55 protein-coding genes, 1 other RNA gene and 2 pseudogenes (1 of these 58 running past the window's edge) are annotated in these 54998 nt (G+C 63.2%); 38 read left to right on the top strand and 20 right to left on the bottom strand.

Features of this window, described 5'->3' with window-relative positions; genetic code table 11:
* Positions 1-75, bottom strand: the start of a protein-coding gene (locus ACFSQT_RS21955) for a hypothetical protein (protein ID WP_379022049.1). It extends 123 nt beyond the left edge of the window; only the first 75 of its 198 coding nucleotides appear in the window; the start codon lies at positions 73-75; the stop codon falls past the left edge of the window.
* A 149-nt stretch (positions 76-224) separates the two neighbouring features.
* Positions 225-710, bottom strand: a complete 486-nt coding sequence (locus ACFSQT_RS21950; RefSeq protein ID WP_095087065.1) for a thioesterase family protein — start codon at positions 708-710, stop codon at positions 225-227.
* A gap of 101 nt (positions 711-811) precedes the next feature.
* Here ACFSQT_RS21950 and ACFSQT_RS21945 point away from each other — a divergent pair, with 101 nt between their 5' ends.
* The 3 genes from ACFSQT_RS21945 (at position 812) to ACFSQT_RS21935 (ending at position 3432) form a co-directional block, all read left to right on the top strand.
* Positions 812-2230, top strand: coding sequence for an FAD-binding oxidoreductase (locus ACFSQT_RS21945; protein WP_379022047.1), 1419 nt, complete (start codon positions 812-814; stop codon positions 2228-2230).
* Between the two features lie 18 nt (positions 2231-2248).
* Entirely contained in the window at positions 2249-2734 is a 486-nt protein-coding gene (locus ACFSQT_RS21940) for a hypothetical protein (protein ID WP_379022045.1), read from the top strand.
* A gap of 176 nt (positions 2735-2910) precedes the next feature.
* Complete coding sequence (locus ACFSQT_RS21935) at positions 2911-3432, top strand: hypothetical protein (RefSeq protein ID WP_379022043.1); 522 nt, start codon at positions 2911-2913, stop codon at positions 3430-3432.
* Positions 3433-3462: 30 nt separating this feature from the next.
* Here the strand turns inward: ACFSQT_RS21935 and ACFSQT_RS21930 are convergent, their stop codons facing one another.
* On the bottom strand, positions 3463-4449 hold the full coding sequence (locus tag ACFSQT_RS21930) for a Dyp-type peroxidase (protein ID WP_379022041.1): 987 nt from the start codon (positions 4447-4449) through the stop codon (positions 3463-3465).
* A gap of 155 nt (positions 4450-4604) precedes the next feature.
* Here ACFSQT_RS21930 and ACFSQT_RS21925 point away from each other — a divergent pair, with 155 nt between their 5' ends.
* Positions 4605-8516 (top strand): AsmA family protein, encoded by a 3912-nt coding sequence (locus ACFSQT_RS21925; RefSeq protein ID WP_379022039.1) that lies wholly within the window; start codon positions 4605-4607, stop codon positions 8514-8516.
* Between the two features lie 76 nt (positions 8517-8592).
* Here ACFSQT_RS21925 and ACFSQT_RS21920 read toward each other — a convergent pair whose 3' ends face one another.
* The 3 genes from ACFSQT_RS21920 to ACFSQT_RS21910 form a co-directional block, all read right to left on the bottom strand.
* Positions 8593-9480, bottom strand: a complete 888-nt coding sequence (locus ACFSQT_RS21920; protein WP_379022037.1) for a sigma-70 family RNA polymerase sigma factor — start codon at positions 9478-9480, stop codon at positions 8593-8595.
* A gap of 26 nt (positions 9481-9506) precedes the next feature.
* Positions 9507-9812: a hypothetical protein gene (locus ACFSQT_RS21915; protein ID WP_379022035.1), complete on the bottom strand. Its 306-nt coding sequence runs from the start codon at positions 9810-9812 to the stop codon at positions 9507-9509.
* Positions 9813-9936: 124 nt separating this feature from the next.
* Positions 9937-10374, bottom strand: a complete 438-nt coding sequence (locus ACFSQT_RS21910) for a MarR family winged helix-turn-helix transcriptional regulator (protein WP_379022033.1) — start codon at positions 10372-10374, stop codon at positions 9937-9939.
* 158 nt (positions 10375-10532) lie between these two features.
* Here ACFSQT_RS21910 and ACFSQT_RS21905 point away from each other — a divergent pair, with 158 nt between their 5' ends.
* On the top strand, positions 10533-12332 hold the full coding sequence (locus ACFSQT_RS21905) for a chloride channel protein (RefSeq protein ID WP_379022031.1): 1800 nt from the start codon (positions 10533-10535) through the stop codon (positions 12330-12332).
* On the opposite strand, the gene ACFSQT_RS21900 is transcribed toward ACFSQT_RS21905, so the two are convergent.
* The 4 genes from ACFSQT_RS21900 to ACFSQT_RS21885 all read right to left on the bottom strand — a co-directional run bounded on the left by ACFSQT_RS21900 (position 12329) and on the right by ACFSQT_RS21885 (position 14110).
* On the bottom strand, positions 12329-12553 hold the full coding sequence (locus tag ACFSQT_RS21900) for a ribbon-helix-helix domain-containing protein (RefSeq protein ID WP_379022029.1): 225 nt from the start codon (positions 12551-12553) through the stop codon (positions 12329-12331). The two genes, ACFSQT_RS21905 and ACFSQT_RS21900, sit on opposite strands and share 4 nt — an antisense overlap.
* A complete protein-coding gene (locus ACFSQT_RS21895; RefSeq protein ID WP_379022027.1) occupies positions 12550-12747 on the bottom strand; it encodes a DUF4169 family protein in 198 nt (65 codons plus the stop codon). Before ACFSQT_RS21895 ends, ACFSQT_RS21900 begins: the two co-directional genes overlap by 4 nt.
* A 15-nt stretch (positions 12748-12762) precedes the next feature.
* Positions 12763-13302 carry an SspB family protein gene (locus ACFSQT_RS21890; protein ID WP_379022025.1) on the bottom strand — a complete coding sequence of 180 codons (540 nt, stop codon included), beginning with the start codon at positions 13300-13302 and terminating at the stop codon, positions 12763-12765.
* A 118-nt stretch (positions 13303-13420) separates the two neighbouring features.
* Positions 13421-14110, bottom strand: a complete 690-nt coding sequence (locus ACFSQT_RS21885; protein WP_379022023.1) for a TetR/AcrR family transcriptional regulator — start codon at positions 14108-14110, stop codon at positions 13421-13423.
* A 190-nt stretch (positions 14111-14300) separates the two neighbouring features.
* Here ACFSQT_RS21885 and ACFSQT_RS21880 point away from each other — a divergent pair, with 190 nt between their 5' ends.
* On the top strand, positions 14301-15506 hold the full coding sequence (locus ACFSQT_RS21880; RefSeq protein ID WP_379022021.1) for a multidrug effflux MFS transporter: 1206 nt from the start codon (positions 14301-14303) through the stop codon (positions 15504-15506).
* Between the two features lie 183 nt (positions 15507-15689).
* On the opposite strand, the gene ssrA is transcribed toward ACFSQT_RS21880, so the two are convergent.
* Positions 15690-16050: a transfer-messenger RNA gene (ssrA, locus tag ACFSQT_RS21875) on the bottom strand.
* A gap of 167 nt (positions 16051-16217) precedes the next feature.
* Here ssrA and ACFSQT_RS21870 point away from each other — a divergent pair.
* Both ACFSQT_RS21870 and ACFSQT_RS21865 read left to right on the top strand, forming a co-directional pair.
* Positions 16218-16529: a DUF2853 family protein gene (locus ACFSQT_RS21870; RefSeq protein WP_379022019.1), complete on the top strand. Its 312-nt coding sequence runs from the start codon at positions 16218-16220 to the stop codon at positions 16527-16529.
* Between the two features lie 210 nt (positions 16530-16739).
* A complete protein-coding gene (locus tag ACFSQT_RS21865) occupies positions 16740-17534 on the top strand; it encodes a thymidylate synthase (RefSeq protein ID WP_379022017.1) in 795 nt (264 codons plus the stop codon).
* 39 nt (positions 17535-17573) lie between these two features.
* Here ACFSQT_RS21865 and ACFSQT_RS21860 read toward each other — a convergent pair whose 3' ends face one another.
* Complete coding sequence (locus ACFSQT_RS21860) at positions 17574-17780, bottom strand: TOBE domain-containing protein (RefSeq protein ID WP_379022015.1); 207 nt, start codon at positions 17778-17780, stop codon at positions 17574-17576.
* A gap of 160 nt (positions 17781-17940) precedes the next feature.
* Between ACFSQT_RS21860 and modA the strand changes: the two genes are divergently transcribed.
* From modA to ACFSQT_RS21835, 5 genes are all read left to right on the top strand, one after another.
* Positions 17941-18735 (top strand): molybdate ABC transporter substrate-binding protein, encoded by a 795-nt coding sequence (gene modA / locus ACFSQT_RS21855; RefSeq protein WP_379022013.1) that lies wholly within the window; start codon positions 17941-17943, stop codon positions 18733-18735.
* 16 nt (positions 18736-18751) lie between these two features.
* The gene (gene modB, locus ACFSQT_RS21850) at positions 18752-19456 is read left to right on the top strand and encodes a molybdate ABC transporter permease subunit (protein ID WP_379022011.1); all 705 of its coding nucleotides are present in this window, start codon (positions 18752-18754) and stop codon (positions 19454-19456) included.
* Positions 19453-20565, top strand: a complete 1113-nt coding sequence (gene modC / locus ACFSQT_RS21845) for a molybdenum ABC transporter ATP-binding protein (protein ID WP_379022009.1) — start codon at positions 19453-19455, stop codon at positions 20563-20565. Before modB ends, modC begins: the two co-directional genes overlap by 4 nt.
* 81 nt (positions 20566-20646) lie before the next feature.
* Positions 20647-20988 (top strand): winged helix-turn-helix domain-containing protein, encoded by a 342-nt coding sequence (locus ACFSQT_RS21840; RefSeq protein WP_027034879.1) that lies wholly within the window; start codon positions 20647-20649, stop codon positions 20986-20988.
* A gap of 190 nt (positions 20989-21178) precedes the next feature.
* On the top strand, positions 21179-21928 hold the full coding sequence (locus ACFSQT_RS21835; protein WP_379022007.1) for a class I SAM-dependent methyltransferase: 750 nt from the start codon (positions 21179-21181) through the stop codon (positions 21926-21928).
* A gap of 58 nt (positions 21929-21986) precedes the next feature.
* On the opposite strand, the gene cobF is transcribed toward ACFSQT_RS21835, so the two are convergent.
* Entirely contained in the window at positions 21987-22766 is a 780-nt protein-coding gene (gene cobF, locus ACFSQT_RS21830) for a precorrin-6A synthase (deacetylating) (RefSeq protein ID WP_379022005.1), read from the bottom strand.
* Between the two features lie 131 nt (positions 22767-22897).
* Between cobF and ACFSQT_RS21825 the strand changes: the two genes are divergently transcribed.
* From ACFSQT_RS21825 to ACFSQT_RS21800, 6 genes and pseudogenes are all read left to right on the top strand, one after another.
* Entirely contained in the window at positions 22898-23914 is a 1017-nt protein-coding gene (locus ACFSQT_RS21825) for a DUF4424 domain-containing protein (RefSeq protein WP_379022003.1), read from the top strand.
* Positions 23914-24433: pseudogene (locus ACFSQT_RS21820) on the top strand (dihydrofolate reductase). Before ACFSQT_RS21825 ends, ACFSQT_RS21820 begins: the two are co-directional and overlap by 1 nt.
* A 151-nt stretch (positions 24434-24584) precedes the next feature.
* A pseudogene (gene hflK, locus ACFSQT_RS21815) lies at positions 24585-25698 on the top strand (FtsH protease activity modulator HflK).
* Entirely contained in the window at positions 25698-26666 is a 969-nt protein-coding gene (gene hflC / locus ACFSQT_RS21810) for a protease modulator HflC (RefSeq protein WP_379022001.1), read from the top strand. The pseudogene hflK and the gene hflC overlap by 1 nt, the downstream one beginning before the upstream one ends.
* Before the next feature lie 6 nt (positions 26667-26672).
* Positions 26673-26861 (top strand): DUF2065 domain-containing protein, encoded by a 189-nt coding sequence (locus tag ACFSQT_RS21805; protein ID WP_379021999.1) that lies wholly within the window; start codon positions 26673-26675, stop codon positions 26859-26861.
* A gap of 231 nt (positions 26862-27092) precedes the next feature.
* Entirely contained in the window at positions 27093-28610 is a 1518-nt protein-coding gene (locus tag ACFSQT_RS21800; RefSeq protein ID WP_379021997.1) for a DegQ family serine endoprotease, read from the top strand.
* 30 nt (positions 28611-28640) lie between these two features.
* Here ACFSQT_RS21800 and ACFSQT_RS21795 read toward each other — a convergent pair whose 3' ends face one another.
* Positions 28641-29213, bottom strand: coding sequence for a GNAT family N-acetyltransferase (locus ACFSQT_RS21795; protein WP_379021995.1), 573 nt, complete (start codon positions 29211-29213; stop codon positions 28641-28643).
* On the bottom strand, positions 29210-30097 hold the full coding sequence (gene serB / locus ACFSQT_RS21790) for a phosphoserine phosphatase SerB (protein ID WP_379021993.1): 888 nt from the start codon (positions 30095-30097) through the stop codon (positions 29210-29212). Before serB ends, ACFSQT_RS21795 begins: the two co-directional genes overlap by 4 nt.
* On the opposite strand from serB, the gene miaA reads away from it, so the two are divergent.
* Positions 30087-31031, top strand: coding sequence for a tRNA (adenosine(37)-N6)-dimethylallyltransferase MiaA (gene miaA, locus ACFSQT_RS21785; RefSeq protein ID WP_379021991.1), 945 nt, complete (start codon positions 30087-30089; stop codon positions 31029-31031). The genes serB and miaA overlap by 11 nt on opposite strands.
* A 129-nt stretch (positions 31032-31160) precedes the next feature.
* On the top strand, positions 31161-31952 hold the full coding sequence (locus ACFSQT_RS21780) for a GGDEF domain-containing protein (RefSeq protein WP_379021989.1): 792 nt from the start codon (positions 31161-31163) through the stop codon (positions 31950-31952).
* Positions 31953-32176: 224 nt separating this feature from the next.
* Here ACFSQT_RS21780 and ACFSQT_RS21775 read toward each other — a convergent pair whose 3' ends face one another.
* Positions 32177-34009, bottom strand: a complete 1833-nt coding sequence (locus ACFSQT_RS21775; protein WP_379021987.1) for an ATP-binding protein — start codon at positions 34007-34009, stop codon at positions 32177-32179.
* A 155-nt stretch (positions 34010-34164) separates the two neighbouring features.
* On the opposite strand from ACFSQT_RS21775, the gene ACFSQT_RS21770 reads away from it, so the two are divergent.
* From ACFSQT_RS21770 to ACFSQT_RS21760, 3 genes are read left to right on the top strand one after another with little or no spacing between them, the layout of a single operon-like run.
* Complete coding sequence (locus ACFSQT_RS21770) at positions 34165-34728, top strand: helix-turn-helix domain-containing protein (protein ID WP_379021985.1); 564 nt, start codon at positions 34165-34167, stop codon at positions 34726-34728.
* Between the two features lie 4 nt (positions 34729-34732).
* Positions 34733-35041: a hypothetical protein gene (locus ACFSQT_RS21765; RefSeq protein ID WP_379021983.1), complete on the top strand. Its 309-nt coding sequence runs from the start codon at positions 34733-34735 to the stop codon at positions 35039-35041.
* Positions 35042-35093: 52 nt separating this feature from the next.
* A complete protein-coding gene (locus ACFSQT_RS21760; RefSeq protein WP_379021981.1) occupies positions 35094-35621 on the top strand; it encodes a GNAT family N-acetyltransferase in 528 nt (175 codons plus the stop codon).
* Between the two features lie 3 nt (positions 35622-35624).
* On the opposite strand, the gene ACFSQT_RS21755 is transcribed toward ACFSQT_RS21760, so the two are convergent.
* Positions 35625-36509, bottom strand: a complete 885-nt coding sequence (locus ACFSQT_RS21755) for a LysR family transcriptional regulator (RefSeq protein WP_379021979.1) — start codon at positions 36507-36509, stop codon at positions 35625-35627.
* A 120-nt stretch (positions 36510-36629) separates the two neighbouring features.
* Here ACFSQT_RS21755 and tmpA point away from each other — a divergent pair, with 120 nt between their 5' ends.
* Together tmpA and tmpB are read left to right on the top strand one after the other, a co-directional pair.
* On the top strand, positions 36630-37781 hold the full coding sequence (gene tmpA / locus ACFSQT_RS21750) for a 2-trimethylaminoethylphosphonate dioxygenase (RefSeq protein WP_379021977.1): 1152 nt from the start codon (positions 36630-36632) through the stop codon (positions 37779-37781).
* Positions 37778-38362, top strand: a complete 585-nt coding sequence (gene tmpB / locus ACFSQT_RS21745) for a (R)-1-hydroxy-2-trimethylaminoethylphosphonate oxygenase (RefSeq protein WP_379021975.1) — start codon at positions 37778-37780, stop codon at positions 38360-38362. Before tmpA ends, tmpB begins: the two co-directional genes overlap by 4 nt.
* A gap of 142 nt (positions 38363-38504) precedes the next feature.
* On the opposite strand, the gene ACFSQT_RS21740 is transcribed toward tmpB, so the two are convergent.
* Positions 38505-40307: an NAD(P)-binding domain-containing protein gene (locus ACFSQT_RS21740; protein ID WP_379021973.1), complete on the bottom strand. Its 1803-nt coding sequence runs from the start codon at positions 40305-40307 to the stop codon at positions 38505-38507.
* A 384-nt stretch (positions 40308-40691) separates the two neighbouring features.
* On the opposite strand from ACFSQT_RS21740, the gene ACFSQT_RS21735 reads away from it, so the two are divergent.
* The 9 genes from ACFSQT_RS21735 to ACFSQT_RS21695 all read left to right on the top strand — a co-directional run bounded on the left by ACFSQT_RS21735 (position 40692) and on the right by ACFSQT_RS21695 (position 51693).
* Entirely contained in the window at positions 40692-41855 is a 1164-nt protein-coding gene (locus tag ACFSQT_RS21735; RefSeq protein ID WP_379021971.1) for a DUF6600 domain-containing protein, read from the top strand.
* Between the two features lie 251 nt (positions 41856-42106).
* Positions 42107-43888 carry an acetolactate synthase 3 large subunit gene (locus ACFSQT_RS21730; protein ID WP_379021969.1) on the top strand — a complete coding sequence of 594 codons (1782 nt, stop codon included), beginning with the start codon at positions 42107-42109 and terminating at the stop codon, positions 43886-43888.
* An 84-nt stretch (positions 43889-43972) separates the two neighbouring features.
* Complete coding sequence (gene ilvN / locus ACFSQT_RS21725) at positions 43973-44545, top strand: acetolactate synthase small subunit (RefSeq protein WP_224663182.1); 573 nt, start codon at positions 43973-43975, stop codon at positions 44543-44545.
* A gap of 123 nt (positions 44546-44668) precedes the next feature.
* On the top strand, positions 44669-45265 hold the full coding sequence (locus ACFSQT_RS21720; RefSeq protein WP_379021967.1) for a LysE family translocator: 597 nt from the start codon (positions 44669-44671) through the stop codon (positions 45263-45265).
* Positions 45266-45537: 272 nt separating this feature from the next.
* Complete coding sequence (locus ACFSQT_RS21715) at positions 45538-46806, top strand: efflux RND transporter periplasmic adaptor subunit (RefSeq protein ID WP_379021965.1); 1269 nt, start codon at positions 45538-45540, stop codon at positions 46804-46806.
* Positions 46803-49967: an efflux RND transporter permease subunit gene (locus ACFSQT_RS21710; RefSeq protein ID WP_379021963.1), complete on the top strand. Its 3165-nt coding sequence runs from the start codon at positions 46803-46805 to the stop codon at positions 49965-49967. The genes ACFSQT_RS21715 and ACFSQT_RS21710 overlap by 4 nt, the downstream gene beginning before the upstream one ends.
* Positions 49968-50040: 73 nt before the next feature.
* Entirely contained in the window at positions 50041-50646 is a 606-nt protein-coding gene (nthA, locus tag ACFSQT_RS21705) for a nitrile hydratase subunit alpha (protein WP_379021961.1), read from the top strand.
* Complete coding sequence (gene nthB, locus ACFSQT_RS21700) at positions 50643-51302, top strand: nitrile hydratase subunit beta (RefSeq protein WP_379021959.1); 660 nt, start codon at positions 50643-50645, stop codon at positions 51300-51302. Before nthA ends, nthB begins: the two co-directional genes overlap by 4 nt.
* Positions 51289-51693 (top strand): nitrile hydratase accessory protein, encoded by a 405-nt coding sequence (locus tag ACFSQT_RS21695; RefSeq protein WP_379021957.1) that lies wholly within the window; start codon positions 51289-51291, stop codon positions 51691-51693. Before nthB ends, ACFSQT_RS21695 begins: the two co-directional genes overlap by 14 nt.
* 41 nt (positions 51694-51734) lie before the next feature.
* On the opposite strand, the gene ACFSQT_RS21690 is transcribed toward ACFSQT_RS21695, so the two are convergent.
* The gene (locus ACFSQT_RS21690) at positions 51735-52031 is read right to left on the bottom strand and encodes a DUF1330 domain-containing protein (RefSeq protein WP_379021955.1); all 297 of its coding nucleotides are present in this window, start codon (positions 52029-52031) and stop codon (positions 51735-51737) included.
* 167 nt (positions 52032-52198) lie between these two features.
* Here ACFSQT_RS21690 and ACFSQT_RS21685 point away from each other — a divergent pair, with 167 nt between their 5' ends.
* The gene (locus ACFSQT_RS21685; protein ID WP_184873422.1) at positions 52199-53326 is read left to right on the top strand and encodes an ATP-dependent DNA helicase; all 1128 of its coding nucleotides are present in this window, start codon (positions 52199-52201) and stop codon (positions 53324-53326) included.
* Positions 53327-53362: 36 nt separating this feature from the next.
* On the opposite strand, the gene ACFSQT_RS21680 is transcribed toward ACFSQT_RS21685, so the two are convergent.
* Positions 53363-53767, bottom strand: a complete 405-nt coding sequence (locus tag ACFSQT_RS21680) for a SpoIIAA family protein (protein WP_379021953.1) — start codon at positions 53765-53767, stop codon at positions 53363-53365.
* 114 nt (positions 53768-53881) lie between these two features.
* On the opposite strand from ACFSQT_RS21680, the gene ACFSQT_RS21675 reads away from it, so the two are divergent.
* Together ACFSQT_RS21675 and ACFSQT_RS21670 are read left to right on the top strand one after the other, a co-directional pair.
* Entirely contained in the window at positions 53882-54622 is a 741-nt protein-coding gene (locus tag ACFSQT_RS21675) for a pyridoxine 5'-phosphate synthase (RefSeq protein WP_379022171.1), read from the top strand.
* A gap of 103 nt (positions 54623-54725) precedes the next feature.
* Positions 54726-54998, top strand: a 273-nt coding sequence (locus ACFSQT_RS21670; RefSeq protein ID WP_379021951.1) for a KUP/HAK/KT family potassium transporter, incomplete at its 3' end; no start/stop codon positions are given.

Genomic DNA, 54998 nt, shown 5'->3' with positions numbered 1-54998 from the left:
GCGCCAGAAATCATAGTCGGTGATGCGCGGATCGGCGGCCAGCCTGTCCACTTCGACTTTGATGTCGGTTTTCATGCACGTCCCCCGAACCGGCTTATGCCCCGCCGCCCGTGTCGCTACTTCGATGCGGATCGTTTTTCGACCGACCCGCTGAGTCGCGCAACGGCTCAAATGGCTTGTTCCCGTTAAAACCTCGGTAAGGTTAACGCGGGCGGTCGAGGGCTTCAAGCGGTCTTGCGGCGAATCCCGATCGAACGGCCGGCGCGCTCCGGCATCGGCAGCGCCGAATGGGCGGCGCGCATGGCTTCGACCTTGGCAAGCACATCGGCGGGGAAGGGCGCCACCTTCGGCCCGGACATGTCGACATGCAGCGAAAGCGATTCGGAGGTGGCGGCGAGCCAGCCGTCGACGTGGCGGATTTCCTGGTAGACACGCAGCCGCTTGTCGTCATGGTCGATCAACTGGAAGGTGACCGTCACCTTGTGCTCGAGATGCAGCTCCTGCACGTAGCAGACATGGACTTCCGCCGTGTAGATGGTGAGGCGGCGGTCCCTTGCGTAGTTCGGCCCCATGCCCATCGCCTCGAAGGCGTCGTCCGAGCAGCGGTCGAACAGCACGTTGTAATAGGCCATGTTGAGATGGCCGTTGTAGTCGATCCAGTCCTTTTCGATGTCCATGGGTTGGGAGACGAAGGGGGCGGGAATGGGCATCGAAAGGTCCTTGTTCTGGTCTGGACAGAGCGTGGTCGGTGAGACTACGCATCCATAGATGCATAACAAGGGTGGGCGCTGGTCCATTCGCGGAGGAATTCATGGCTCTGAGCGACCTCAATCCGGTCGAACGCAACGAAGAGGGCATCGCGGCCGTGCTCGGCATCCTCAAGCAGCGGCTCGGCGAGCGCTTCCAGACCGGCCAGGCCATCCGCTCGCAGCACGCCCACACCACCACCTATATCCCGACGCAGGCGCCCGATGGCGTCGCCTTCCCGGAGACGACGGCCGAGGTGCAGGAGATCGTGCGCGCCTGCGCCGCGCACCGGGTGCCGGTCATCGCCTTCGGCGTCGGCTCATCGCTGGAAGGCCACACCAATGCGCCGGGCGGCGGCATCTCGGTCGATACGTCGCGGATGAACCGCATCCTGGCGGTCAATCCGCAGGATCTCGACTGCACGGTCGAACCCGGCGTCACCCGCGAGGATCTGAACCGGCATCTGCGCGACACCGGCCTGTTCTTCCCAATCGACCCGGGTGCCAATGCCTCGCTCGGCGGCATGGCGGCGACGCGGGCATCGGGCACCAACGCGGTGCGCTATGGCACGATGCGCGAGAATGTGCTGTCGCTGACCGCCGTCATGGCCGACGGCGAGACGGTGACGACCGGCAAGCGCGCGAAAAAGAGCTCGGCCGGCTACGATCTGACGCGGCTGCTGGTAGGCTCGGAAGGCACGCTCGGCATCATCACGTCGCTGACCTTGAAGCTGCAAGGCATCCCGCAAGCGATCTCCGGCGGCGTCTGCCCGTTTCCGAGCGTCGAGGCGGCCTGCAACGCGGTCATCGCGACGATACAGATGGGCATTCCGGTGGCGCGCATCGAACTGGTCAACGCGCTGCAGATGCGGGCGATGAAGAATTATTCGAAGCTCGACTATCCCGAGAGCCCGTGCCTGTTCGTCGAGTTCCATGGCAGCGATGCCGGCGTGGCCGAGCAGGCCGAGACCTTCGGCATGATCGCCGAGGAGAATGGTGGCGGGACATTCCTGTGGACCAGCGTCGCCGAGGAACGGACCAAGCTGTGGAAGGCCAGGCACGACGCCTACTGGTCGTCGCTGACGCTGCGGCCGGGTGCCAAGGGGCTGTCGACCGACGTCTGCGTGCCGATCTCGCGCTTTGCCGAATGCGTCACCGAAACCGAAGCCGACATCGCCGAGATGGGCCTGATCGCGCCGATCGTCGGCCATGCCGGCGACGGCAATTTTCACGTGCTGGTGCTGATGGACGTCGATGACCCCAAAGAGATCGCGCTGTCGGAAAAATTCGTCGCCCGGCTCAACATGCGGGCGATCGCCATGGACGGTACCTGCACCGGCGAGCATGGCATCGGCCAGGGCAAGATCGGTTTCATGCGCAGCGAACTCGGCCATGGCGTCGACATCATGCGGACCATCAAGCAGGCGCTCGACCCGCAAAACATCATGAATCCCGGCAAGATATTGCCGGGCGGCGACCACTAGATGTCGATTGCCGAGACCTTGCTGCCGATCGAGGTGCCGCTGTTGTCCGCCGGCGCGCCGCTGCCTCATGTGTTTGCGGATGAAGGCAGGTTGCTCGTCGCCTACCTCGCCAATGCTCCAGATACATCTTTCGATGGCACGAAACCGCGCTCGGTTTCGCCGCTGACAGGCAACCAGTCAGTCGCCATCCTGGCGGCAGAGCCTTACCTGGCATTTCAGTTCGGCCCGCCGAATGACGAGGCCGTCAGTGGCCATCGTCTCTATCAGTCGGGCTTGCGGGCCTACGAGGCATTTGAGGTCTGCAACTCGTCGTGGATAGCCTCCCTGGAAAAGGCAAATCGGGTTCATTCGTCCCATACAGCCGAACTGTTTTCAGACTATCGGCATTTCATCTTGACGTTCCACGATTCGACGCTGGAGTTCATCGCCAAGAGTTTCTCGACAAGCCTTCGCAAGGGAGCGGTTTTGACGGCGCTGATGGAGGCCGCCGGAGAGGGCGCCTGACCTCTCTAGGCGGAGGTCTCGCAAGCTCGTCATGCGCGATACTTAGGCCCGGCCTAGTGAAGACAACCCGAACGCGTCAGGACAAAAGCGTCGTCTTGACCGCGCCACCATTCGGGTCGAGGCTCCTTCCGCGGTAAGCCTGACAAGGCAGGCGTTGCCAGCGGAGGAGAACTGTCATGGCCATTTCACGCAAGGAAGAAGCGCGTGCGCTGAGCGCCGATGAAAAGGAACGGGTTGAGAAATCGCACCATCCGGCGGTGCAGGAGCTTTCCGACGCCGACCTTTCCGGACTGGTCAAGCTGCTTCGCGGGCGGCGCGACAAGGCGCAGGCCGAAGCACATCGCCGCCGCCGTGAAATACGCGGCAAGGGCGCGCCCAAGGGCGCTGCGCCGTCAAAGGCCGATGGCGGTTCGCAGGTCAAGCTGGCGGTGCTGGCGATGGCGATGCGGCGGCTGAATGGTGAGGCTGAACGGCGGCGCCAGTTGGCGGCTCGCGTTTCGCTCGTCGGGAATGCACGCAAGGCGCTGGCGATGAAGCAAAGTGCGCCGGCGGATGGTCCCGCGCACAATTCACGCACGGCTCACAAAGGCATGCGGGCCGTCGCCAACAAGCGGGCGCCGAAGCTGGTCCGGCCGGCGGAACTCGGCCGGCAGCGCAAGGCGGGCAAGGTGGCGCAAGCCAAGCGCGACGCACGCTGATCCCAGCGACAAGGGCTGTCGGCAGTCGCTTTACCGTGCTGCGGGAAGCTGCTGCCGCGCGCCCTCGACAAGGGCCTGCAGCATCGGGCGGGTCGGCGCGAAGAATGTCGTGCCGGTCTGTGGTGTCGAGACATCGAGCAGGCGGTCGTAGGCGCCCGGCGGATCGCCGACATACATCCGCTGCAGCATCTTCTCGGTGACCCACAGATACCTGGAATAGCCGATGAAATAAGTGCCGAACTCATTCTGCCCGGGCCTTCCGAACGGCATGTTGTCGCGCAAAATGTCATATTCGTTGCCATCGGCATCCTCGATGGTGGCCAGCGACTTGTGAGATTTGCGCGGCGCGTCGTCATCAACGATTTCGATGTTGTCGATCTTGGTGCGACCGATGATCTCTTCCTGGAGAGGCGTTGGCGTTCGCGCCCATGCATTGAGATCGTGCAGATACTTCTGGACGACGACATAGCTGCCGCCGGCAAAGTCGGCATCCTCATCGCCGACGAGCGCCGCGGCGGGCAGATCGAGGCCGGTCGGGTTGGCCGTGCCATCGACAAAGCCGAGCAGGTCACGCGCATCGAAATAGCGGAAGCCCGAAACTTCGTCGACGACCGTCACGCCGTCACCAAGACTGTCGAGCAGAATACGCTCGAATTCGAAGCACATGTCGGTTCGTTCGGACCTGATGTGGAACAGAAGGTCGCCCGCCGTCGACGGGGCCGAATGAACCGCTCCCTTGATCGGTGCAAATGGCTTCAGTTCCTGCGGCCGCCGGTCCGGAGAGAGACGATCCCAGAGATCGCGGCCGATGCCGGCAATGCACGACAGGCGGCCGGAAAGGTCGCGGAATCCGACAGTCTTGACGAGATCATCAAGGCCGCCGAGCACCGAGGCGACCTTGGCGAGAGCGCTCTCTCCGCTGGCGACGGTGACGACAAGAAAGACCGCCGCCGACGACAGTGGAGCATCGACGCTCTGTGCATCGATCGGCACGCGATCCCAGTTCTTGCCCGACATCCGAAAAATCTCCCCTTTTGTGGGATTTATTTCAGATCACCCGAAATCACGCAACGGCGGATGAGACATCGCGCAACACTGAATGAATTGCCTCTTTATCGACACGCGGATGCGGGTAGAGTGCGGCAGAATTTCAATCAACCCGTTCGGAGCTGATGCTCGCACGCCTGTTCGTGATCTTCGGTGGCCTGTTTGTGCTGGTGCTGTGTGCGGCGCTGGTGGTGCCGTATTTTATCGACTGGACCGGCTACCGCGCCGAGTTCGAGCGCGAAGCCAGCGCCATTCTCGGCCGCAAGGTGACCGTGCAGGGCGATGCCACGGCGCGGCTGTTGCCGTTCCCCTCGGTGACCTTCTCGGATGTCGCCGTCGCCGGTGGCCCGAATGGCCAGCCGGCAATGACCGTCGAGACGTTTTCGATGGATGCGGAACTGGCGCCCTTCCTGCGTGGCGAGGTGCTGATCTTCGATATGCGGCTGGTGCGGCCGAGAGCGACCATCGACATCGCCAACAACGGCACGGTCGACTGGGCGATGCGGCCGTCCTCGCCCTTCGACCTCAACCAGATCTCGATCGAAAAGCTGACGGTGACGGAAGGGCAGATCAAACTGCGCCATGCCGCGGGCGGACGCAGCCATCTCATCTCCGAGATCAATTCGACCATCTCGGCCAAGTCGCTGGCAGGCCCATGGCGCATGGACGGCACGCTGCGGCTGGACGGTCTTCACACAACGGTCGCTGCGTCCACCGGCAAGGCCGAAGGCACCGGGCAGATGCGGTTTCGGTTGAAGGCCGATCCCGATGCCTATCCGCTGGTCATCGAGACCGACGGCAATGCCGGCATCGTCAACGGTGCAGCCGTCTACTCCGGCCAGTTCAAGATTTCCGGCGCGGACAAGAACAGCGCCGAGTTGCGCGGCAACGACGGCGAGACGGTGAAGGTCAGCGCCGGCAAGCCCGATCCGGGCTTTCGGCTGAACGGCAAGTTTTCGCTCGATCACCAGAAGCTCGGTGTCGACGAATTCCGCTTCGAGACCGGACCGCTCGACAATCCCTACACCGCCGATGGCAAGGCCTCGGTCGATCTCGGACTGAAGCCGCGTTTCGCCATCGAGGCCAGTGGCGCGCAGGTGCAGTTCGACGAGGCGGTGGGTGCCGCAGCCGGCGCAGGCGCGACACTGGATCAGCGCATCGCGGCGCTCGAGCAAGCGTTGCACGAGCTGCCGAAGCCGACCATACCCGGCACCGTCGAGGTCAAGCTGCCAGCGGTGGTCGCCGGCGATACCACGGTGCGCGACGTTCACCTTTCCGCCGAACCGACCGATGGCGGCTGGTCGGTGAAATCGCTCGCCGCGACACTGCCCGGCCGCACCACGCTGGAAGCCGATGGCATGCTCAGCGTCGAGGATCATTTCGGCTTCACCGGCTCGCTGCTGCTGGCCGTGGCGCAACCTTCCGGCTTTGCCGCATGGCTGTCGAAGGATGTCGACGAGGCGATCCGCCGTCTGCCCGCCGCCGGCTTCAAGGCCAAGGTCGATCTCTCCGAAAAGCGCCAGGCGTTCAGCGATCTCGAACTGATCCTGGGCAAGGCGAAATTTTCCGGCCGCATCGATTCCAGCCAGCCTGACGACGCCAAGCCGTCGGTGCTGATGCGGCTCGAAGGCGGCGAACTCGATGTCGACGGGCTGGCGGCTTTCGCCTCGATCTTCGTCAGCGACAAGGGTGCCAACCGCTTTGCCGACCGCGACCTCGATTTCCAGATCAAGGCCGGGCCGGTCAGCGCCGGCGGCCTGACCGCCGACGCGGTCGACACGGCGCTCAGGCTGCGCGACGGGCTGCTTGAAATCGACCGGTTGTCATTGGGCGGGCTGGCCGGCGCCTCGATCAGCGCCACCGGCCGGATCAAGGATTTTCCAGCGAGCCCGACCGGCAAGCTCGATGCATCGGTGGTTGCCGTCGATCTCAAGCCGTTGATCGACGTTGCCGCCCAGCACTATCCCGACAATGCCGTGCTGAAGGGGCTGGCAAGCCGCGCTGCTGCCTATCCGGAGCTGTTCCAGGACGCGCGCGTCGACCTTGTGGCAAGTGCCGCCGACAATGGCGATGGCACCACGGGGCTGGCGGTGAGCGGACAAGGCAAAGCCGGCGGCTCGGCCTTTTCGGCGTCGCTGTCAGGGAAGGGGGCTGCGGACAAGCTTCTCGAAGCGCCGGTGGCGATGACCTTCAACGCCAAGAACCCCGACGCCACCGCGCTGCTGGCGCTCTACGGCCTGCCGGCGCTGCCGCTCGGCATGCTGGGCGAGGCAAGCACGGACATCCAGGCCAAGGGCACGCTTGGCGGCGGCCTGGCGACGACCTTCAGCCTTGCCGGCGAGGACTTCAAAGCCAGTTTTGAAGGGACGATCGCCGATACGCCGCAGGGCCCCGCCGCCAAGGGCAAGCTCAGCCTCGATGCCGCCGACATCGAGCCGTGGCTGATGACGACCGGCATCGGCCTGCCGGGCATGGGGGCGGGCATGTCGGCGTCGCTCACGGCGCAAGGCGACTACGGCAATGGCCTGCTGGTGCTGGGCGATCTCAGCGGCGCCCTCAACGAGGCGGCGGTGTCGGGCGACGTAAATGTCGACGTCAAGGACGGCGTGCCTTATCTGGCTGGCGCGCTGGCGCTTGACGAACTCGACCTCGATCCGATGGCGGTGGCGCTGTTCGGCGATTCCGCTTTCCTTGCCAATAAGAGTGTGGGCGACAAGAGTGGCTGGCCGGCCGCTCCATTCAGCCAGAAATCGAGCCTGCCGTTCACCGCCGATCTCGACCTGACGACGGCGGCACTCGCCGTCGGCCCGTTCGCCACCGCCTATGACGCCGGCTTTTCGCTCAAGCTCGACCAGGAAGGCATCCGGGTTTCGGACCTCAAGGCGAAATTCCTCAACGGTGGGCTGACCGGCCTGTTCGAACTGAAGAACAATGACGGCACCGGGCTTTTCACCGGCCAGATGAAACTGGCCGGCGCCGATCTGGCGGCCGTTCTGCCGGATGCCGGAATCAGCGGCAATGGCGATTTCTCGACGGCGCTGTCGACAAGCGGCAAGTCGGTCGACGGGATGGTGGCCGCCTTGTCCGGTTCCGGCACGGCGACGCTGAAGAGCTTGCAGGTCGCCGGCGTCAATCCCGATGCCTTCAATGCGTTCCTCGCCAAGGCCGATGCGATCGGGCGTGACATCGATGCGGCCAAGACCGCCGGCTTCGCGCCGCAGATCGCCGCCGACGGCAGCTTTGTCGCTAACGATACCGACATCGCCTTCACGGTTGCCGGCGGCACGGTGCGGGCACCGCCGATCAGCCTCGAGACTCCGGCGGCGACCTTGTCCGCCGACATCACGGCAGACCTCAGCACAACCATGGTTTCCGCCAAGGGAGCGATCACCTATCGGCCCGGCGACGAGGCGCTGGTCGGCTCCGAGCCGGTCATGAATTTCACCGCCGAGGGACCGTTCGGCGCCGTGAAACGGCAGTTCGACAGCGAGCCGCTGGCGCAGTTCCTGACCCAGCGAGCGCTGGAAAGGGAACAGCAGCGCGTCGAGGCGATGCAGGCGACGCTGCTCGAAAAGCAGCGGCTGCGGCGCGAGGTGCGCTACTACGCGGCGCTGCAGGAGGCGCGCGACAAGGCCGCCGAGGAACTGCGCCAACAGGAGGAAGCGGCGCGGCTGAAAGCCGAGGCCGACGCCAGGGCAAGGGCCGAAGCGGAGGCGCAGGCCCAGGCTGAAGCGGAAGCACAGGCGAAAGCCGATGCCGACGCAAAGGCCAAGGCGGATGCGCAGGCCGCGGCCGAGCAGCAGGCCGCCGACGAGGCGGCCAAGGCGCAAGCCGAAGAGCAGGAGCGGCAGAAGGCGGAAGAGGCAATGCGCATCGCCTCGCAGGAAAAGGCAAGGCTCGAGGCCGAACGCAAGGCCGCGCAGCAGGCCCCGAGGGTGGAGCGTGCGCCGCTGCCGGAGGCCAACGACAATCCGCCGCCGGCCAGGCCTAAGTCCAATCCGTTCACCATCGACAATCTGCTGAAGTCGCTGCAGTAGGCAGTAGGCAGTAGGCAGTAGGCAGTAGGCAGTAGGGGGAGACCTTCCCGTTGCTCAATCCGAAGGGGCATTCGTTTCAAAGAAGGGATATCTCGGCGCTGTCGGCGACGTAGCGAGCGTGACGGAAATCGCGAATGGCGGCGAGCCTGCCTTCCTGCCATCCCAGCAGCACGAAGTAGGAAGGCCGCGCCGCCGGGTTGTTGGGATCGCAGACAAGGACTGCCGGCCTGTCTTCGACGAAGCCCGGCACGAAACGCCAATCCTGGACACTCGAATAATTGTGGAAGTAGGTGCCCACTTGCCTGCGACCATTCAGCCGCGCCCTGGCCACCAGCTCCAGCCGCACCTCGTCCGCCAGCATGTCGCGCACCGCGTCGAAATCGCGGGCGTTGAAGCGATCGATGTAGGCGTCGAGGAGCAGGCGTTCTGACGCACTCAGCCTGGGGGAAGGGCGCTCCTCGGGTTCATCGGCGAGCTGGCGCAGCCGGCCGCGGCCGCGATGCAGCGCCGCCTTGATAGCCGGGATGCTGGTGTCGAGCATGGTGCTGATCTCCTGCAGCGAATAGCCCAGGACGTCCATCATGATGACGCTGCTTCGCTGCGCCACCGGAAGGCGCATGAAGGTGTGCAGGCCGGCGGCCGCGGCCTGGCGGTCGACGGTGGGGTTGGCCGGGTCGACGATCATATCCGGATCCTCATCGGAAAAGGCTCTTTCGCGGGTTCGCCGGCGCAGAAAGTCGAGCGCCGCATTGTGGGCGATGCGAAACAGCCAACCCTCCGGATTCGCTATCGGGCCGGTGTTGGGCAGAGCTTCGAACGCCTTGGCCAGGGCTTCCTGCAGCACGTCTTCGCCGTCGATGACCGAGCCCGTCATACGGGCGCAATAGCGGTGCAGCTTGGGGCGCAATTCCCCGAACAGGCGATCGAAAGGCTCGCGGGCCTCACCAGGAATGGGAATGTTCATGCTCCTTCCCGTGATGTCGTCCGCACTTACCGGTCCAGCATGCGATAGCTGCCCACCACGCTCATTTCCTCGCGTTGTGGACGTTCAATGCAACGATCCCTGACGCCGTTTTGAAATGCCTCGAATGCGGCCAGCCCGGTAATGATGTCCGCATGGGCATCGGTCGCCGTCTCGACCAAATGGACGAATGTCCCGTCGCCGGACCGCAATGTCATATAGCGTACGCCCTCCGGCGATTTGTCGCGCAACTCCTCGAAAACGGCCTTGATCAGCCGCTCGTTCTCGTCGGCCCGCTCCGGTTTCGTCTTGTAGCGTATCAGATGACGTTTCATCTCTGCTCTTCCTCTCGTTGCCCTGCGCCTCTTGAGCCTCTCATCACCGAGACGTTGCGAAGAGGCCAAAGGATGCGGGGCGCTGTGAAAATATCGGCGTCATCACGCGCAACCCCCGGAGGTGTCACTCACGGCCCCGATCGAGCAGGCGCCGCAGCATGGGTTCGATGCGCGAGAGCTCGTCGAGATGCGCGGCCGACAGCTCGGCCAGACAATCGTCGGCGCGCTCGGTCAGCCGCAGCAGCACGCGGCGGTGGTCGTCCTTGTCCTGATCCCGCGCGACCAGTCCCGCCTCGCCGAGGCGGTTGACCAGCTCGACGGCGCTATGGTGGCGGATGCGCAGGCGCTCCGCCAGATCGCCGACCGTCACCGGCCCGCCATCCGGATATCCCTTGATCGCCAGCAGCGCCTGGTGCTGGCGCGGCGTCAGCCCGGCGTCTTCGGCCTGCAACTGGCTGAATTCGAGGAAGCGGCGGATCAGGTAGCGGAACTCGGACAGCCGCTGGTAGTCGGCCTGGCTGATGGCGGGACGGGGTTTCTGCGGCTGCGTCATATCGGACATTTGTTCCATTCCGGCGAAAGCTCAAATCGATTTCAAGCAAAACCGGCTTGAATTTTTATATCGTGTTACGATACATAGCCAGCCGACAATCCCCGGCCGGTCGCTTCGACCTTGCCGCGGATCCGCGATGTGGCCCGACGCCAGGAAGCAAAACCACCATGAAGACCCATTCCGATCCCGGCCGTCTCAGGGATTTCACCACGGACGCCAGAGTGCTGCTTGTCGCCGCGATAGCGGTGGTGGTGGCGACGGCGGGGCTGTTTGCCGGCATCGCGCTTTTGAAGCTGATCCGGCTTGCCACCAACATCGCCTATTTCGGCCAGTTCTCGCTTGCCGACATGAAGCTGCAGGACACGCCGCTTGGGCTTGCCGCCGTCGTCGTTCCGGTCATCGGTGCGCTGATCATCGGCCTGATGGCGCGCTACGGCAGCGAGAAGATTCGCGGCCATGGCATTCCCGAGGCGATCGAGGCGATCCTGCTCGGGCGTTCAAGGCTCGACGCCAAGGTTGCGATCCTGAAGCCGCTGTCGTCGGCGATCTCGATCGGCTCCGGCGGACCGTTCGGCGCCGAGGGCCCGATCATCATGACGGGCGGCGCCATCGGCTCGCTAATCGCGCAGATGCTGCCGGTCAGCGACAACGAACGCAAGACGCTGCTGGTTGCGGGGGCGGCGGCCGGCATGACCACCGTGTTCGGAACGCCGATCGCCGCGATCATGCTGGCGGTCGAACTGCTGCTCTTCGAATGGACGCCGCGCAGCTTCATTCCCGTTGCGGTCGCGGCGATCATTGCCGAGGTCGAACGCACCATGCTGCTCATGCCGGGGCCGATCTTTCCGTTCCAGGGCACCATGGCGATTTCCTTCGTCGGCCTTTGCGGCTGGGTCCTGGTCGGTATCTGTGCCGGTCTGTTGTCAGGACTGCTGACGCAGATGGTCTATGCCTGTGAGGACGGCTTCCAGAAACTGCCCATCCACTGGATGTGGTGGCCGATGCTCGGCGGCCTGTTGGTCGGCATTGGCGGGCTGATCGAACCGCAGGCGCTCGGTGTCGGCTATGACAACATCGCCGACATGCTGGACGGCCGCACGATCGCCGCCGCCGCGCTGATGCTGCTCGTGGTCAAGGCCATCATCTGGTCGGTGGCACTGGGCTCGGGAACATCAGGAGGCGTGCTGGCGCCGCTGTTGATCATGGGCGGCGCGATGGGGGCGGTGCTGGCCGGAATTCTGCCCGCGGCGGACCCGGGCTTCTGGGCGCTGCTGGCAATGGCCGCCACCATGGGCGGCACGATGCGCGCGCCGCTGACGGCGACGTTCTTCGCCGTGGAATTGACCGGCAACACGCATGTGCTGGTGCCGCTGATCGCGGCCTGTGCCGCCGCGAATGCCGTCACCGTGCTGTTGATGAAGCGCTCGATCCTGACCGAGAAGATCGCCAGGCGAGGGCACCACCTCGTGCGCGAATATCGCGTCGATCCGTTTGCGCTGACCAGGGTGCGCGAAGTGATGACCTCGCAGGTCGAGAGCGTGCCGGCGACGATGACGCTCCACGGCGCGGCAGCCTTCCTGACCGCGCCGGAGACCAGGCATCCGAGCTTTCCGGTGATCGATGAGAGCAGGCAGGTGCTCGGCCTCATCGATCCGCCGGCGATCCTGCGCTGGCGCCGTGCCGGCAAGCACCGCACGACGACGCTCGGCGAATTGCTGGCCGGAAGCAAGGTGACGCTGGCCTATCCCGACGAATATCTGGAAGGCCTCTCCGACAAGCTGTTGATGGCCAACGTGTCGCATCTGCCCGTCGTCACCCGCGAAGGCCTGCAACTGGCCGGCTATGTCGGCTGGAAGGATCTGATGCGCGTGCGGTCGCGCAAACAGGCCGAGGAGCGCGAGCGCTCGACCTTGCTTGGCTTCGGCACCAGACGCAGGAAAAAGGCGGACGCGGCCGAGAGCGTCTAGGAACTTACCCCGCGCTTCGCCCACGCCAGCACATGCAGCCTGAGCGCCGAGGACAGGTTGGTGTCGCGGGGCCGCGTCTCGTCGACTTCGGCGACGAGAGCAGCGAGCGTCAGGGTTCTGGCCGCCGCGATGGCGACGAGATCGTCATAGAAGGGCTTTTCGAGGGAATAGCTGGTGCGATGGCCGCGAATGGTCACCGAGCGCTTTTCGACAACGCTCATTGATCGTCAGGTTGGCTGGGCTTGTCGCGGTGATGGCCCGCGACGAACCTTTCGCTCTTGTCGGCGATCAGGCGGTCGCGTTCCTTTTCGGCCTTGCTGCGGCCGTGCAAGGCGCGGTTCCGGCTGGCCATTTGTTCCTTGTCCGCCCGCGCTTTCTGTTTGCGGGCCTGACGAAGGTTGACGATGTCGGCCATGGTGCGAACCGTGGCCTATTTCTTGCGGAAGGCGTCGAGCGAGACCACTTCGGCGCCCTTGGTGGCGGCGTCGGCAGCAGCGGGCTTCTTTTCCGGCTCGGCGACGGCCTTCTTCTCAGCCTTCGGCTTTTTCTCGGAGGCGATGGTCAGCGGCTCGGGCGCGGGCTGGTCGGCCGGTTCCTCGACGGCCGCACCGTCCGTCTTGACGTCGAATTCGAGTTCGAAATTGACCGACGGATCATAGAAACCGCGCACGGCCGAGAACGGGATTTCGAGTTTCTCCGGCACGTCGGAGAACGACAGGCCGACCTCGAAGCCGGTGTCGGTCACCTTCAGGTCCCAGTACTGGAACTGGATGACGATGGTCATCTGCTCGGGATAACGCTCGCGCAGCCGCGACGACACGCGCACGCCCGGCGCGCCGGTCAGGAATGTGATGAAGAAGTGATGGTTGCCGGGGAGGCCGGTGCGCGCGACTTCGGCCAGGACCTTGCGCATGACGCCGCGCAACGCCTCCTGGGCCAGAATGTCGTAGCGGATGTGGTCGTCGGCCATGTTCCGGTCGGGTTCCGTTGAATCGTCCGCATAGCTGTAATCAAGCTTGAGGGCGGCGTAAACCGCATATAGATCACCGCCGCACCGAGACGAGGACTATTGCCAACGATTTGATCGCTCAGGCGCTGGCCAGCGCGGTCTGCTTTTCCACTGAGGCTGCGGACCGACGCTTGCCAAAGGCACGCAGGAAGGTGCGTACGCCATTTGTCGCCGACTTCAGCACCTCGTCCTCGCGCGGCGTGCCGCCGAGCATGAAGGTCGTCTGCAGTTCGGCATTGGCAAGGGCGAGAAACTGGCGTGCCGCTACGTCGGGATCCTCGATGGCGAGGTAACCGCCATAGGCCAGCCGGGCGAAGCGGGCGGCGATTGCCGGCCATGTCCGGCCTGGACCCTGTTCGCGCCATTCGGCAAACAGCTCGGGATAGCGCTCGCCTTCGGTCTGGATCAGCTTGCGCAGGAACTTTCCGTCACGGTTGCAGATGCAGTTCTGGTTCATGCGCACGGCGAAGCCGATCAGATCGGCTTCGAGGTCCTTCGGCTGGTCGGGGAAGGTGGCAATGGTGGCGAAGATGCCGGCATTGCAGCGTTCGGTCAGATCGCGAACCACGGCGACGAACAGTTTTTCCTTGTCGCCATGATGGTTGTAGACGGTCTGGCGCGACACACCCGCCTCTACCGCGATCAGATCGATATTGGCGCCGGCGAAACCTTCGCGGCAGAACACCGCAGCAGCGGAATCGACGATCGATATGCGCTTGGCCTCATGGCCGCGTGGCGGGAAAGTGTCAGGAGAAACGTGCAGCTTCATAGAAAACTATATAGATGTGATTGACGAATTAGACAAGAGTGTCTAAATTTGTGGACATAGCTTGAAGAGATTTCGCTCCGGAGAGGCGAAAAGAATTCGCTCTTGGCGAGTCGGAATTTCATGGGACCGAACGTCCTGGGGTTAGACGTCGCCTGGCGGCAGCAAACCAGATTCGAAAGAAGCCTATATCATGAGTCCTAAATTCCTCCGCATTGCGGTCGTGCTCGGCCTGTTGTCCGCCATCGGCCCGTTCGCCATCGACATGTATCTGCCCGCGCTGCCGTCGATCGGCGCGGATCTTCACGCCGGCACCGCCGCCGTGCAGATGAGCCTGTTGATCTTCTTCCTGTCGATGGGCTTCGGCCAGATCGTCGTCGGGCCGATCTCCGACATGGTCGGCCGCAAGCTGCCGCTCTATGGCGGCCTTGCGCTGTTCATGGTCGGCGGCATCGGTTCGGCAATGGCGCCGACCATCGAATGGCTGATCGCTTTCCGCTTCCTGCAAGGCCTCGGCGCCAGCGCCGGCATGGCAGTGCCGCGCGCCATCGTGCGTGACCTGCACACCGGCACCGAAGCCGCCAAGCTGATGTCACTGCTGATGCTGGTTTTTTCGGTGTCGCCGATCCTGGCGCCGCTGACCGGCAGCCAGATCATCGAGAATTTCGGCTGGCGCGCCGTGTTCTGGACGGTGACGGGTGCTGCCCTGCTGGCCGCCATCCTGCTGGCGACCTCGCTCAAGGAGACGCGGCCGGTGGAAGAACGCGCCGGCTCCTCGTTCGGCACTGCATTGTCCGCCTACCGCTTCCTGATGGGCGACCGCAATTTCCTCGGGTTGACCGCGATCGCCGGCTTCGGCATTGCGAGCTTCTTCGTCTATCTGTCGAGCTCGTCCTTCATCCTGATCGACCACTATGGTCTGTCGCCTTCGGTCTACAGCGTGTTCTTCTCGATCAACGCGGTCGCCTTCATCGGCATGTCGCAGCTGACGGGTCTGCTGTCCGAGCGGTTCGGGCTGCGGCGCGTGGTTCGTGTCGCGGTGACCGGCTATGCGACGACGATGGTAGTGCTGTTCGCGGTGATGGCGACAGGCGTCGACCGGCTCGACGTGATGGCGGGTTTGCTGTTCGTCGGCTACGGCTTCCTCGGCCTGGTCATCCCCACCACCTCGGTGCTGGCGATGGAAGAGCACGGCGAGATCGCCGGCACGGCTTCGGCGCTGATGGGCACGCTGCACTTCGGCATCGGCGCGCTCGCCATGGGTGTCGCCGGCGTGTTCTTCGACGGCACGCCGCTGCCGATGGTCGCCGGCATCACGCTGTGTGCAGTGATCTCGTTCACGCTGGCCAAGTTTACGCTCGGCCGTGCGCGCGAAGCCGTCGAGGCGCCAGCGGAATAAACCTTCAAAATCAAGGAAAAGGCCGGGATCGTCCCGGCCTTTTTCATGTCCGGGCCAATCCGGTTTCGGCCAGGATGAACCGCAGCCGCGCCTCAATCGGCGCCAGTGTCTGTTTTCTTTCGGCATCCTGCGTGCGACGGGAGCTGCCGTTGTGCGTGACGCTATTGGGGGAAGGAAGAGAGAAGTGGAGGTTTCTGTTGCCAGGTACCTCCGAACCCCGCCTAGAAGTGCGAACCACTAGGACTTGAATTGAAGCTATCGCACTGCATTAAGCAGCGAGACGTGCTTCCGCATAGTTGTCGTTGGCAACTATAAGTTTAGCCCGATGACGGTGGTACAATGCCGGGCAAAAGTACGATCTTTACACCTTCGTCGATCCTATTTCGCCCCCAGCAAAAGCCGCTCTGTTCTCAACAGCGGTTTTTGGTGGAGGCGCCGGGTACCGCCCCCGGGTCCGAACGGCTTATTTCATCGCCCATTTATCGCCATAGTCGGTCAAGCCGACAAAATGAATATAGGGGCCGATCGCGGAAAATGAAAGGCCGCAATAGCACTTTGTCCCCACCCCAAAACCGCATCGCCAAGGGTTGACTTGGAAGCGGTCTCAACCGAAGCTTTGCAACGGTGAGGAGTTACCGACCTAGCGCACGGGTTGCAGCAGCGCCACAGCCCTCATCGATCGGATTCGTGGCGCCGACGAGGGGAATTTTGATGGCCGACTATCTTGCAGACGTGAAGAAATACGACGCCGCAGCAAGCGCCGATGTGGTCGACAAGATCGTGAAGCATCTGGGCATCGCGCTCAGGAACCGCGATTCCTCGCTGGTCTCCTGCACCGACCCGAAGGAACTCGACCGCGTCAAGGCGGGCTGGGTGTCGAAGAAGCTTGGCATCACTGACGACAAGAAGGCCGACGCTTCGATCGAGAAGGTCTGCAAGGCGATGGCCGCCGACAACACCAAGAACCGCGTCACTTTCTACTACCTGGTTGCCAAGGATCTGGGCAAGCTCGGCTCCCTCTGACGATAGGGCGACCGACGTTGCTGGAAGGGCGTCGGAGTCGCGGCCGGCTTCTTTCGCCCCGTACGGGGAGAAATGCCCGGCAGGGCAATGAAGGGCGGCGCAAACGCCCGGAAAAGAGTGATGGAGCAAGCAACGCTTGCGGCGCTTTGTAGTGTTCGGCCGCCTGTCCGTCGGCTATGATGGCCGTATCACCGAATCGAGCCCGAACCGATGCGCCAATATCTCGACCTCTTGCAGCATGTCCTGGACAACGGCGCCGATCGCGGCGACCGCACCGGCACCGGCACGCGCTCTGTCTTCGGCTACCAGATGCGCTTCGACCTGGCGCGCGGCTTTCCCGTCACCACCACCAAGAAGCTGCATCTCAAGTCGATCATCCATGAACTGCTGTGGTTCCTGGCCGGCGACACCAACATCAAGTATCTCACCGACCATGGCGTTTCGATCTGGGACGAATGGGCCGACGAGAATGGCGATCTCGGCCCGGTCTACGGCAAGCAGTGGCGCTCCTGGCCGGATGGCCATGGCGGCTCGATCGACCAGATTGCAAATCTTCTGAAGGAGATACGCCGCAATCCTCAATCGCGGCGGCTGATCGTTTCGGCGTGGAATCCGGCCGAAGTGGAAGCCATGGCATTGCCGCCATGCCACTGCCTGTTCCAGTTCTACGTTTCCGAGGGCCGGCTTTCCTGCCAGCTCTACCAGCGCTCGGCCGATATCTTCCTCGGCGTGCCGTTCAACATCGCTTCCTACGCGCTGCTGACGCTGATGGTGGCGCAGGTGACCGGGCTGAAGCCAGGCGATTTCGTCCACACGCTTGGTGACGCGCATCTCTACTCGAACCATTTCGAGCAGGCGCGCGAACAGCTGCGGCGCACGCCGAGGGCGCTGCCGACGATGTGGACCAATCCGGAAGTGAAAGACTTGTTCGCCTTCCGCTTCGAGGATTTCCGGTTGGAAGACTACGTCGCCGACGCGTCGATCAAGGCGCCCATCGCGGTCTAAGCCCGCAGATTTGGCTCACTCCTCGAAATCGGGCACCGATCAGTCGATGCCGACCATCACATCCGAAGCCTTGACTACCGCGTAGGCCTGCTTGCCCTTTTCGAGCTTGAGGTCGGCGACGGCTTCGTTGGTGATCGAGGCGGTGACGACGGCGCCGCCAATGTCGATCCGGACATGCGAGGTGGTGGCTCCCTCGACGATTTCGGTGATCGTTCCCTGGAGGATGTTGCGGGCGCTGATCTTCATCGGAGGTTCCTTTCCAAGGTTTGTTTGCCCGTCTTAGCAGAACAATCGATGCCGAACAGACGCTTTCGAACGGTGTCAGGTCTTCCCTTGTTATATTCATGCGGATATATCGGTCGGCAGGCTTCGAGCCGATCGGATTTCAAACCAGGGAGAGTTTTCCATGACGCGCAAAGGTTTCGGATTGAGGGCGATCGCCATTGGTGGTTTTGCGGCGACGCTGATGGCCGCCGTGCCGGCCGCGCATGCGGAAGACAAGGTCGTCGTGTTCGCCGCGGCCAGCCTCAAGGAAGCGCTCGATGCCGTGAACAAAGCCTGCGAGGCCGATGTCGGCGAAGCCGCGACCGTCTCCTACGCGGCAAGCTCGGCGCTGGCCAAGCAGATCGAGGGCGGAGCACCTGCCGACGTCTTCATTTCAGCCGACCTCGACTGGATGAAATATCTCTCCGACAAGAAGCTGACCAAGCCGGACCCCGAGGTGAAGCTGCTTGGCAACCAGATCGTGCTGGTGGCGCCGAAGGACTCGACGGTTGAAACCAAGATCGAGAAAGGCTTCGATCTGGCCAAGCTGATCGGTGACGGCAAGTTGGCCATGGGTGACGTCAAGGCTGTACCGGCCGGCAAATACGGCAAGGCGGCGCTCGAATCACTTGGCGTCTGGTCGTCGGTCAAGGGCAAGGTGGCGCAGGCCGAGAATGTGCGCGCGGCGCTGAAGCTGGTTTCGACCGGCGAAGCAGCCCTCGGCATCGTCTACGCCACCGATGCGCATGCCGAAAAGGGCGTCAAGGTGGTCGGCACCTTCCCGGAGGATTCGCATCCGCCGATCATCTATCCGGTTGCCCAGACCGCCGATTCGAAGGACAAGGATACGCCGGCCTTCCTGAAATGCTTGCAGTCGGCCAAGGCTGGTGCGCTGTTCAAGGATCAGGGTTTCACTGTCCTGGCGCCGAGCAATTAAGGTACGAAACCAACGCATGAACTGGCTGCTGGACCTCACTCCCGACGAATGGAATGCGGTCCGGCTGTCGATCAAGGTGGCGACGGTGGCGATGCTCGCCAGTCTGCCGCCGGGCATCTTGATCGCGCTGCTGCTTGCCAGAGGCCAGTTCTGGGGCAAGACGCTGCTCAACGGCCTGGTGCATCTGCCGCTGATCCTGCCGCCAGTGGTGACTGGCTATCTGTTGCTGCTGACCTTCGGCAAGCGCGGCCCGGCCGGCGCCTTCCTGGCCGAGCATTTCGGCATCGTTTTCTCGTTTCGCTGGACGGGTGCCGCATTGGCTTGCGGCGTCATGGGCTTTCCCCTGATGGTGCGCGCGATCCGGCTGTCGATCGAGGCGGTGGACCGCAAGACGGAAGCGGCGGCGGGAACGCTCGGCGCAAATCCCTATTGGGTGTTTGCCACCATCACGCTGCCGCTGATCCTGCCCGGGCTGATCGCCGGCGCCATCCTGTCCTTCGCCAAGGCGATGGGTGAGTTCGGCGCGACCATCACCTTCGTCTCCAACATCCCCAACGAGACGCAGACGCTGCCATCGGCGATCTACACCTTCACGCAGGTGCCGGGTGGTGATGACGGTGCGCTCAGGCTGACGCTGATCTCCATTGTCATCTCGATGGCGGCACTGGTCACTTCGGAGGTGCTGGCGCGGCGTGTCGGCCGGCGGATGGACATCGAATGACGGTTCTCGTCGACATCAGCCATCGCCTCGGCGATTTCAGCCTCGACGTCCGCTTCGAGAGCGCAGGGCGGCTGACGGCGCTGTACGGACCCTCGGGCTCCGGCAAGACGACGCTTATCAACATGATCGCCGGGCTGATCCGCCCCGACAAGGGGCGTATCGAGGTCGACGGCCGGGTGCTGGTCGACACCAGCGCGGGCGTTTTCGTGCCGAAGCACAAGCGCCGCATCGGCATGGTGTTCCAGGATGCGCGCCTGTTTCCGCATATGAGCGTGGCCGGCAATCTGCGCTATGGCCGCTGGTTCACGCCGGCAACGGAGCGCTATGCGGACATGGAAGCCGTTGTCGAACTGCTCGGCATCGGCCCGCTGCTGGACCGGCGGCCGGCAAAGCTCTCGGGCGGCGAGAAGCAACGCGTGGCGATCGGCCGGGCGTTGCTGACCAGCCCCAGATTGCTGCTCATGGACGAACCGCTGGCCTCGCTCGACGAGGCGCGCAAGGCCGAGATCCTGCCCTATATCGAGCGGCTGCGCGACGAGACGAAGATCCCGATCGTCTATGTCAGCCATTCGGTCGCCGAGGTGGCGCGACTGGCCAGTGACGTGGTGACGCTGGCGCAAGGCCATGTCATTGCCAGCGGACCGACCGAGGCGGTCATGCAAAGGCTCGACCTGCTGCCGGCGGAGGAGCGCGGCGAGGGCGGCGCCGTGCTGGACACCAGGGTGCTGCGTCATGACGAGACTTTTGGCATGACCGTGCTCGGCTCGGCTGCCGGCGAGATCCGGGTGCCGCGGCTGGCGGTGAAGACAGGGGCGCCGGTGCGCATCCGTATCCGCGCTCGCGACGTGATGATCGCCACCGAACAGCCGGCAGGCCTCAGCGCGCTCAACATCCTGCCGGGCACCATTACTGTGATAAGCCCCGGTGAGGGGCCGGCGGTCGAGGTCGGTATAGACTGCAACGGCGCAACCGTGCTTGCCCGCATCACCGAACAGTCGCGGCAGGGTTTGAAACTTCAACTCGGCGGCAAGGTTTTCGCGGTGGTCAAGACGGTGAGCTTCGACCGGGCGAATACCGGCGCCGGCCTGCCCTTCGAAGCGGATGGATGATCATCGCTATGTTTTTTTGGAATAGCGGTATCGCTGAAGAGCTTCTAGTATGGGATCGGGTGTGACCGCGGAGCAACAAAAATGCCGTCGCTGAGCTTGCGGATAAATCTCGATCCCGACGGGCGCGTCGGCCCGGGCAAGATCGAGTTGCTGGAGCAGATCGCCGCCTTCGGCTCGATCTCTGCCGCCGCGCGCGGGATGGAGATGTCCTACAAGCATGCCTGGGATCTGGTCGAGGACATGAACCGGGTGTTCGGCAAGCCGCTGGTCGCGGCGCAGACCGGTGGCCGCAAGGGCGGCGGCGCGCAACTGACGGCGGTGGGTCTGGCGGTGGTCAGCCGTTTCCGCGCCATCGAGCGCGCGGCTTCTGCCGCGGCAGCGACGCATATGGAGGCGTTGCAGGCTGAAATCGACGCGGGGTGAGAGGGCGTGGGCGGAGCGAGGTTTCGCACTGCCGGTGGGATCGCAATTGGGACAGGTCACCGCGCGAACCAGATGCCGCGAGCGTGCCGCCTACACCATCACCGCAATCCCCAGGTCGCGATTGATTCCCGCGCCCGACCATGATTGGTAGTCTCATAATTTCGCTAACGCGACCAACAAGGAATTTGAGATGGACGCCGCTCCGCCAGAGTTCAACCGAAATGCCCTCGCTTCTCTTGTTGGCGGCAAATCAACCCTTGAGGTGGGGCCTTTCACGAATCCAACTTTGCGCGGTCCAAATGTCAAATATTTCGACGTCATGGACAAACAGGGACTGATCAACAGGGCGGATGCGATCGGCTATGTCTACACCATCCCTGTGGATATCGACTATGTCTCCAGCACCGGCGACTTGAGCATAGTGGACGAAAAGTTCGATTTTTGCCTGAGCAGTCACTGCGTCGAGCATCAACCAGACCTGATTTACCACTTGAACCAGGTCGCGAGGATTCTCACCGCGACAGGCAGATACCTCCTGATTATCCCGGACAAGCGCTACTGCTTCGACCATTTCATTGCAGAGAGCTCAATTGCCGATTTCATCGGCGCTCGGGGCAACAAAGTTCACAATGCAAAGAGCGTCATCGAACACATAGCTCTAGCGACGCATAATGACCCGGTTCGCCATTGGATCGGAGATCATGGGGTACCAAGATTTCGTCATAATCTGTCTAGTGTTTCCGTGGCCATGAGCCAGTACGACAACTCCGGCGGGGCCTACATCGATGTTCACGCTTGGCAATTTACACCTCAAAGTTTCCGCTCAGGAATAGAGGTACTTTCCAATCTCGGTCTCATTGGGTTGGAAGTAGAGAAAGTCTATGCCACACCGCACAACACTTTTGAATTCTGCGCCATTTTGAAGCGACGGCTGGCGTAGGTAGCTGCAGTCAAAGGCTGGGCTTACAGTGACAGTGCTCTTGTCGGCTTTTTGAAATTCACCGATCATCCCCTGGCTCGCCGGGCTTGCGCAGCAGATAGGTATCCATGATCCAGCCCTTTTTCCGGCGGGCTTCGTCGCGGACTTTTTCAATCTCTGCCCCGACATCACCGAGCCGGCCCGAGAGAATGATCTCGTCCGGCGTGCCGAGATAGGCGCCCCAATGGATGACGACATCCTTGTCGGCCAGCGTGTTGAAGGCGCATTTGCCGTCGAGCATGACGACGGTGCTGCCGGCATTGTCCGGCATACCTTGCTCCGTCAAACGGCGTCCCGTGGTGATCAGGATCGGGTCGCCGATGCGGTTCAGCGCCATTTTGTGGCTGGCGGCAAGCGCCTGGATAGCGGTGATGCCGGGTATCACCTCGAGCTCGAAGGCGACATTGCCTCTCAGACGCACGCGCTCGAGGATGCGCAATGCGCTGTCGTAGAGCGAAGGATCGCCCCAGATCAGGAAGGCGCCGCAACCATCCTGCGCAATCTCGTCGCGGATCAGGCCTTCGTAGATGGCGGCGATGGCTTCGTGCCAGTCGTCGACGGTCGAGCGGTAGGAGGGCGCCGGCTCGGCGCGCACGGGCACGTCGAATTCGACGCGCCGCGACTTCGGGTTGGTGACGAATCGGTCGCAGATCTGGCGGCGCAGGTCGGCAAGGTCGTTCTTTTTCTCCCCCTTGTCGGGGATGAACAGCACGTCTGCCTGGTTCAGGCCGTTAATGGCCTGTACGGTCATATGGTCGGGATTGCCGGCGCCGATGCCGATGACGAGAAGCTTGCGCATGGAACGATCTCCTGCCCGATCGGAACCTGTTAGTCCAGACCGCTTGGGCGCGCCCGCGGATGCGGAAGGGCTTTGAAACGCCATATTGAAACGGCTAGGGTCATGTGGGCATTCTGGCCGAGGGGGCTTCCATGTTGCGATATGTTCTGACTGCGGCGCTGGCGTTTTCAGCTGCGCCCGCAATCGCCAATGATTCGGTCGCCGAGCTCGGCACTGGCGGCCTGATCCTGTCGCGCAGCGATGCCGTGTCGATGCAAAGCGAGGATCTCTTGATCTCGCCGGAAAAGGTGACGGTCGACTACGTCTTCCACAACAACACCGACAAGGATGTCGACGCGATCGTCGCCTTCCCGATGCCCGACATTTCGGGCGATCCCGAAGAAATGCCGGCGATCCCTGAAAATCAGAGCGACAATTTTCTCGGCTTCGAGGTGACGATCGACGGTGTCGCGGCCAAGCCGCAGCTCGAGCAGAAGGTGTTCGCGCTCGGCATCGACATCGGTGGCGAGCTGAAGGCGCAGAATGTGCCGTTCAACCCGTTCGGCGACGCGGCCAAGGCCGCACTGGCAAAACTACCGCAAGCGGTGGCCGATGACTGGGTCAACCGCGGCATCATCATCGGAGATACGATCGACGACAGCGGCGGCGTGAAACCCAACTACGCGCCGTTCTGGCAATTGCGTTCGACCTATTGGTGGCGCTCGACCTTTCCGGCCAACAAGGACGTTCACGTCTCACACCGCTACAAGCCGAGCGTCGGCGGCACGTCTTCGCTCAGTTTCTTCTATGACGGCCAGTTCCAGGGCCAATACGCCACCTACAAGACCCGCTACTGCATGGACGATACGTTCGAGAACGCGGTGCGCAAGGCGGCGAAGGAAGGTCCAGACGGGTATCCCCAGTACAACGAAAGCCGCATCGCCTATATCCTGACCACTGGCGGCAACTGGGCGGCGGGCACCATCGGTAAGTTCAAGCTGACGGTCGACAAGGTCAATCCGAAAGCCATGGTCTCGTTCTGCGGCGACAATGTCAAAAAGGTCGGGCCGACCACCTTCGAGATGACGGCGGACGATTTCTATCCCGAGCACGACATCGATATCCTGCTTCTCGATCCGACGGACAGCAATGACGGGGATGCCAACTGATGCATGTCGCGATCTACGTTGCCATTGCCGAGAACGGCGTGATCGGGCGGGATGGCGGGCTGCCCTGGCGGCTGTCCACCGATCTCAAGCGCTTCAAGGCCGACACGATGGGCAAGCCGATCATCATGGGCCGCAAGACCTATGAAGGCATCGGCCGGCCGCTGCCGGGCAGACTGAACATCGTCGTCACCCGCGACAAGGCCTGGCGTGCTGAGGGCGTCGAGGTTGCGCATTCGCTCAAAGCGGCGATCCAGCTGGCGACGGTGCGCGGGCGCTGCATGGTCGGTGTGGACGAAGTCTGCGTCATCGGCGGCGGTGAAATCTACGCCCAGGCACTGCCGCTGGCAGACCGGCTGCACGTCACCCACGTGCTGGAAATGGTCGACGGCGATGCGCATTTCCCGCCGATCGACGCGAATTCCTGGCGCGTGGTCAGCTCACAGGAGGTTTCCAGCGGGGGAAAAGGACAGCCACGCAACGCGCTATTCGGTTTACGAGCGACGCCGCGACGTGCATTGAAAGACGACAAAGGGTCGCGACCTGACCAAAACGGACGAAGTCGGCAGCGCATCGCGTTGAAAAGCGCCTCGTGGCGTCCCTATAGAAGGACAATACTGGATTTCGCGCCACAATACCGGCGCTTGAGGGAATTCCATGCGAAAGGACATTCATGCCCTGGAACGATAAAAGCGGCGGCGGCGGCCCATGGGGCGGCGGCGGCAACAATCAGGGACCCTGGGGGCAGGGACCAAAGGGACCGGGCGGCCCGCAGGGCTCGCCTCCCGATCTCGAAGACATCATCCGCCGCGGCCAGGACAGGCTGCGGCGCGCACTGCCGGGCGGCGGTGGCGCAAGCCCGGCCATTTTCGCGCTGATCGCGGCGGCACTCGTGGTGCTGTGGGCGTTCCAGGCGGTTTACACCGTGCAGCCCGACGAGATCGCGGTTGAACTGCGCTTCGGCAAGCCGAAGGCCGAACTGTCGCAGCCCGGCCTGCATTTCCATTGGTGGCCGCTCGAAACCGTCGAAACGGCCAAGATTTCCGAACAGCTCGTCGACATTGGCGGCGGCAACACCAGCGGCAAACGGCCTGATGCTTTCGGGCGACCAGAACATCGTCAATGTCCAGTTCTCGGTGGCCTACCAGGTCTCCGATCCGCGCGCCTATCTGTTCGACGTCTCCGATCCCGACGGTATGCTGCGACAGGTCGCCGAAAGCGCCATGCGTGAAGCCGTCGGCCGCCGGCCGGCACAGGACATCTTCCGCGATGATCGCCAGGGCATCGCCGCTTCCGTGCGCGAAATCATCCAGACGACGCTGGACGGCTACAAGGCCGGTCTCAACGTCAATGCCGTCTCGATCGAGGATGCAGCACCGCCACGCGAGGTGGCCGATGCGTTCGACGAGGTGCAGCGTGCCGAGCAGGACGAGGACAAGTTCGTCGAGCAGGCCAACCAATACTCCAACCAGAAGCTCGGCCAGGCACGCGGCGAGGCCGCACAGGTCCGCGAAGACGCGGCCGCCTACAAGAACCGGGTCGTGCAGGAAGCCGAAGGTGAGGCGCAGCGCTTCATCTCCGTCTACAACGAATATGCCAAGGCGCCGGATGTGACACGCAAGCGCCTCTATCTGGAAACCATGGAGAAGGTTCTGAAGGATTCGAACAAGGTGATCGTCGAGCAGGGCAATGGGCAAGGGGTCGTCCCCTATCTGCCGCTGCCGGCATTGCAGCCGAAAGCCCCGGCACCGGCCGCCCCTGCTGGCGTTTCGGGAGGTAACCAGTGATGGCAAATCGTCTCCCCATCCTCGCCGTCGTCGCGGCCGTCATCCTGTTCCTGCTCTATTCGTCGGTCTTCGTGGTCAATGCGCGCCAGCAGGCGCTGGTGCTGAGGTTCGGCGAGATCGTCGACGTCAAGAGCGAGCCCGGCATCTACTTCAAGGCGCCGTTCTCGTTCTTCGATGCCGATACGGTGCAACTGATCGAGAACCGGGTGCTGCGCTTCGACCTCGACAACATCCGCGTCCAGGTGTCGGGCGGCAAGTTCTACGAGGTCGATGCCTTCATCGCCTATCGCATCTCCGATCCGCGCGTCTTCCGAGCCGCCGTGTCCGGTCAGATCGAACTGGCCGAAGCGCGGCTGAGGACGCGTCTCGACGCTGCCTTGCGCCGCGTCTACGGTCTGCGCGATTTCGAGGCCGCACTTTCCGAACAGCGCGCCGTGATGATGCGCGAAGTCCGCGATCAACTCAGGCCCGACGCCACGTCGCTCGGCCTGCAGATCGAGGATGTCCGTATCCGCCGCACCGATCTCACAGCCGAGGTCTCGCAGCAGACCTACGACCGCATGAAGGCGGAACGCCTGGCAGAGGCCGCGCGGCTGAGGGCGCGCGGCAACGAAGCGGCACAGCGCATCACGGCCCGTGCCGATCGCGAAGTGGTCGAGATCGTCGCCGAAGCACGGAAAGAGTCGGAAATCCTGCGCGGCGAGGGCGAAGCCCAGCGCAGCGCCACCTTCGCGGAAGCCTATCAGCGCGACCCGGCCTTCTTCGACTTCTACCGGTCGATGAATGCCTACGGCACGGCGCTGGACAACACCGGCACGACAATGGTGCTGTCGCCGAACTCGGAGTTCTTCCGCTTCTTCCGCGATCCCGACGGCAAGGAGGCGCCGGCGAAGCCGGTTTCGCCCGCACCAAACGCTCCGGCGACGGCACCTGCCGCGCCGGCGGTACAGCCCAGCACCGGCCAGTAGCGGCCGGTGCAGGATTTTCTCGCCGCCATGGGCCTCGTCCTTGTGATAGAAGGTCTGGTCTATGGCGGCTTTCCCGGCCTTGCCAGGAAGCTTGCCACTGAGGTGCTGTCGCTGCCCGAGAACGCGTTGCGGATCGCCGGACTGGCCGCAATTGTCATCGGCGTCGGCATTGTCTGGTTGGTGCGAGGCGGATGACGGCGGCGCGCTTCGGTGTTCGGGATACGAGCTTCGATCCCGGATACGAGCTTCGATCCCCGGGATACGAGCTTCGATCCCAGGGATACGAGCTTCGGTCCAGGGATAACGGATGATTTATCCTCTGCCGATAGTCATAGCCGCAAACGTGCCGTATTTTTTGCCAACATGGCGCGACGCGACGTTTTCGTCGAAGCGCTTTTCTTTTCAAGAATACCGGGAGGCTTCTCGATGACATCCAACACCCTTTTACGCGCGGCACGGCGGACGCTCATCGCCGGCGCGGCAGCACTCCTTGTCGGCGCGGTTGCTGTCCCATCCTTCGTGATGCCGACATTTGCCGCCGACGGACCCGCTTCGGTCGCCGACCTGGCGGAAGGCCTGCTCGGCGCGGTAGTCAACATCTCGACGTCGCAGACGGTGAAGGGTACCGAAGGTCCCGGCGCTGTGCCGATGCCGCAATTGCCAGAGGGTTCACCCTTCCAGGATTTCTTCGACGATTTCTTCAAGAACCGTGGTGGCGACAAGGAAAATGGCGGGCAGAAAGTGCAGTCGCTGGGTTCCGGCTTCGTCATCGACGCGGAGCAAGGCATCGTCGTCACCAACAACCACGTCATCGCCGACGCCGACGACATCGAGGTCAATTTCTCCGACGGCATCACCTTGAAGGCGACGCTGGTCGGCACCGACACCAAGACCGATGTCGCCGTGCTGAAGGTCGATCCGAAAGGCCACAAGCTGACAGCCGTGAAGTTCGGCGACTCCACCAAGATGCGCGTCGGCGACTGGGTGATGGCGATCGGCAATCCGTTCGGCCTCGGCGGCACGGTGACGGTCGGCATCGTCTCGGCCCGCAACCGTGACATCAATTCCGGTCCCTATGACGACTTCATCCAGACCGATGCCGCGATCAACCGGGGCAATTCCGGCGGTCCGCTGTTCAACAGCTCCGGCGAGGTCATCGGCATCAACACCGCGATCATTTCGCCGTCCGGCGGTTCGATCGGCATCGGCTTCTCCATCCCCTCGCAGCTCGCCTCCGGCGTTGTCGAACAGTTGCGCCAGTTCGGCGAGACGCGGCGCGGCTGGCTCGGCGTGCGCATCCAGCCGGTGACCGACGACATCGCCGAGAGCCTCGGCATGGCGACCGCCAAGGGCGCGCTGGTCGCCGGCGTCATCAAGGGCGGACCTGTCGACAACGGCACCATCCAGGCCGGCGACGTCATCATCAAGTTCGACGGCAAGGACATCCATGAAATGCGCGACCTGCCGCGGGTGGTCGCCGAAAGCCCGGTCGGCAAGGCGGTCGATGTGCTGATCGTGCGCAAGGGCGTCGAGCAGACCGTGAAAGTGACACTCGGCCGGCTCGAGGATGGCGAAAAGCTCGCCAGCGGCGAGGACGGCAGCAACACCGACAAGGACAAGGGCGACAAGGCTCCGGCGGTTTCGACGGCTTCGGTGCTCGGCATGACTGTCGGCGAACTGAACGAAGAGACGCGGAAGAAGTTCAGCATCGCGGCCGACGTTTCCGGCGTCGTTATCACCGATGTCACCAAGGATTCGGCCGCCGCCGAACGCGGCATCCAGCCTGGTGAGGTGATCACCGAGATCGCGCAGGAATCGGTTGCCACGCCTAAGGACGTCATGGACCGGATCGGCGCCTTGAAGGAACAGGGGCGCAAGAACGCGCTGCTGATGCTGGCGTCGAAGACCGGCGAGCTCAGGTTCGTGACGATCCGGATGGACTGAAGTCCGGAAGATCCGGCAGAATTCGCATCTCTAGCGGGCCGCCCTTTTTCTTTGTTCCCAGTCGGCGCGGGAGAGCCTGTAAAAGACGTGGCGCTTGAGCGCGGGGTGGCTATCGGGAATACCGGGATGGTCGAAGTCGGCGGATGGATCAGCGGTCATGCCGAGACGTTCCATGACGGCGGTCGAGCGGCGATTGCCGTCGACGGCAAAGGAGACGATCTCGCCAAGGCCGAGTGCTTCGAAGCCGTAGGCCAGCCAGGCTTGCGCAGCCTCGGTGACATAGCCCTTGCCCCAGAATTCTGGCGCCAGCCGCCAGCCGATCTCGATGGTGCCGGCCGGCAGGAACGGCATATGATCGGTTCCCGTGATGCCGACAAAGCCGATGCATTGGCCGGTAGCGGCGATCTCGGCGGCGGCAAAGCCATAGCCGTCGCAGTCGATCACGCGGCGCAACTCATCCATCTTGGCGTCGGCCTGCGCGCGGTCGCGGCGGAACGGAAAGAACTCCATGACCTGTTCGTTGGAGTTGATGTGGTGGAACAGTTCGTGGTCGCGATCCTCCCAGTTGCGCAGGATCAGGCGCTCAGTACGCATTGGTTTCATTGCACAAACTCTTCCTGCCTGTAGCCCTGCACATAGAGCAATGCTGTCAGGTCGCCATGGTCGATGCGAACCTTTGCCTGTGCCGCCACCGTCGGCTTGGCATGAAGCGCGACGCCGGTGCCGGCCAGCCGGATCATGTCGAGATCATTGGCACCGTCGCCGACGGCGATGGCGTCAGCCGGCGTCAAGCCGAGGCGCTTGGCAATCTCGACCAGCGCATCGGCCTTGGCGGCGCGGCCGAGGATCGGCTCGTCGACCAGCCCGGTGAAGCGGCCGTCCTGTTCGAGCAACCGATTGGCGCGGTTCTCCTGGAAGCCAAGCATGGCCGCGATGCGCGTGGTGAAGACCTCGAAGCCGCCGGACACGAGAGCCGTCCAGGCGCCGTTGGCGCGCATGGTCTGAACCAGCGCGCGGCCACCCGAGGCCAGCGTCAGCCGATTGGCGACGATGCGGTCGACCACCGCAGCGTCGAGGCCCTTCAGCAACGCCACCCGCTCGCGCAAGGCCGGTTCGAAAGCGATCTCGCCATTCATCGATCGCGCGGTGATGGCGGCAACCCGATCCTTGACGCCGATCTCGTCGGCCAGCTCGTCGATGCATTCCTGGTCGATCATGGTCGAATCCATGTCGGCGAGGAGGATCTTCTTGCGCCGGGTTTGCGCCTGCTGGACGATCACGTCGACCGGTTCGGTGGCGAGTGCCGTGCGCAAGGCGGCACTCGTATCGGCGGCATCAGCCTCCGGCGGCAAGGCAAGATCGCAGGCAATCCCCTCGGCAAGCCAGACAACAGCGCTTGCACCAACCGACCGTGACGCCATATTCGCAAGCGACAGCGACAAAGCGCGGTCGGCGGGACGGGAAACTAGGGTAGCGATGAGCGGCATGGAACATTCCGGCGGACAGGCGGGCGAGGGCCGCGTGAAGAACGCGATCCTGATAGCCGGGCCGACCGCCAGCGGCAAGTCGGCGCTGACGCTCGATCTGGCCGAGCGCAAGGGCGGCGTCATCGTCAACACCGATTCCATGCAGGGCTATTCGGTGCTCGACGTGCTGACCGCCCGGCCGGAGGCGGCCGACCTCGCCCGCGCGCCGCATTTTCTCTATGGCCATGTCCACCCAGCCACAGCCTATTCCACCGGCGCCTGGCTGCGCGACGTGATGAAGCTGATCGACGACGGTACGCTCTCCGGACGGCATGTGATTTTTGTCGGTGGCACCGGGCTCTATTTCCGTGCGCTTGCCGAGGGCATTTCGGAAATGCCCGACATTCCGCAGCGGGTCCGTGACCGCTGGCGCTATGAGCTGAAGGAGCAAGGCGCCATCAAGCTGCACAGCCTGCTCCTGCGCGAGGATTCGGCGGCCGCCATGATGCTGAAGCCGACCGACAGCCAGCGCATCGTGCGGGCGCTGGAGGTGCTCGACGCGTCGGGCCGTTCGATCCGGGAATGGCAGGCGGAGCGCGGCCGGCCGCTCATCGACAGGCACAGCGCGCATTTCTTCGTGATCGAGCCGGATCGGGCGGCGTTGGTCGACCGCATCGAAAAACGCTTCGACCATATGCTGGACAAGGGCGCGCTGGACGAGGTCAGGCGGCTATCGGCACTTGGCCTCCATCCCGACCTGCCGGCGATGAAGGCGATCGGCGTTCGCGAACTGCAGGCCGCGATGGCCGGGGAGATTGGCTTTCCCGAGGCGATCGAGCGTGCCAAGATCGCAACCAGGCAATATGCCAAGCGGCAGACGACCTGGTTCCGGCATCAATTGGGGCCGGAATGGCAAAGATTGCGCGCCGGTGATGATCTGGAAACCACGATCTGATCGCTTGCTTCCATTGCAACCTGAAAAGTTGATCTGCAAGGAAAGGTTCCCGTTGCGGTTGTCCGAATTAACCCTCCGTAAGCCCGCCCATGCCATAAGGTCAGTGGGCACTTTTCCAATGGGGAGCAGATGCGTTTCCACAAGGCGGAATCAGCATTTTTCGTCTTTATCTTCGTGATCCTGGCCGCTGGCCTGGTGACGCTGCATGCTTATGGGCTTCTGCAATCCTTCGCCACCGAGCTGCACACGGCTTCGGGTATGGACAAGGTCATCTATCTCAACAAGCTGCTGTTCGCGACCGGCGTGCTTTTGGCCACGGCGCTGTTCTTCGGCATTTTCTTCATCTATCCGCTGATCCGCAAACAGGCGACGGAGGAAGGCAAGCTGCGCGCGATGACGGTTTCGCTCAGCGCCCGCTCGGAGACGCTCGAGCATGCGGCCCTGACCGACGGCCTGACCGGCATGCAGAACCGGCGCTATTTCGACGATGCGCTGAAGGAGTATCTCGAGGAGTTCCGACGCATCGAAAAACCGGTCGGGCTGATGATCCTTGATCTCGACCATTTCAAGCAGGTCAACGACACCCATGGCCATGATGTCGGCGACGAGGTGCTCAAGGCCGTCGCGAACTGCCTCAAGGACATGACGCGCTATCACGACGTGGTGGCGCGATTGGGCGGCGAGGAGTTTGCCGTGGTCACACCCAACATGGATGCCGAACTGCTCGGCAAGTTCGCCGAGCGCATCCGCAAGGCGATCGCCAACATGTCGGTGCTGTCGGGCAATGTCCGCCTTAAGATCACCACCAGCGTCGGTCTGGCCGTCTGGGACCGCAAGGAAACGGCGGAGGAGTTTTATCGCCGCGCCGACCGCCAGCTCTATGAGGCGAAGAGGCAAGGCCGCAACCGCGTCTGCGCCTAAAATCCCGAAGAAGAATTCATGAGGCCGATCGCCTGACGCGACTTTCTCGACTTCCGGTGCTCACGGACTAAATGTCCGCTCCGGCTTCTCGAAAGCCACGCCATTCAACTCGGTCTGATGATTTCCCTTTCGGGATTTACCCAGGGGATGCCAACGATGCAGAGCGCCTGGAAACTTGAGGTGGCTTCCCAGTCGGTCAGCAGAGAGACGTAAAGGCTATCGGCTCAATCGTTTTGCGGGCGCATGCCGAAGGTCGCGGGCTTGAGGCCGTAGCGCATGTCGAAATCGTCATCCGATTGCACGCGTGTCGTCGGCGGCTTGCGATAGTCGGGATCGCCGGCCTGGCGGCCCGAATCGACGACTTCGGCGAAGGCCATCGCCTGCTGCGTTGGCTTCGGCACGTTGCGCAGCCGCTCGACGATTGCCACCAGATCGATATCGTCGCCTGACTTCGATGATGCGGCCTCCTCGCGCTTGGCAGTGCCAGGCAGCAATTCCGAGGACAGTTTTTCGAACTTCAACCGCATGGTCGTCGCCACGCCTTCGCCAAAGGCAATGGCTTCGCGCTGGCCCATGGACGACAGGAAGGCCAGCGTCGAGGCGGAGGAGTCGGCAATCGCCGAGCGGATGATCGCCTGGTCCTGTTCGTTGGCGAGCCGCATGGCGAAGAAGGTCGAGCACTGCGACAGGATGGTCGGGTCGAGCTCGCCCGGGCGCTGGGTGACGACGCCGAGATAGCAGCCATATTTGCGGCCTTCCTTGGCGATGCGCGACAGCGCGTGCCTGGTCGGCGCGAAGCCCAGACGCGGATCGGCCGGCATGTAGCGATGCGCTTCCTCGCACAAAAACAGAAGCTGCAGCTTGCCCTCGCTCCACAAAGCGAGGTCGAAGGCCAGGCGCGCCAGCACCGAACAGACGGAATTGACCACTTCGGACGGCATGCCGGCCATCTCGAAGCAGGTCACCGGGCGGCCATGATGCGGCACGCGGAAGAGATTGCCGATCGTCTCGTGGATGGTGTCCTCGATCAGGCGCGAGTTGAACATGAAGCGGTAGCGTGGATCCGCGGCCGCCGATTCAACGCGTGTCTTCAGGGATTTCAGCGTCGGGCGATCGGTCTTGCTTTCGAGCATGCCCATGCGCTCGTCGATCTGCTTGATAAGGTCGGCGATGCGGTACGGCACCGGCGTATCGGCGGTCAGCGCATCGCTGCCGCGCCTGATGTAGCTGCCCGAATTCGGGTTGCGGTAAAGATTCTTGGCTGCGGGGATGAGGTCGCGCAAGGCATCGATCTCTTCCGGCACGGTCTCGCGGCCGCGGAACAGCACCTCGGCGAATTCCTCCAGCCTGAACATCCAGAACGGAAGGTCGAGCGTCTTGGAATCGACCCTGACGCAATATTCTGGCAGCGAAGCGGCGAATTCGTTGTGCGGATCGAGGATCAGGATGCGCAGGTCGGGCCGCGCCGCGATCGATTTGCGCAGCAGCAGCGAGACTGCAGTGGATTTGCCGACGCCGGTGGTGCCGACAATGGCGAAGTGACGCGCCAGCGTATCGTCGATGGCGATGTTGGCGGCGATCGCCTCGTCCTGCGAGAGCGTCCCGATGGTGATCGAATGACGCCCGGCCAGATCGTAGACCGCCTGCAGGTCACGGGTGCGAATACGATGGGCGATGGCACCGATATGCGGATAGGTGGTGATGCCGCGGTCGAAGACCGGCTTGGCGCCGGGTTCGGCTCCATCGCGAACCTCGCCGATCAACTCGATGCTGACCTCGATCGGGTTTTGGCCTTCATTGCTCCAGGCGCGGTCCGACTTGCCGATCCCGTAGACCAGGCCGACGGTTCGCGTGGATCCGAGATTGATGGAGATCATCTTGCCGACCGTCCACAGGCCGGTCACCGCGCCGTCGACATCGTCCGCAAAGGCGCTGATGGTGGCGCGCGCGCCGTCGCATTGCACGACATTGCCCAGAATGCGCCTGTCGTTCTGTTCCGCGTTGCGGCGCTCCTGTGATGTCGGTTCTCCAACGGAGGTTTCGCGTTCGACATACATGGACAGGCCAATCCCCATTTCCCTTGGAGCACCGATCCTACAGGAATGGGGTTAAGGCGGGGTGAGGTCGGATGGTGTAGAGACGATTAAGGGACCCGTGAAAATTGTCCCAAGACGACTCTTTTCCATTGTCCGTATTTCGCTATAATGGACGTATGGATGATATAGCGAACGATATTTCCTCGACCATCGGCAGGAGGGTCCACGCCGAAAGGATCATGCGCGACTGGTCGCTGGCCGAGCTTGCGGAGCGGTCTGGTGTGTCGAAGGCGATGCTCAGCACCATCGAGCGCGGCAAGACCAGCCCGACGGCGGCCCTGCTGGTGCGCATCGCGGCGGCCTTCGGCATGACACTGTCGACGCTCATCGCGCGCGCCGAATTGCAAGGCGGCGGGCTGCTGCGCGAGGCCGATCAACCGGTGTGGCGCGATCCCGATACCGGCTACATCAGGCGGCATCTGTCACCCGCCTCCGACATGCCGCTGGAACTGATCAGGGTCCAGTTGCCGGCGGGCGCCAGGGTCAGTTTTCCCGCTGCTTCCTATGCCTTCATCAAGCAGCAGATATGGCTGATTTCCGGGCGGCTCGACTTCACCGAGGGCGCTGTGGTGCACAGGCTCGAACCTGGCGATTGCCTGGCGCTCGGCGCGCCGTCGGACTGCACCTTCCACGCCCTGGAGCCGGGCGCCGACTATCTCGTTGCGCTGGTCAGGGGCTGAACTCATGGCCAGACGACCAAAGCGCTCCCACAATGGAGGGCCGCCTCTCGATGAGTACAAGGGGCCGCCATGGGGCAAGGGCGATCCCTACATCTTCCTTGCCTGGCAGACCGCTCACGCCAAGGCGTGGAAGGCGCCAAGCCGCGAGGTCATGCTGCTGCGCATGAACAAGGCGGAACGGCTGGGCCTGACGTATGAGGAATATACGCTCGAGATACTGGAGCGCGGGCGGCATCTTAGGGAAGAGGACACCGAACGCATCGGCGCCATCAAGGCGGCACGAAAGCGCCGCCGCGCGCGCCATCTGGACTGACGACGATGTGTCCGCATCAGCCATTCCATCGCAATCACAGGACATCCTGCGCATGAACTCGATCGAAATCCGAACCCTGAGGCCGGCTGCCGAGACGCGGGACATGCTGGCTGGACTGCTGGTCGCAACGGTGGCGGCCGGCGGATCTGTCAGCTTCATGCATCCGCTGGCGCCGGAAGCAGCCACGGCGTTCTGGGAGAAATCGCTGGCCGCAGCGGCAAGTGGGGACAGGGCGGTCCTTGGCGCCTGGGACGGCGAGGTCCTGGTCGGCACCGTGACCTTGCTGCTCGACTGCCCGCCCAACCAGCCGCACCGGGCCGAGATCGCCAAGCTGATGACACGCGTCGATTACCGAGGCAGGAGCGTGGGAACGCGCCTGATGCGGGCGGCCGAGAGCCTCGCCGTGGAGCAGGGTCGCACGCTGCTGGTTCTGGATACCGCCACCGAGGAAGGCGCTTCCGGCCTCTACGAGAAGCTTGGTTTTACATTGGCGGGCGAGATACCGGACTATGCCTTGAAGCCGCATGGCGGACTGACCGGGACACTCATCTACTGGAAGCGCATCGGGCCAATCTCGTAACAGTCACGCCGGCGCGGACCCGGACAGGCGCGACAGCAACCACTGGCGGAATTCCTGCTCGGCGCCGGTCAGGCGCGCCGTTGACGCCTTGGTCAGATAATGGCCCGAAGTGCTGGAGAGTTCGAAGCCGGAAAGCCTGACCAGGGTCTTGCTGTCGAGCGCCGCATCGATCAATGGCCGCGAGCCCAGCAGCACACCGGCGCCGGCGCTCGCCGCTTCCATGGCGGCAACGAAACTGTCGAAGCGATGCGACCGCCGGGGATGGCCGGCCAACCCCGAGGCCGCGAACCACTCCGCCCACATCTCGCGCGCGCCAGCGACCAGAAGCAGCGGCAGGGCGGTCCAGTCGGCGCCGCTCGCCAAGCCGGGGGCGGCCGCGGGCACGAGCCGCTCGGTGGTCAGCCTGTCGGCTTCGCGGCCGGGAAAGGATCCGTTGCCGAAACGGATATCGAGCACCGAGCCGGGCAGGTCGTAGTCGGTTGGGCGATGGATCGTCACCAGGTCGAGCTGGATGCGCGGCAGCGCCTTTGCCAGATCGGGCAGCGCCGGAACGAGCATCAGCAAGGCAAAGGAGATCGGCGCTCGAATGGTCACGGTCTGGACGGCACGCGGCTCGAACAGTTCCGCGGTGCTGTTGCCGATGGTGGCGAAGGCCGACTGGATGTGAGGCAGGTAGGCGGCGCCTTCCGGCGACAGCGCGACGCCGCGCGCCAGCCTGGAGAACAGACGGGTCTTCAGCCGTTCCTCGAGAAGCCGGATGTGCTGGCTGACGGCGGCCTGAGTCAGGCCGAGCTCGGCTGCCGCGGCGGTGAAATTCGACAGCCGCGCCGCGGCTTCGAAACTGCGCAGCCAGTCGAGTGGCGGCAAGGGCGGGATTGTTCGAGCCATTATCGATTTATGGTCATTGGCCAAAAAATGATAATTTGAATTATGCCTACCGGCTGGTCAACATGCAATCGAAACCCTGCGGACCTGGCCGTGGGGCGTAGCGGACAGGAACGGATTTCCATGCTCATCCACGCGCTGATCGGCGACGAAGGCAAAACAATCGAACTTGGCTGGAAGGACGGGACGCGCACCCGCTTTCACGCCATGTGGCTGCGCGACAATGCGCTGGACGAAAAGACACGCAGCGCCGGCAATGGCCAGCGGCTGATCACCATCCTAGACATTCCCGCCGACACGAAGATAGGCGCTGCGTCGATCAAGGGCGATGCCCTTGAGATCAGCTTCGTGCCGGAAGGCAAGACGGTGAGCTTTCCCTCGATGTGGCTGAGCGCCAATGCCTATGATCGCGACACGGCCCGCCAATCTGGCTGGACAGGCGAGGACACGGTGCGCTGGACCAGGGCGACGATGCAGAATTCGGTGCCGCGCGCCGCCTACTCTGCCGCCAGCCGCGACCGCAACGTCCTGCGGCAATGGCTGTCGGCGGTGAAAGCCTATGGCTTCGCGGTGATGGACGATCTGCAGGCCGAATCCGGGGCGCTTTGCAAAGTGTCCGATCTGTTCGGCTATATCAGGGAAACCAACTACGGACGCTGGTTTGAAGTGCGCGCCGAGGTCAATCCCAGCAATCTCGCCTACACCAATCTCGGCCTCCAGGCGCACACCGACAATCCCTATCGCGATCCGGTGCCGACGCTGCAGATCCTGTCCTGCATCGAGAATACGGTGGAGGGTGGCGAGTCCAGCGTCGTCGACGGTTTTGCCGTCGCGGCAGCGCTGCAGGCCGAGAGCCCCGAAGGCTTCAGGCTGTTGAGTTCTTGCCCGGCACGTTTCGAATATGCCGGCTCGTCGGGCGTGCGGCTGCAGGCGAAGCGCCCGATGATCGAGCTCGGGCCCGATGGCGAGCTCATCTGCATCCGCTTCAACAACCGCTCGCTGGCGCCGACGATCGATGTGTCATTCGCCGACATGGAGCCGTACTACTCGGCCTACCGCCGGTTTGCCGAGCTGATCGAGGATCCGTCCTTCGAAGTGACCTTCAAGCTCGAGGCGGGCCAGGCGTTCATCGTCGACAACACGCGCGTCATGCATGCGCGCAAGGCGTTTTCCGGCATCGGCAAGCGCTGGCTGCAGGGCTGCTACGCCGACAAGGACGGCCTGCTGTCGACGCTCGCCGCGATCGAACACGGGTTCAAGGAGGCGGCGGAATGAACGGCCAGGATTTGAACGCCGATAACATCGTCGAGTTCATCGCCGACATCTTCGAACGCCGGGGCGCGGAATCCTATCTCGGCGAACCCGTCACCATGTCGGAGCACATGCTGCAGGGCGCATGGTTCGCGGAACAGGACGGCGCGCCGGACGAACTGGTGGCGGCGGCCCTGCTGCACGACATCGGCCATTACACCAGCGAGTTCGGCACCTATTCGCCAGAGGATGTCGAGGACAAGCACCACGACGAAGCCGGTGGCGAGGTGCTGGCGCCGTTCTTTCCGCCTGTCATCGTCGAATGCGTCAGGCTGCATGTCTCGGCCAAGCGCTATCTCTGCGCCACCGACCCGACCTATTTCGGCAGACTTTCGCAGGCTTCGGTGCATACGCTGTCGCTGCAGGGCGGGCCGATGAGTGCCGATGAGGTGGCCGAGTTCCGCAAGAATCCCTTCCATGAGGAAGCGGTGCGGGTCCGCATCTGGGACGAGAGCGGCAAGATCGCCAACATGAAGACGCGAACGTTTCGCGAATATGTGCCGCTGCTGCAGCGGGTCGTTCGCGACTTTCGCGATCGGGCCTGACCGCAACCATCGCTGCGAGGAGACAAGCGGAGCCCGGCCAGCTCTCCGCTGCCTGCGGCGCACGCGGCTCATGGCCTGAAACGGAGGACCCCGCGCGGCGGAAACGCCGCGCGGGCTGCACAAGGAGCGGACGTGCCGCGGACTATCCCTTGTGATGGACCTGCTGCAGCCCGTAGACCGGCGTCGGCAGGCCTGCGTGCCTGGCCTTCAACTGCAGCGACAGGAACTGCGAATAGTGGCGCGACTGGTGCAGATTGCCACCATGGAACCACAGCGCTTCCTGTTGCGTCGGCTTCCACATGTTGCGCAATTCGCCCTCCCATGGACCGGGATCCTTGGTGGTGTTCGAGCCAAGGCCCCAGCATTTTCCGACTTTGTCGGCGACGTCCCTGGAGATCAGGTCTGCCGCCCAGCCATTCATCGAACCATAGCCGGTGGCGTAGACGATGACATCGGCGGGCAATTCCGATCCGTCGCTGAGCAGCACCGAATGCTCCTTGACCTCAGCCACGTCGACACCGCTTTTCAGCTTGATCGAGCCATCGATGATCAGGTCGGAAGCGCCGACGTCGATGTAGTAGCCCGAACCACGCCGCAGATACTTCATGAACAGGCCTGACTCGTCATCGCCCCAGTCGAGCATGAAGCCGGCCTTCTCCAGACCCGCGTAGAATTTTGCATCGCGCTTCTTCATCTCGGCGTAAGCCGGGATCTGAAATTCGTGCAGGATCTTGTAGGGCAGGGAGGCAAAGACGAGATCCGCCTTGGCCGTGGTCATGCCGCTCTGAACCGCCTGTTCCGAGTAGAGGGACCCCAGCCCGATCTCCATCAACGTGTCGGACTTGACGATATGGGTGGTCGAGCGTTGCACCATGGTGACATCGACGCCGGCTTCCCAAAGTGCCGCTGCTATGTCGTGGGCGGAATTGTTCGAACCGACGACAACAGCTTTTTTGCCGGCATAGGCATCGGGGCCGACATGCTTCGATGAGTGATGCTGATCGCCCTTGAAGTTTTCCATGCCTTTGAATTTCGGCACATTGGCCTTGCCCGATTGTCCCGTGGCCAGCACCAGTTGCTTCGGCTTCAGTGTGATGTCCTTGCCGTCGCGGTGGACGACGACGATCCATTCCTTTGTCTTGTCGTCATAGGAGGCGCTCTTGGCCTCGGTCGAGGACCAGTAGTTCAGCTCCATCACCTTGGTGTACATTTCCAGCCAGTCGCCGATCTTGTCCTTTGGCGAGAAGACCGGCCAGTTCTTCGGGAAATCGATATAGGGCAAATGGTCGTACCAGACCGGATCATGCAGGCAGAGCGACTTGTAGCGCTTGCGCCAGCTGTCACCGGGCCGCTCGTTCTTCTCGATGATGATTGTGGGAACGCCGAGCTGCCGCAGCCGCGCACCGAGCGCGATGCCGCCCTGGCCGCCGCCGATGATCACCGTGTAGGGCTGCGTCTTGAAGCCGAGCTCAGTGGCTTCCTTCTCGCGTTCTTCCTTCCAAGTCGGCCGGTTCTTGCCCGAGCCATGCTTGGCGCCCATCGGCCGTGCGAAACCCGCCGGCTCCTCGTGGCCTTTCAACTCGGCCATGGTGGTCAGCAGCGTCCAGATCTTGCCGTCCTTCAGCCTGATGTGGCCGAAGCCGCGCGCCACCTCGGTCTCGAAGCTGATCCAGCCGTCGATCAGCCCATCACTCTCGGTCGCATCCTCGCCCTTGGCGATGGCAAAGTGGGATGGCCTGGTCTTCGACAACTGGCTTTTCAGCATGTCGCGGACCTGGTCGCGGCCTTCCATGGTCTTGATGTTCCAGGTGAAGGTGACGAGGTCGCGCCAGTAGCAGTCCTCCTGAAAGCAATCGACCGCTTTCTCGATGTCATTGGCGGCCAGGGCGGCGCCGAATTGGTCGAGCAGGTCGGACAGTTTCTTGTTTGGGGCCTTGTCGAGCATCAGCTTTCCTCCCGTGGAATCCAGATCGTCATGGTGGCTCCGCCGGACGTGCCGGCCGAACGATGAAGTATCGGCAGAGATGACGGCCTTCGTCACGCCCCACCATAGTTTTCAGTGGTTTCAATGGCTTGTCTGGAAATTGGGGTCACCGGGCTAGCGGCAATGCTGCGCCGGTCGCGCAAACGTGATGATCATGTGCCGCAATGCGGTCACGGAGGCTAATGACAACCGATCGGTAAGAAGCCGGGAAGCGAAAGCGGGCAACAGGGCGGTTCCTGGCGATTTTCTGGATGCGGAACTCTGGAGCCCGTCATGCCCGTTATGCACCCGTCTTCACTTCACTTTGTTGGCCGGCGCACACGTGCCGCTGCGATGGCTCTGGTCATGGCCCTGAGCGCAACCTTGACCAGTCCGCTGGTGCCCGGAACCCAAGCCGCGCATGCGGCGGAGATTTCCGTGACCATCCGCGAGAGGCTTTCAGGCTATGGCGGATGGCGAACCTCCAGCCGCTTCGGCGACGTCTGGGTTCCGACGGTCCGCGCCGAGTGGCGGCCCTACACCGAAGGCAGATGGGTCTGGACCGACGACGGCTGGTACTGGCAATCCGCCGAGCCGTTCGGCGATGTCGTCTACCATTACGGCCGCTGGGCCTATGATTCCGATTTCGGCTGGGTGTGGATCGCCGGCGACCAATGGGCGCCAGCCTGGGTGGTCTGGCGCCAGGGTGGCGACGATGTCGGCTGGGCGCCTGCGCCGCCCGATGTCGACGTCGCCTTTGACGATGCATGGTGGTGTTTCGTGCCGGTGGCGGCGATCGGCGCGGTCGATCTGGTCAGGGTGGTTCGGCCCGCCGCTGAAAATGTCGTCATCGTGCGCAACACGACGATCATCAACCAGACGGTTGTCGTCAACAACGCGCCGCATGTGCGGCTCGGCAACCAGGTTGTGGCGATCAATGCAGGACCCGGGCTGCAACGGTTCCCGAAAGCCGTCATAGCCTCGATCAAGGCGGCAAAATTGACTCCGCCTCGCAAGGGGGTGATCGCCAGCGCGCGGCTCGATACTTCGAGGGGCGCCGAGAGCAAGAAGCTGGCCGGCAATGGAACACCGGCCGCGGCGGTCGCCAATACGAGCGGGCCGACCGTCACGGGTCACGGCCCCAAGACGGTGACCGGCGACAAGGCCATTTCTCCAGGCGCTGTGACAGCGGGCAATCCCGCCGCCGCCAAGCCGGGTGTACGCAAGCGGATGGTCGCCAGCAATGGCGTGAAGGCCGATGCACTCAAGGTCCATGCCAGCAAGAGCGCAGGCAATGGACGGGTCGTCGTAAAGTCGTCGCCCAACTCGGCTCCACTCAAGTCGGTACCCGGCCAGCGCCTCGCATACCGAGCCGGGCCGCAAAAGCCGCACCAGCAGGCGCTGGCAATGCATACGACCCCGCACCATAGTCCGGCGCAGGTCGCGCCTCACCGTCCGCCGGCAATGACGCAGGCCAAGAAGGTGTCCAAATGTGATCCGCGCGTTTCCCGCTGCAAGGCGCCGGGCTGACCATCGCAGTCGCGCCGGCCGCGTGCCGGCGCGATTTTTCCCGTTGACAGGCTGCCTTTCCCGCCCTTAGTGTCCGCCACCATGAAAACGGCACTCATTCTCGTAGGAAAGCGCGTGGGCAAGGCGGTGTAACCGCCGGGCGAAAACCTCCCATGCGCAACACACAGGCTCCCTCGGGGGCCTTTTTTATTGCCTGAAACACGACTAAACGACCAGCAACGCCCAAATGGCGACAGTACGGGACCAGACCGATGAGCAACGGACAGAGTGAGCGGCGTGAAATGACGGGCGCCGAAATGGTGGTGCAGGCGCTGAGGGACAATGGCGTCAAGCATGTCTTCGGCTATCCGGGCGGCGCGGTACTCCCGATCTACGACGAGATTTTCCAACAGGACGAGGTCGAGCACATTCTGGTCCGCCACGAGCAGGGCGCCGGCCACGCGGCGGAAGGCTATGCGCGCTCGACCGGCAAGGCCGGTGTCATGCTGGTGACGTCGGGACCGGGCGCCACCAATGCGGTGACGCCGCTGCAGGACGCGTTGATGGATTCGATCCCGCTGGTCTGCCTGAGCGGGCAAGTGCCGACCTCGCTGATCGGCTCCGACGCATTTCAGGAGTGCGACACGGTCGGCATCACGCGCCCCTGCACCAAGCACAACTGGCTGGTGAAGGACGTCAACGAGCTCGCCGCGACGATCCACGAGGCATTCCATGTCGCGACCACTGGCCGCCCCGGTCCGGTCGTGGTCGACATCCCGAAGGACGTGCAGTTCGCCAGGGGTTTTTACGTCCCGCCGCAGATCGCGCCGCGCACCAGCTACCAGCCGAAGGTCCAGGGCGACCTGGAGAAGATCAAGGCGGCGGTCGAGCTGATGGCCAGCGCCAAGAAGCCGATCATCTATAGCGGCGGCGGCGTCATCAATTCGGGCCCGGAAGCAAGCCATCTGCTGCGCGAACTGGTCGACCTCACCGGCTTCCCGATCACCTCGACGCTGATGGGGCTCGGCGCCTATCCGGCATCGGGCAAGAACTGGATGGGCATGCTGGGCATGCACGGCACCTACGAAGCCAATATGGCGATGCATGATTGCGACGTGATGATCTGCATCGGCGCGCGTTTCGACGACCGCATCACCGGGCGGCTGAACGCGTTTTCGCCGAACTCGAAGAAGATCCACATCGACATCGATCCGTCGTCGATCAACAAGAACGTTCACACCGAGGTGCCGATCATCGGCGATGTCGGCCGGGTGCTGGAGGATATGGTGCGGCTGTGGCGGGCGACCGCCAAGGCCGACAAGAAGGCGCTCTATCCCTGGTGGGAGCAGATCGCCAAATGGCGTGCGCGCGACTCGCTCGCCTTCAAGATGAACAACGACGTGATCATGCCGCAATACGCCATCCAGCGGCTCTACGAACTGACCAAGGGCATGGACACCTACATCACCACCGAGGTCGGCCAGCATCAGATGTGGGCGGCGCAGCACTATCATTTCGAGAAGCCGAACCGCTGGATGACGTCAGGCGGGCTGGGCACGATGGGCTACGGCCTGCCGGCGGCACTCGGCGTGCAGATCGCGCATCCCGACGCGCTGGTCATCGACATCGCCGGCGACGCCTCGGTGCAGATGACGATGCAGGAGATGAGCGCTGCGGTGCAGCATGACGCGCCGATCAAGATCTTCATCCTCAACAACCAGTACATGGGCATGGTGCGGCAGTGGCAGCAGCTGCTGCACGGCAACCGGCTGTCGCATTCCTACACCGAAGCGATGCCGGACTTCGTCAAGCTGGCCGAGGCCTATGGCGGCCACGGCATACGCTGCGAGAAGCCGGACGAACTGGACGACGCGATCAAGGAGATGATCGCGGTCAAGAAGCCGGTGCTGTTCGATTGCCGCGTTGCGACGCTCGCCAACTGCTTCCCGATGATCCCGTCGGGCAAGGCACACAATGAGATGCTGCTGCCCGACGAGGCGACCGACGAGGCGGTGGCCAACGCCATCGACGCCAAGGGCAGGGAATTGGTGTAGCCAGCCTAGCCGAGGCAGGGCTATCGCAAGAAGCCGTGCGTAAACAGAGAGTTAGATCAAGAATTTGAAATCGAGATTGATGTCATGAACGCACAGCTACAACCGACCGGCTCCGCCTACTTCATCGCCAAGGAAACGGAAAAGCCGGAGAACCACACGCTCTCCGTGCTGGTCGACAACGAGCCGGGCGTGCTTGCCCGGGTCATTGGCCTGTTCTCCGGGCGCGGCTACAACATCGAGAGCCTGACCGTCTCCGAGACCGAGCACGAGAAGCACCTGTCGCGCATCACCATCGTGACGCGCGGCACGCCGCACGTGCTGGAGCAGATCAAGCACCAGCTCGAGCGCATCGTGCCGGTGCACCGCGTGGTCGACCTGACCGTGCGCTCGCATGAATCCGGCCAGGAGCGGCCGCTGGAGCGGGAACTGGCGCTGGTCAAGGTTGCCGGCACCGGCGAGGCCCGCGTCGAGGCGCTGCGGCTGGCCGACGCGTTCCGCGCCAGCGTCATCGACGCCAACACCGAGCATTTCATCTTCGAGATCACCGGCAAGGGCACCAAGATCGACCAGTTCATCGCCATCATGAAGCCGCTCGGCCTGATCGAAATCTGCCGCACCGGCGTGGCGGCGTTGAACCGCGGCCCGCAGGCGATGTAAGGCACGGCCAGGCCTTCCAAATCTTTCACACTCGCTTAGGTCTGGCTCGGCCATAAACCGGCCGCTGGTCTTTGCGCGGCCGCTGGAAAGAGACAATAGTGCTGACGTGTCGGGGAGGATATCATGTCGCTTGACGCGTTCCTTGCGCTGCTTGTCTACGCCTTGGTGACGTCGATCACGCCGGGGCCGAACAATTTCATGCTTCTGGCATCGGGGGTGAATTTCGGCCTCCTCAGGACAGTTCCGCACATGCTGGGCATCAGCATCGGTTTCCTTGTGCTGCTGGTGGCGGTTGGGCTTGGCCTTGGTGCGGTGCTGACCGCGTTTCCGATGTTGCATACGGCACTCAAGGTCGCCGGCGGCGCCTATCTGCTCTATCTCGCCTGGAAGATCGCCATGTCGCGTTCGCTTGCCGGCAAGGGTGAGGCGAAGGGGCAGCCGATGCGCTTCATCGATGCGGCGGCGTTCCAGTGGGTCAACCCCAAGGCCTGGGTGATGGCGATCACCGCCATGGCCGTCTACACCAATCCGCAACATCCGTTCCTGTCGGTGGTGTTGATCTCGGTGGCTTTCACCGTCGTCAATTTGCCGAGCGTCTCGGTATGGGCGGGTTTCGGCACCGCGCTGCGCGGTTTCCTGTCGGACCCGGTGCGGCTGAAATGGTTCAACATCGCCATGGGCGTGCTGCTGGCGGCGACGCTTTGGCCAATGTTGAGATAGAGACTGTTTGGAAATTCTACCCCGGCCGCCATCTGGCTCGCCAGCGCGAAATTCGAAACGGTCCCTGATGTCACCGGCCGTTCTGCTCGGGACGGAGACCGCGCTGCACAGCCATTGTGCACTGCACATTAAATCTTCGTAATGCCGTGTTCTGGCCCTTTTCCGACAAAGGCGTGTCCTATCTATTCGGCGAAATCGCGGCAATGGGCCGTGAGTTGCGCTAGACTATGACCATCGGGTTCGGCGTGTCGGGTGGAGAGGACCTTTTGACCATGCGTGGAAAAGTCGTTCTTTCGTTGCTTGCCGTCGCGTGCGTGGGCGGGGCAGCCTGGCTCTATCTTTCGCCTGAAACGCTGGGCAGGGTTCAGCAGATCATCGGCCAAAAGCAGGCGCCCGCGTCGGACCGACCGGCCGCGGCTTCGGACAAAAAGGCCGCCAACGCGGCGCGCTCGGCCTCAATCCTCTCGGCCGTCGCTTCGACGGCCGATTTCCCGATCCGGCGCTATGCGATCGGTTTCGTCTCGTCTCCGGCCGTCGTCAGCATCAATGCGCGGGTGTCCAGCCAGATCGTATCGATCGACGTCAAGGACGGGCAGATGGTGAAGACCGGCGACGTTCTGTTTTCGCTGGACGACCGCGCGTTGAAGGCGCAACTAGCCAAGGACCAGGCGACGCTGGCCAAGGACCAGGCGATGCTCGCCAGCTCGAATTCCGATCTTCAGCGCGCCAAGGATCTGGTCGCCAAGCAGGCCGGCACGCAACAGACCTACGACCAGGCGGTTGCGGCGCAAAAAGCTGCCGCGGCGACCGTCGATGCCGACAAGGCGACAATCGACGCCGACAATGTCCAGCTTGGCTTTGCCACGATCACCGCGCCGATTTCCGGCAGGCTGGGCGCGGTCAGTGTCGCCGTCGGCGACCTCGTCACCACCGGCAACGGCAACAGCAGCACGGCGACCCCGCTGGTGACCATCACCCAGATGGACCCGCTGCAGGTCAACTTCAATCTTCCCGAGAGCAACCTGGCTCTGCTGCACAAGGCATTGGCGGCGCCGATCCAAGGTGCCGTGACGCTGACCAAGGACGGCGATCCGACGCCGATCGGCAAGGGTACGCTCGATTTCGTCGACTCCAGCGTCGACACCGCCTCCGGTACGATCGCGACGCGGGCGAGCGTGCCGAATGCCGATCTTTCGTTGTGGCCGGGCCAGTATGTAAATGTCGTGCTCGACGCCGGCATCATGCCGAAGATGACATCGGTTCCCACGGTCGCGGTTCAGCCCAGCCAGAAGGGACCGTTCGTCTATGTGGTCAAGCCCGACAACACGGTCGAGATGCGGCCGGTGCAGGTGGCGCTGACCGAAGGCGAAAACAGTGCAATCAGCGATGGTCTCAAAAGCGGCGAGAAGGTCGTCGTCGAGGGGCAGACAAGGCTGAAGGACGGCGCCGCTGTGCACGAAGGCAAGGCCACGGCCGGTGCCGGTGGCCAGGCTGCTGCCAAGGTGGCCGAGGCCGACAAGCCCGCCGAGGCACGCCAATGATCTCCGAATTCTGCATCCGCAGGCCCGTCGCCACCCTTCTCATGTCGCTCGCCCTAGTGCTGGGCGGGCTGTTCGCTTATAAGTTCCTGCCGGTGGCAGCACTGCCGAGCGCCGAATTTCCGGTGGTCAATGTGTCGGCCTCGCTGCCGGGCGCTTCGCCGGAAACCATGGCGACATCGGTGGCAACGCCGCTGATCAAGCAGTTCGCCACCATTGCCGGTATCGATTCGATTTCGACCACCAACTCGCTCGGCTCGACATCGATCGCCATCCAGTTCGTGCTCAACCGTGACATCGACGCTGCGGCGGCCGACGTGCAGGCGGCGATCGCGCGCACGCAGAAATCGTTGCCGCCGGAGATGACGTCGCCTCCAAGCTATCGCAAGGTCAATCCCGCCGACGCACCGATCCTGCTGATGTCGCTAGTCAGTGACACGGTGCCGCTGACCGATCTCGATGCCTTCGCCGAGAACGTCATCTCGCCGTCGCTGTCGACGATCGATGGCGTTGCGCAGGTCTCGATCTTCGGCCAGCAGAAATATGCCGTGCGCATACAGATCGATCCGACCGCGCTTGCGGCGCGCGGCATCTCGATCGACCAGCTGCAGACGGCGATTGCCTCGGCCAACAGCAACACGCCGCTCGGCGTGCTACAGAACAACCAGCAGCAGCTGACCATCACCGCCAACACGCAGTTGACCAATGCGGCCGGATTTTCCAACCTCATCATCGCCACCAAGAACGGTCATCCGGTGCGGCTGGGCGAAGTCACCCGCGTCATCAATTCTGTGCAGACGACGACGACGGCCAGCTGGTATGACGGCACCCGTGCGATCATCATGGCGGTGCAGCGCCAGCCCGACGCCAACACCGTCGACGTCGTCGACCGCGTCAAGGCGATGCTGCCGTCGTTCCAGGACCAGATGCCGGCCGCCGCCAGCATCAAGCTGCTCAACGACCGCTCGACCTCGATCCGCGCCGCCGTCAGCGACGTGCAGTTCACGCTGCTGCTCACCATCGCCCTGGTTATCATGGTGATCTTCCTGTTCCTGCGCCGGGTGACGGCGACGATCATCCCGGCGGTGGCGGTGCCGATCTCGCTGATTGCCACGCTCGGCGTCATGTTCCTGTTCGGTTTTTCCATCGACAACATTTCGCTGATGGGACTGACGCTGGCGGTTGGCCTCGTCGTCGACGACGCCATCGTCATGCTGGAGAACATCTTCCGCCACATGGAGGAGGATGGGTTGTCGGCCATGGACGCGGCGCTGAAGGGTGCGCGCGAAATCGGCTTCACCATCATCTCGATTTCGATCTCGCTGGTCGCCGTTTTCATCCCGGTGCTGTTGATGGGCGGGGTGATCGGGCGCATCTTCAACGAGTTCGCGGTGGTGGTGACGGTCGCCATCCTGGCGTCGATGTTCGTGTCGCTGACCCTGACGCCGATGCTTTGCTCCAGGCTGCTGTCGGTGTCGAAGGCCGAGCGCGAAGCGGCCCATGACGAGGGCAAGAAGCACAATTTCTTCTTGCGCGGCTATGACTGGATGCTGACCTTCTGCCTGCGCCACACCTTCCTGGTTTTCCTTGTCTTCATCGGCACCGCGGCAGCGTCGGTGTGGCTGATCCAGATTTCGCCGAAGGGCTTCTTCCCACAGGAAGACATCGGCCAGATTTCGGTGACGACGATCGCGCGCCAGGACATTTCTTTCGACGCCATGGTGAAGCTGCAAGGGCAGGTGGCAAACGTCTTTGCCCATTCGCCCTATGTTTCGCATGTGGCATGGTCGGCGGGCAGCGGCGGCAATGCACTGAACCAGGGCCAGCTCTATGTGCAGTTGAAGGACAAGGACCAACGCCCGGACATCGACAAGGTGCAGTCGGATCTGCGCAGGCAGCTGGCCAATGTGCCGGGCATCGAAACCTACATGCAGCCGGTGCAGAACCTCAGGCTCGGCTCGCGATCCTCGGCCAGCGCTTATCAGCTTGTCGTGCAGGGCCTCGATACGGGCCAGACCGACATCTGGGCGCAGAAGTTGAACGACGCCCTGGCGGCCGATCACACGACCTTCACCGACGTCACAAGCGATCTGCAGAACAACGCCTTGCAGGCAACGCTGGTCGTCGACCGCGACAAGGCGGCATCGCTCGGCATCGACACCGACACGCTGCGCTCAAGCCTGTATGGTGGTTTCGGCACCGCGCAGGTCTCGACCATCTTCGGCTCGGCCGACAGCTACCAGGTGGTCATGGAGCTCGATCCGAAGATCGAGTGGTCGCCGGAACGGATGCTGGCCATCCAGGTCAGGACTGCCAGTGGCAGTCTGGTGCCGCTTGGCGCCTTTGCCCGCGTCGATCGCACGGCAGGCGCCTTGACCGTCAATCAGCTCGGCCAGCTTCCGGCCGTGACGATCTCCTACAACCTGCCGCAAGGTGTGGCGCTCGGCGATAGCGTGACCCGCATCAACGCGCTGAAAGAGCAGATCGGCATGCCGAAGGCGATCTCGACCACTTTCGCCGGCACGGCCAAGACCTTCCAGGATTCGCTTGCCAACCAGGGTCTGCTGATCGGCGGCGCCATCCTCACCATCTATATCGTGCTCGGCATCCTCTATGAGAGCTTCATCCATCCGCTGACCATCCTGACCGGCCTGCCGTCGGCGGTGTTGGGTGCCCTGGTCGCCTTGCGGCTTGCCGGAATGGACCTGTCGGTCATCGCCGTCATCGGCATCCTGATGCTGATCGGCATCGTCAAGAAGAACGGCATCATGATGATCGACGTCGCGCTCGAATTGCGACGAGAAGGCATGTCGCCGGTCGAGTCCATCCACAAGGCCTGCATCATGCGCTTCCGCCCGATCATGATGACGACGCTGGCGGCGCTGATGGGCACCATCCCGATCGCGCTCGGCACCGGCGCCAGCGCCGAACTGCGCCAGCCGCTTGGCGTGGCCGTGGTCGGCGGCCTCGTCGCATCGCAGGCGCTGACGCTGTTCGTCACGCCGGTGATCTATGTCTACATGGAGCATTTCTCGAGCTGGCTGCTCGGGCTGTGGCCGAAGCGGCGCGACGCCGAGATTGCGGACCTGCCGGCAGCGCAGCCATCGCTGTTCGATGTCAACGCGGAGCCACATGTCGAACCGCAGAAGACGGCTGCCGAATAGAAGCGGCGGTCTCAAGCATCTGGCCCAAGCCGTTGCGCTTGCGGCACAGGGATCGCGACCGTAATTTGGCGTCATGTCACACGATCATGACCACGACAACGAACTCGATCCCTTTGCCGCCCGCGTGCGCGCGTTGGAAACCATCCTCACCCGCAAGGGGCTGATCGATCCGGCAGCGATCGACGTCATCGTCGACACCTACGAGACCAGGATTGGCCCGCGCAACGGCGCCAGGGTGGTGGCCAAGGCCTGGGCCGATCCGGCATTCGCCGACTGGCTGAAACGCGATGCGACGGCGGCGATCGAATCGCTCAGCTATACGGGCCGTCAGGGCGAGCATATGCAGGCGGTCTTCAACACCGAGGACACGCACAACCTCGTCGTCTGCACGCTGTGCTCCTGCTATCCGTGGTCGGTGCTTGGCCTGCCGCCGGTCTGGTACAAGGCGCCGCCCTATCGCTCGCGCGCGGTCATCGATCCGCGCGGTGTGCTGGAGGAGTTCGGGCTGACGCTGCCGCCGACCAAGAAGATCCGCGTCTGGGATTCGACCGCGGAACTGCGCTATCTCGTCGTGCCGATGCGGCCGGAGGACACCGAGGGCTGGGGCGAGGAGCGGCTGGCCGACCTGGTGAGCCGCGATGCGATGATCGGCACCGCACTGGCGAGGCAGCCGGCATGAACGGACCGCAAGACCTCGGCGGGCAGATGGGCTTCGGCCCCGTGGCCCCTGAAGTGGATGAGCCGTATTTCCATGCCGCATGGGAAAAGCGGGCGCTCGGCGTGACCTTGTGCGCCGGCGCGATGGGGGCCTGGAATATCGACGAGAGCCGGCATGCGCGGGAATCGCTGCATCCCGCCGAATACTATGCCTCCAGCTACTACGAGATCTGGATCAAGGCCCTGGAAGTGCTGCTCAAGCGCCATGGTTTTGTCAGCGAGCGCGATCTCAAGGCAGGCACGGCGGTCGATCCGGCAGCGACACCCAAACGGGTGCTGAAGGCCGAAAACGTGCGTGGTGTGCTGGCCAAGGGCGGGCCTTGCGACCGGCCGGTGGCGCAGCCGGCGCGGTTCAAGGCCGGCGATCCCGTGCGGACCAAAAACTTCAACCCGACCGGCCACACACGGCTGCCGCGCTATGCACGCGGCAAGCATGGAACGATCGAGGCGGTGCGCGACGGTTTCGTGTTCCCCGACAGCAACGCGCATGGCCGGGGCGAGAATCCGCAATGGGTCTACACCGTGGTTTTCGAGGGGTCGGAAATCTGGGGCGAGGGCGCCGACCCGACGCTTGCTGTGTCGATCGATGCCTGGGAGAGCTATCTTGAGCCGGCTTGAGGCAAACGGACACGTCGCCGATTTGCCTCCGGGCGTCGATGCGCCGGTTTTCGCCGAGCCATGGCAGGCCGAAGCGTTCGCGATGACGGTGGCGCTGCACGACAAGGGCCTGTTCTCGTGGGCCGAGTGGGCGCAGGCGCTGTCGGCGCAGGTCAAGAGACCGGGTGCCGCGGCTGACGGCCATGACTACTACGAGCATTGGCTGGCGGCGCTGGAAAGCCTGCTTGCCTCAAAAGGGCTGGCCGCCAAGGCGGATGTCGACGCGATGGCTGAAGCCTGGGAGCGTGCTGCGCATGCCACCCCACACGGCAAGCCGATCCTGCTGGAGAACGATCCTCGACCGGCCAAAGGTCGTGGCGGCCCGAGCGGTCAGGGCCGTGCGGCCAGATAACTCGTTTTCGCCTGGCGATTGTATTCGGCAAGCCTTGGCCTTTAACCGGTGGGCATGCCGTCCAAAGCGAAGATCCTCGTCCTGGCAGAGCGTTCGCGGACAGGTTTGAGCCGTTGGTATTCTGGCGAATCGTACCATGCCGTCAGGGAAGCCATGTCTGGGAACTCGACAATAACCAGGCGGTGAGGTTCCCAATCGCCTTCCAACACTTTGGTTGCTCCGCCGCGAGCGAGGTACCTTCCCCCGTAGCGCTCTTCGGTTGCAGGTACATCCCGGCGGTATTCCTCGAAAACGGCGGCGTCGGTTATGTCTACATCGGCAATAAGATATGCTGCCATTGCCCTTACCTCCATGAAGAGACGCATTGAAGCGCGTCCATTAGCGATCCTGCAATTAAGCCAGGGTATTGCCTAGCCGTACGTATGGCGGCACCTAGGTACCTCCGATGGTCAATGATGGTGGCAGCTATCTTGTCTTTCCCTTGCGAATCCGGTCTCTCGCTGTGATGGAATTCTCTCCCCAACAGGACGAGGCGCTGCAAGCGGTTGCCCGCTGGCTGAAGACCGGAAAGCCGCAGCTGTTCCGGCTGTTCGGCTATGCCGGCACCGGCAAGACGACGCTGGCGCGCTATTTCGCCGAACATGTCGACGGCCAGGTGCAGTTCGCCGCCTTCACCGGCAAGGCGGCGCAAGTGCTGCGCTCCAAGGGCGCGGTCAATGCCCGCACCATCCATTCGCTGATCTACCGGCCAAAGGGCGAGGAATCGGTATCTGACGAGGTCACCGGCAAGACGTCGATGTCGCCGACCTTTTCGCTCAACCGGCAGAGCCCGATCTCGCGGGCGAAACTGGTCGTCATCGACGAATGCTCGATGGTCGACGAGCAGCTTGGCCGCGACCTGATGAGCTTCGGCACGCCGATCCTGGTGCTCGGCGACCCCGGCCAGCTGCCGCCGATTTCGGGCGGCGGCTTCTTCACCGACCACGAGCCGGATTTCCTGCTCACCGAAATCCATCGGCAGGCGCGCGACAACCCGATCCTGCGGCTGGCGCTCGATGTTCGCGAAGGCCGCGAATTCATGCGCGGCGACTACGGCACGGCACAGGTGATCGGCAAGGAAGACGTCACCCAGGAGTTGGTGCTGAAGGCCGACCAGGTGCTGGTCGGCACCAACCGCACGCGCCGACGCTACAATCAGCGGCTGCGCGAGCTCAAAGGCTTCAATGCCGACTATCCGCAGGCAGGCGACAAGCTGGTCTGTCTGCGCAACGATCCGGCCAAGGGTCTGCTCAACGGCTCACTGTGGAAGGTGATGACGTCGTCGCGCGAGACGGTGAAGCCCGGCATCAACCTTTTGGTGTCGCCGGAAGAGGACGATCCGGATCGCGGCGTCGCCAAGATCAAGCTGCTCAAGGCGGCCTTCGAGGATCCGGATGCCGATATCCCCTGGCAGCAGAAGAAGCGCTTCGACGATTTCGACTATGGCTACGCACTGACCGTGCACAAGGCACAGGGCTCGCAGTGGAACGAGATCGTGTTGTTCGACGAAAGCTGGGCCTTCAAGGAAACCCGCCAGCGTTGGCTCTACACCGCCATCACGCGGGCAGCCGAGCGGCTGACGATCGTCAGGTAGCGAGCATTCGCCAGGCCCTTGCGGGGAGCCGCGACCCTATTGCTTCCCGGTCGGCCGGGCGCCGAGCCATTGCCAGGCCGCGGCTTCATCCTCGGTCGTGAAATGCTTCAGTTCGATCGACGGCGAAGCCCGCAGCAGGTGTCGCGCGTCCGCGGTCCAGTCCGGCTCGCCGATCGCCGCGCAACGGCCGACATATTCTGTTGCGTGGACTGTGCCCTGCTTCAGGGTTTCTTCCGCGATATTGGCCCAGTCGACGCCATCATGGTCGACAAGGCGCACCAGCACATCGATGCGTTGATGGAGGGCATAGGCTGCCTCCATCAACCCGAAAAGGTTTTCGCCATCGGCCGCCGAGACGTGCCCGACGACGTCGATGGCCAGAAGGTCGTCACGGCTGGTCTCGAGACGGCGGATCGCCGGCACGGCGTCGAGAAAATTCATGGCGCTTCCTTTCCCGGACTCAAATTCATCAAGCTTGGAACACCCGAAACCCCCTGTCTGTTCCCGCCAAAGGCATTATAGGTGGCGCGTCGAATGATTTCCGAGGCCGCCGCCATGCCTGCAAAGCTCTCCGTCAATCTCAACGCCGTCGCCATGCTGCGCAACCGGCGTGACCTGCCGTGGCCGAGCGTGACCGGTCTCGGCCGCATTGCGCTCGCAGCCGGAGCCCATGGGCTGACGGTGCATCCACGCCCCGACGAGCGGCACACGAGACACTCCGACCTGCCAGAGATCCGCTCCCTGATCGACGACGAGTTTCCGCGCGCGGAATTCAACATCGAGGGCTATCCGACCGAGGATTTCCTGCTGCTTGTGGAAAAGCATCAGCCCGAACAGGTGACGCTGGTGCCGGACGATCCGGCGCAGGCGACTTCAGACCATGGCTGGAACTTTGCCGCCGAGGCCGCGTTCCTGACACCAATCGTCAAGCGTCTGAAAAAGGGGGGCTTCCGCGTGTCGCTGTTTGCCGATCCGGACCCCGATTGCGTGACGGCGGCGCGTGACACCGGCGCCGACCGCATAGAGCTCTATACGGGGCCGTATGGCAGTTATCATTCCGATCCCGCCAGAGCGGCCAAGGAGCTGGAAAGACTGGGAAAAACCGCCGACGCCGCGCTTGCCGCCGGCCTCCAGGTCAATGCCGGCCATGATCTGGTGGTCAGCAATCTGCCTGCGCTGGCAAGGCGCATTCCCGCATTGGCCGAAGTGTCGATCGGACATGGGTTGACAGCCGATGCGTTGGAGTATGGCATGGCTGGCACGGTGGGTCGATTTCTCAAGGCCTGCGGGTGGTAGCGATGGCAGCCTCGCGCGGCAGGCATGGCAGCCATCACGCGACGGCACTTGATATTGCATCGCAGCAAGCGTAGAGCACCGCGCGCTTATCGGAGTGTCGTCCATGGCCCTTACCAATGCTGGTACTGAGGCAGAACCCGTCGAACAATCGAGCCATCCAGAAATCGAACAGCACAGCACCAAGGTTCTGATGCTGGGCGCGCTCGGCGTTGTCTATGGGGATATCGGCACCAGCCCGATCTACGCCTTCCGCGAGGCGCTGGTGGCGTCGTCGGGCGGCAATGTCGCCCAGCGTGGCGATATTCTCGGTGTGCTGTCGCTGATCATCTGGTCGCTGACGATCATCGTCACCATCAAATACATCATGTTCGTGCTG

This window comes from Mesorhizobium calcicola (assembly GCF_042682105.1).
GTDB lineage: Bacteria > Pseudomonadota > Alphaproteobacteria > Rhizobiales > Rhizobiaceae > Mesorhizobium > Mesorhizobium calcicola.
The sequence above is the reverse complement of the archived record's forward strand: the minus strand, read 5'-3'. Positions and strand labels throughout refer to the sequence as shown.

Bases quoted from the DNA above. Each gene is read 5' to 3' on its own strand.
- ACFSQT_RS21870 (WP_379022019.1), top strand. From the start codon at position 16,218: ATGGCCGACTATCTTGCAGACGTGAAGAAATACGACGCCGCAGCAAGC.
- ACFSQT_RS21915 (WP_379022035.1), bottom strand. From the start codon at position 9,812: ATGAAACGTCATCTGATACGCTACAAGACGAAACCGGAGCGGGCCGAC.
- ACFSQT_RS21880 (WP_379022021.1), top strand. From the start codon at position 14,301: ATGAGTCCTAAATTCCTCCGCATTGCGGTCGTGCTCGGCCTGTTGTCC.
- ACFSQT_RS21715 (WP_379021965.1), top strand. From the start codon at position 45,538: ATGCGTGGAAAAGTCGTTCTTTCGTTGCTTGCCGTCGCGTGCGTGGGC.
- ACFSQT_RS21950 (WP_095087065.1), bottom strand. From the start codon at position 710: ATGCCCATTCCCGCCCCCTTCGTCTCCCAACCCATGGACATCGAAAAG.
- nthA (WP_379021961.1), top strand. From the start codon at position 50,041: ATGTCACACGATCATGACCACGACAACGAACTCGATCCCTTTGCCGCC.
- ACFSQT_RS21780 (WP_379021989.1), top strand. From the start codon at position 31,161: ATGCGTTTCCACAAGGCGGAATCAGCATTTTTCGTCTTTATCTTCGTG.
- miaA (WP_379021991.1), top strand. From the start codon at position 30,087: ATGAGCGGCATGGAACATTCCGGCGGACAGGCGGGCGAGGGCCGCGTG.
- ACFSQT_RS21860 (WP_379022015.1), bottom strand. From the start codon at position 17,780: ATGAAGATCAGCGCCCGCAACATCCTCCAGGGAACGATCACCGAAATC.
- ACFSQT_RS21710 (WP_379021963.1), top strand. From the start codon at position 46,803: ATGATCTCCGAATTCTGCATCCGCAGGCCCGTCGCCACCCTTCTCATG.
- ACFSQT_RS21795 (WP_379021995.1), bottom strand. From the start codon at position 29,213: ATGAAACCAATGCGTACTGAGCGCCTGATCCTGCGCAACTGGGAGGAT.
- ACFSQT_RS21730 (WP_379021969.1), top strand. From the start codon at position 42,107: ATGAGCAACGGACAGAGTGAGCGGCGTGAAATGACGGGCGCCGAAATG.
- ACFSQT_RS21910 (WP_379022033.1), bottom strand. From the start codon at position 10,374: ATGTCCGATATGACGCAGCCGCAGAAACCCCGTCCCGCCATCAGCCAG.
- serB (WP_379021993.1), bottom strand. From the start codon at position 30,097: ATGCCGCTCATCGCTACCCTAGTTTCCCGTCCCGCCGACCGCGCTTTG.
- modA (WP_379022013.1), top strand. From the start codon at position 17,941: ATGACGCGCAAAGGTTTCGGATTGAGGGCGATCGCCATTGGTGGTTTT.
- modC (WP_379022009.1), top strand. From the start codon at position 19,453: ATGACGGTTCTCGTCGACATCAGCCATCGCCTCGGCGATTTCAGCCTC.
- ACFSQT_RS21900 (WP_379022029.1), bottom strand. From the start codon at position 12,553: ATGAGCGTTGTCGAAAAGCGCTCGGTGACCATTCGCGGCCATCGCACC.
- ACFSQT_RS21835 (WP_379022007.1), top strand. From the start codon at position 21,179: ATGGACGCCGCTCCGCCAGAGTTCAACCGAAATGCCCTCGCTTCTCTT.
- ACFSQT_RS21895 (WP_379022027.1), bottom strand. From the start codon at position 12,747: ATGGCCGACATCGTCAACCTTCGTCAGGCCCGCAAACAGAAAGCGCGG.
- ACFSQT_RS21755 (WP_379021979.1), bottom strand. From the start codon at position 36,509: ATGGCTCGAACAATCCCGCCCTTGCCGCCACTCGACTGGCTGCGCAGT.
- ACFSQT_RS21825 (WP_379022003.1), top strand. From the start codon at position 22,898: ATGTTGCGATATGTTCTGACTGCGGCGCTGGCGTTTTCAGCTGCGCCC.
- ACFSQT_RS21735 (WP_379021971.1), top strand. From the start codon at position 40,692: ATGGCCCTGAGCGCAACCTTGACCAGTCCGCTGGTGCCCGGAACCCAA.
- hflC (WP_379022001.1), top strand. From the start codon at position 25,698: ATGGCAAATCGTCTCCCCATCCTCGCCGTCGTCGCGGCCGTCATCCTG.
- ACFSQT_RS21685 (WP_184873422.1), top strand. From the start codon at position 52,199: ATGGAATTCTCTCCCCAACAGGACGAGGCGCTGCAAGCGGTTGCCCGC.
- ACFSQT_RS21905 (WP_379022031.1), top strand. From the start codon at position 10,533: ATGAAGACCCATTCCGATCCCGGCCGTCTCAGGGATTTCACCACGGAC.
- ACFSQT_RS21945 (WP_379022047.1), top strand. From the start codon at position 812: ATGGCTCTGAGCGACCTCAATCCGGTCGAACGCAACGAAGAGGGCATC.
- modB (WP_379022011.1), top strand. From the start codon at position 18,752: ATGAACTGGCTGCTGGACCTCACTCCCGACGAATGGAATGCGGTCCGG.
- ACFSQT_RS21765 (WP_379021983.1), top strand. From the start codon at position 34,733: ATGGCCAGACGACCAAAGCGCTCCCACAATGGAGGGCCGCCTCTCGAT.
- ACFSQT_RS21840 (WP_027034879.1), top strand. From the start codon at position 20,647: ATGCCGTCGCTGAGCTTGCGGATAAATCTCGATCCCGACGGGCGCGTC.
- ACFSQT_RS21690 (WP_379021955.1), bottom strand. From the start codon at position 52,031: ATGGCAGCATATCTTATTGCCGATGTAGACATAACCGACGCCGCCGTT.
- ACFSQT_RS21775 (WP_379021987.1), bottom strand. From the start codon at position 34,009: ATGTATGTCGAACGCGAAACCTCCGTTGGAGAACCGACATCACAGGAG.
- cobF (WP_379022005.1), bottom strand. From the start codon at position 22,766: ATGCGCAAGCTTCTCGTCATCGGCATCGGCGCCGGCAATCCCGACCAT.
- ACFSQT_RS21760 (WP_379021981.1), top strand. From the start codon at position 35,094: ATGAACTCGATCGAAATCCGAACCCTGAGGCCGGCTGCCGAGACGCGG.
- ACFSQT_RS21770 (WP_379021985.1), top strand. From the start codon at position 34,165: ATGGATGATATAGCGAACGATATTTCCTCGACCATCGGCAGGAGGGTC.
- ilvN (WP_224663182.1), top strand. From the start codon at position 43,973: ATGAACGCACAGCTACAACCGACCGGCTCCGCCTACTTCATCGCCAAG.
- ACFSQT_RS21920 (WP_379022037.1), bottom strand. From the start codon at position 9,480: ATGAACATTCCCATTCCTGGTGAGGCCCGCGAGCCTTTCGATCGCCTG.
- ACFSQT_RS21925 (WP_379022039.1), top strand. From the start codon at position 4,605: ATGCTCGCACGCCTGTTCGTGATCTTCGGTGGCCTGTTTGTGCTGGTG.
- ACFSQT_RS21720 (WP_379021967.1), top strand. From the start codon at position 44,669: ATGTCGCTTGACGCGTTCCTTGCGCTGCTTGTCTACGCCTTGGTGACG.
- ACFSQT_RS21680 (WP_379021953.1), bottom strand. From the start codon at position 53,767: ATGAATTTTCTCGACGCCGTGCCGGCGATCCGCCGTCTCGAGACCAGC.
- tmpA (WP_379021977.1), top strand. From the start codon at position 36,630: ATGCTCATCCACGCGCTGATCGGCGACGAAGGCAAAACAATCGAACTT.
- ACFSQT_RS21890 (WP_379022025.1), bottom strand. From the start codon at position 13,302: ATGGCCGACGACCACATCCGCTACGACATTCTGGCCCAGGAGGCGTTG.
- ACFSQT_RS21885 (WP_379022023.1), bottom strand. From the start codon at position 14,110: ATGAAGCTGCACGTTTCTCCTGACACTTTCCCGCCACGCGGCCATGAG.
- ACFSQT_RS21865 (WP_379022017.1), top strand. From the start codon at position 16,740: ATGCGCCAATATCTCGACCTCTTGCAGCATGTCCTGGACAACGGCGCC.
- ACFSQT_RS21800 (WP_379021997.1), top strand. From the start codon at position 27,093: ATGACATCCAACACCCTTTTACGCGCGGCACGGCGGACGCTCATCGCC.
- ACFSQT_RS21930 (WP_379022041.1), bottom strand. From the start codon at position 4,449: ATGTCGGGCAAGAACTGGGATCGCGTGCCGATCGATGCACAGAGCGTC.
- ACFSQT_RS21675 (WP_379022171.1), top strand. From the start codon at position 53,882: ATGCCTGCAAAGCTCTCCGTCAATCTCAACGCCGTCGCCATGCTGCGC.
- ACFSQT_RS21935 (WP_379022043.1), top strand. From the start codon at position 2,911: ATGGCCATTTCACGCAAGGAAGAAGCGCGTGCGCTGAGCGCCGATGAA.
- tmpB (WP_379021975.1), top strand. From the start codon at position 37,778: ATGAACGGCCAGGATTTGAACGCCGATAACATCGTCGAGTTCATCGCC.
- nthB (WP_379021959.1), top strand. From the start codon at position 50,643: ATGAACGGACCGCAAGACCTCGGCGGGCAGATGGGCTTCGGCCCCGTG.
- ACFSQT_RS21740 (WP_379021973.1), bottom strand. From the start codon at position 40,307: ATGCTCGACAAGGCCCCAAACAAGAAACTGTCCGACCTGCTCGACCAA.